This window comes from Ferrovum sp. PN-J185 (genome assembly GCF_001581925.1).
Taxonomy (GTDB): Bacteria; Pseudomonadota; Gammaproteobacteria; order Burkholderiales; family Ferrovaceae; genus PN-J185.
This window is the reverse complement of sequence record NZ_LQZA01000006.1, coordinates 1-46,811: the sequence shown is the minus strand read 5'-3', so window position 1 is coordinate 46,811 and position 46,811 is coordinate 1. Positions and strand designations below refer to the sequence as shown.

The 46,811-nt window shown below is 38.2% G+C and carries 50 protein-coding genes, 2 tRNA genes, 2 rRNA genes and 1 pseudogene; 30 read left to right on the top strand and 25 right to left on the bottom strand.

All coding sequences use genetic code 11. From position 1 onward, the window contains the following. On the top strand, positions 1-714 hold a 714-nt coding region (locus FV185_RS09335; RefSeq protein ID WP_067496927.1), incomplete at its 5' end, for an IS3 family transposase. A 44-nt stretch (positions 715-758) separates the two neighbouring features. Here the strand turns inward: FV185_RS09335 and FV185_RS09330 are convergent. Together FV185_RS09330 and FV185_RS09610 are read right to left on the bottom strand one after the other, a co-directional pair. Continuing rightward, entirely contained in the window at positions 759-977 is a 219-nt protein-coding gene (locus tag FV185_RS09330; protein WP_067496924.1) for a hypothetical protein, read from the bottom strand. 30 nt (positions 978-1,007) lie between these two features. After that, the gene (locus tag FV185_RS09610) at positions 1,008-1,169 is read right to left on the bottom strand and encodes a hypothetical protein (protein ID WP_156474235.1); all 162 of its coding nucleotides are present in this window, start codon (positions 1,167-1,169) and stop codon (positions 1,008-1,010) included. A gap of 210 nt (positions 1,170-1,379) precedes the next feature. Here FV185_RS09610 and FV185_RS09325 point away from each other — a divergent pair. From FV185_RS09325 to FV185_RS09905, 3 genes and pseudogenes are all read left to right on the top strand, one after another. Continuing rightward, positions 1,380-1,455, top strand: a tRNA-Phe gene (locus tag FV185_RS09325). A gap of 101 nt (positions 1,456-1,556) precedes the next feature. After that, positions 1,557-1,895, top strand: a complete 339-nt coding sequence (locus FV185_RS09320) for a zinc ribbon domain-containing protein YjdM (protein ID WP_067496921.1) — start codon at positions 1,557-1,559, stop codon at positions 1,893-1,895. A gap of 316 nt (positions 1,896-2,211) precedes the next feature. Then, a pseudogene (locus FV185_RS09905) lies at positions 2,212-3,165 on the top strand (IS30 family transposase). Positions 3,166-3,197: 32 nt separating this feature from the next. Here FV185_RS09905 and FV185_RS09305 read toward each other — a convergent pair. After that, positions 3,198-4,040: a DMT family transporter gene (locus FV185_RS09305; protein WP_067496914.1), complete on the bottom strand. Its 843-nt coding sequence runs from the start codon at positions 4,038-4,040 to the stop codon at positions 3,198-3,200. Positions 4,041-4,588: 548 nt separating this feature from the next. On the opposite strand from FV185_RS09305, the gene FV185_RS09295 reads away from it, so the two are divergent. Genes FV185_RS09295 through FV185_RS09285 form a run of 3 tightly spaced genes read left to right on the top strand, consistent with a single transcriptional unit; the run spans position 4,589 to position 6,522 of the window. Next, complete coding sequence (locus FV185_RS09295) at positions 4,589-5,536, top strand: hypothetical protein (protein WP_197457862.1); 948 nt, start codon at positions 4,589-4,591, stop codon at positions 5,534-5,536. 22 nt (positions 5,537-5,558) lie between these two features. Continuing rightward, entirely contained in the window at positions 5,559-6,047 is a 489-nt protein-coding gene (locus FV185_RS09290; RefSeq protein WP_067496906.1) for a TlpA disulfide reductase family protein, read from the top strand. A gap of 13 nt (positions 6,048-6,060) precedes the next feature. Then, entirely contained in the window at positions 6,061-6,522 is a 462-nt protein-coding gene (locus FV185_RS09285; RefSeq protein ID WP_082787113.1) for a copper chaperone PCu(A)C, read from the top strand. 3 nt (positions 6,523-6,525) lie between these two features. Here the strand turns inward: FV185_RS09285 and FV185_RS09280 are convergent, their stop codons facing one another. Then, positions 6,526-7,152, bottom strand: a complete 627-nt coding sequence (locus FV185_RS09280; RefSeq protein ID WP_197457861.1) for a sterol desaturase family protein — start codon at positions 7,150-7,152, stop codon at positions 6,526-6,528. Between the two features lie 311 nt (positions 7,153-7,463). On the opposite strand from FV185_RS09280, the gene FV185_RS09275 reads away from it, so the two are divergent. The 3 genes from FV185_RS09275 (at position 7,464) to FV185_RS09265 (ending at position 10,487) form a co-directional block, all read left to right on the top strand. Next, positions 7,464-8,873, top strand: coding sequence for a bifunctional enoyl-CoA hydratase/phosphate acetyltransferase (locus FV185_RS09275; protein ID WP_067496898.1), 1,410 nt, complete (start codon positions 7,464-7,466; stop codon positions 8,871-8,873). A 2-nt stretch (positions 8,874-8,875) separates the two neighbouring features. Continuing rightward, a complete protein-coding gene (locus FV185_RS09270; protein ID WP_067496894.1) occupies positions 8,876-10,078 on the top strand; it encodes an acetate/propionate family kinase in 1,203 nt (400 codons plus the stop codon). A gap of 73 nt (positions 10,079-10,151) precedes the next feature. Continuing rightward, positions 10,152-10,487 carry a DUF4156 domain-containing protein gene (locus FV185_RS09265; RefSeq protein ID WP_067496891.1) on the top strand — a complete coding sequence of 112 codons (336 nt, stop codon included), beginning with the start codon at positions 10,152-10,154 and terminating at the stop codon, positions 10,485-10,487. Here the strand turns inward: FV185_RS09265 and FV185_RS09260 are convergent. Further along, positions 10,481-11,224, bottom strand: a complete 744-nt coding sequence (locus FV185_RS09260) for a COG4705 family protein (RefSeq protein ID WP_067496889.1) — start codon at positions 11,222-11,224, stop codon at positions 10,481-10,483. The genes FV185_RS09265 and FV185_RS09260 overlap by 7 nt on opposite strands. Positions 11,225-11,335: 111 nt before the next feature. Between FV185_RS09260 and FV185_RS09255 the strand changes: the two genes are divergently transcribed. Together FV185_RS09255 and FV185_RS09250 are read left to right on the top strand one after the other, a co-directional pair. After that, positions 11,336-13,204: a potassium transporter Kup gene (locus tag FV185_RS09255; protein ID WP_067496886.1), complete on the top strand. Its 1,869-nt coding sequence runs from the start codon at positions 11,336-11,338 to the stop codon at positions 13,202-13,204. 1 nt (position 13,205) lies between these two features. Then, positions 13,206-13,469 carry a SemiSWEET transporter gene (locus tag FV185_RS09250; RefSeq protein ID WP_067496883.1) on the top strand — a complete coding sequence of 88 codons (264 nt, stop codon included), beginning with the start codon at positions 13,206-13,208 and terminating at the stop codon, positions 13,467-13,469. Here the strand turns inward: FV185_RS09250 and FV185_RS09245 are convergent. The 4 genes from FV185_RS09245 to FV185_RS09230 form a co-directional block, all read right to left on the bottom strand. After that, positions 13,466-14,095, bottom strand: a complete 630-nt coding sequence (locus FV185_RS09245; RefSeq protein WP_067496880.1) for a carboxymuconolactone decarboxylase family protein — start codon at positions 14,093-14,095, stop codon at positions 13,466-13,468. The two genes, FV185_RS09250 and FV185_RS09245, sit on opposite strands and share 4 nt — an antisense overlap. A 9-nt stretch (positions 14,096-14,104) precedes the next feature. After that, the gene (locus FV185_RS09240; protein WP_067496877.1) at positions 14,105-14,806 is read right to left on the bottom strand and encodes a YoaK family protein; all 702 of its coding nucleotides are present in this window, start codon (positions 14,804-14,806) and stop codon (positions 14,105-14,107) included. A gap of 115 nt (positions 14,807-14,921) precedes the next feature. Next, the gene (locus tag FV185_RS09235; RefSeq protein WP_067496875.1) at positions 14,922-15,434 is read right to left on the bottom strand and encodes a MarR family winged helix-turn-helix transcriptional regulator; all 513 of its coding nucleotides are present in this window, start codon (positions 15,432-15,434) and stop codon (positions 14,922-14,924) included. 17 nt (positions 15,435-15,451) lie between these two features. Continuing rightward, a complete protein-coding gene (locus FV185_RS09230; protein ID WP_067496872.1) occupies positions 15,452-15,736 on the bottom strand; it encodes a hypothetical protein in 285 nt (94 codons plus the stop codon). 106 nt (positions 15,737-15,842) lie between these two features. On the opposite strand from FV185_RS09230, the gene FV185_RS09225 reads away from it, so the two are divergent. After that, on the top strand, positions 15,843-16,205 hold the full coding sequence (locus tag FV185_RS09225) for a DMT family protein (RefSeq protein WP_067496869.1): 363 nt from the start codon (positions 15,843-15,845) through the stop codon (positions 16,203-16,205). Here the strand turns inward: FV185_RS09225 and FV185_RS09220 are convergent. Next, positions 16,189-16,893, bottom strand: a complete 705-nt coding sequence (locus FV185_RS09220; RefSeq protein WP_067496865.1) for an HPP family protein — start codon at positions 16,891-16,893, stop codon at positions 16,189-16,191. The two genes, FV185_RS09225 and FV185_RS09220, sit on opposite strands and share 17 nt — an antisense overlap. Before the next feature lie 8 nt (positions 16,894-16,901). Continuing rightward, a complete protein-coding gene (locus FV185_RS09215; RefSeq protein WP_067496862.1) occupies positions 16,902-17,354 on the bottom strand; it encodes an Rrf2 family transcriptional regulator in 453 nt (150 codons plus the stop codon). A 165-nt stretch (positions 17,355-17,519) separates the two neighbouring features. Between FV185_RS09215 and FV185_RS09210 the strand changes: the two genes are divergently transcribed. Together FV185_RS09210 and FV185_RS09205 are read left to right on the top strand one after the other, a co-directional pair. Next, on the top strand, positions 17,520-17,882 hold the full coding sequence (locus tag FV185_RS09210; protein ID WP_067496859.1) for a group I truncated hemoglobin: 363 nt from the start codon (positions 17,520-17,522) through the stop codon (positions 17,880-17,882). A gap of 2 nt (positions 17,883-17,884) precedes the next feature. Then, positions 17,885-18,847, top strand: a complete 963-nt coding sequence (locus tag FV185_RS09205) for a 2Fe-2S iron-sulfur cluster-binding protein (RefSeq protein WP_067496856.1) — start codon at positions 17,885-17,887, stop codon at positions 18,845-18,847. Here the strand turns inward: FV185_RS09205 and FV185_RS09200 are convergent. Beyond that, positions 18,840-19,850, bottom strand: a complete 1,011-nt coding sequence (locus tag FV185_RS09200) for a YeiH family protein (RefSeq protein WP_067496853.1) — start codon at positions 19,848-19,850, stop codon at positions 18,840-18,842. The genes FV185_RS09205 and FV185_RS09200 overlap by 8 nt on opposite strands. 95 nt (positions 19,851-19,945) lie before the next feature. On the opposite strand from FV185_RS09200, the gene FV185_RS09195 reads away from it, so the two are divergent. Continuing rightward, positions 19,946-20,824: a LysR family transcriptional regulator gene (locus tag FV185_RS09195; RefSeq protein ID WP_067496850.1), complete on the top strand. Its 879-nt coding sequence runs from the start codon at positions 19,946-19,948 to the stop codon at positions 20,822-20,824. Here FV185_RS09195 and FV185_RS09190 read toward each other — a convergent pair whose 3' ends face one another. Next, positions 20,825-22,102: an ATP-binding protein gene (locus FV185_RS09190; protein WP_197457859.1), complete on the bottom strand. Its 1,278-nt coding sequence runs from the start codon at positions 22,100-22,102 to the stop codon at positions 20,825-20,827. Positions 22,103-22,152: 50 nt separating this feature from the next. Then, entirely contained in the window at positions 22,153-22,842 is a 690-nt protein-coding gene (locus tag FV185_RS09185) for a response regulator transcription factor (RefSeq protein WP_067496844.1), read from the bottom strand. 177 nt (positions 22,843-23,019) lie between these two features. On the opposite strand from FV185_RS09185, the gene FV185_RS09180 reads away from it, so the two are divergent. The 5 genes from FV185_RS09180 to FV185_RS09160 all read left to right on the top strand — a co-directional run bounded on the left by FV185_RS09180 (position 23,020) and on the right by FV185_RS09160 (position 26,648). Next, on the top strand, positions 23,020-23,574 hold the full coding sequence (locus FV185_RS09180) for a Spy/CpxP family protein refolding chaperone (protein WP_067496839.1): 555 nt from the start codon (positions 23,020-23,022) through the stop codon (positions 23,572-23,574). 10 nt (positions 23,575-23,584) lie between these two features. Beyond that, on the top strand, positions 23,585-23,923 hold the full coding sequence (locus FV185_RS09175; protein WP_067496836.1) for a hypothetical protein: 339 nt from the start codon (positions 23,585-23,587) through the stop codon (positions 23,921-23,923). Next, complete coding sequence (locus FV185_RS09170) at positions 23,920-24,453, top strand: hypothetical protein (RefSeq protein WP_067496833.1); 534 nt, start codon at positions 23,920-23,922, stop codon at positions 24,451-24,453. The genes FV185_RS09175 and FV185_RS09170 overlap by 4 nt, the downstream gene beginning before the upstream one ends. A 92-nt stretch (positions 24,454-24,545) precedes the next feature. Beyond that, the gene (locus FV185_RS09165) at positions 24,546-25,184 is read left to right on the top strand and encodes a peroxiredoxin (RefSeq protein WP_067496830.1); all 639 of its coding nucleotides are present in this window, start codon (positions 24,546-24,548) and stop codon (positions 25,182-25,184) included. Positions 25,185-25,556: 372 nt separating this feature from the next. Then, on the top strand, positions 25,557-26,648 hold the full coding sequence (locus FV185_RS09160; RefSeq protein ID WP_067496826.1) for an alkene reductase: 1,092 nt from the start codon (positions 25,557-25,559) through the stop codon (positions 26,646-26,648). A gap of 12 nt (positions 26,649-26,660) precedes the next feature. Here FV185_RS09160 and FV185_RS09155 read toward each other — a convergent pair whose 3' ends face one another. Then, the gene (locus FV185_RS09155) at positions 26,661-28,313 is read right to left on the bottom strand and encodes a SulP family inorganic anion transporter (RefSeq protein ID WP_067496823.1); all 1,653 of its coding nucleotides are present in this window, start codon (positions 28,311-28,313) and stop codon (positions 26,661-26,663) included. 85 nt (positions 28,314-28,398) lie between these two features. Between FV185_RS09155 and FV185_RS09150 the strand changes: the two genes are divergently transcribed. Continuing rightward, on the top strand, positions 28,399-28,752 hold the full coding sequence (locus FV185_RS09150) for a MarR family winged helix-turn-helix transcriptional regulator (protein ID WP_067496820.1): 354 nt from the start codon (positions 28,399-28,401) through the stop codon (positions 28,750-28,752). A 31-nt stretch (positions 28,753-28,783) separates the two neighbouring features. Next, positions 28,784-29,320 (top strand): hypothetical protein, encoded by a 537-nt coding sequence (locus FV185_RS09145; protein WP_067496817.1) that lies wholly within the window; start codon positions 28,784-28,786, stop codon positions 29,318-29,320. Here FV185_RS09145 and FV185_RS09140 read toward each other — a convergent pair. From FV185_RS09140 to FV185_RS09110, 7 genes are all read right to left on the bottom strand, one after another. Then, positions 29,317-29,556 (bottom strand): hypothetical protein, encoded by a 240-nt coding sequence (locus tag FV185_RS09140; RefSeq protein WP_067496815.1) that lies wholly within the window; start codon positions 29,554-29,556, stop codon positions 29,317-29,319. The genes FV185_RS09145 and FV185_RS09140 overlap by 4 nt on opposite strands. Before the next feature lie 61 nt (positions 29,557-29,617). Further along, the gene (locus FV185_RS09135) at positions 29,618-31,411 is read right to left on the bottom strand and encodes an alkaline phosphatase family protein (protein WP_067496812.1); all 1,794 of its coding nucleotides are present in this window, start codon (positions 31,409-31,411) and stop codon (positions 29,618-29,620) included. A 66-nt stretch (positions 31,412-31,477) separates the two neighbouring features. Beyond that, the gene (locus tag FV185_RS09130; RefSeq protein WP_067496809.1) at positions 31,478-32,263 is read right to left on the bottom strand and encodes a hydroxypyruvate isomerase family protein; all 786 of its coding nucleotides are present in this window, start codon (positions 32,261-32,263) and stop codon (positions 31,478-31,480) included. Continuing rightward, positions 32,263-32,640 (bottom strand): hypothetical protein, encoded by a 378-nt coding sequence (locus FV185_RS09125; protein WP_067496806.1) that lies wholly within the window; start codon positions 32,638-32,640, stop codon positions 32,263-32,265. The genes FV185_RS09130 and FV185_RS09125 overlap by 1 nt, the downstream gene beginning before the upstream one ends. 19 nt (positions 32,641-32,659) lie before the next feature. After that, positions 32,660-33,340, bottom strand: a complete 681-nt coding sequence (locus FV185_RS09120; protein WP_067496804.1) for a TSCPD domain-containing protein — start codon at positions 33,338-33,340, stop codon at positions 32,660-32,662. Positions 33,341-33,364: 24 nt separating this feature from the next. Beyond that, positions 33,365-35,509, bottom strand: a complete 2,145-nt coding sequence (locus FV185_RS09115) for an adenosylcobalamin-dependent ribonucleoside-diphosphate reductase (protein ID WP_067496803.1) — start codon at positions 35,507-35,509, stop codon at positions 33,365-33,367. Positions 35,510-35,657: 148 nt separating this feature from the next. Continuing rightward, positions 35,658-36,473, bottom strand: coding sequence for an SDR family NAD(P)-dependent oxidoreductase (locus FV185_RS09110; RefSeq protein ID WP_067496802.1), 816 nt, complete (start codon positions 36,471-36,473; stop codon positions 35,658-35,660). 103 nt (positions 36,474-36,576) lie between these two features. Between FV185_RS09110 and FV185_RS09105 the strand changes: the two genes are divergently transcribed. The 4 genes from FV185_RS09105 (at position 36,577) to FV185_RS09090 (ending at position 40,900) form a co-directional block, all read left to right on the top strand. Beyond that, entirely contained in the window at positions 36,577-37,689 is a 1,113-nt protein-coding gene (locus FV185_RS09105) for a fatty acid desaturase (RefSeq protein WP_067496801.1), read from the top strand. Further along, a complete protein-coding gene (gene chrA, locus FV185_RS09100; RefSeq protein WP_067496798.1) occupies positions 37,689-38,945 on the top strand; it encodes a chromate efflux transporter in 1,257 nt (418 codons plus the stop codon). The genes FV185_RS09105 and chrA overlap by 1 nt, the downstream gene beginning before the upstream one ends. Before the next feature lie 34 nt (positions 38,946-38,979). Beyond that, positions 38,980-40,284: an NAD(P)/FAD-dependent oxidoreductase gene (locus FV185_RS09095; protein ID WP_067496795.1), complete on the top strand. Its 1,305-nt coding sequence runs from the start codon at positions 38,980-38,982 to the stop codon at positions 40,282-40,284. Positions 40,285-40,381: 97 nt separating this feature from the next. Further along, complete coding sequence (locus FV185_RS09090; protein WP_067496792.1) at positions 40,382-40,900, top strand: phasin family protein; 519 nt, start codon at positions 40,382-40,384, stop codon at positions 40,898-40,900. Here FV185_RS09090 and FV185_RS09085 read toward each other — a convergent pair. The 3 genes from FV185_RS09085 to FV185_RS09075 all read right to left on the bottom strand — a co-directional run bounded on the left by FV185_RS09085 (position 40,897) and on the right by FV185_RS09075 (position 42,321). After that, positions 40,897-41,292: a rhodanese-like domain-containing protein gene (locus FV185_RS09085; RefSeq protein WP_067496789.1), complete on the bottom strand. Its 396-nt coding sequence runs from the start codon at positions 41,290-41,292 to the stop codon at positions 40,897-40,899. The two genes, FV185_RS09090 and FV185_RS09085, sit on opposite strands and share 4 nt — an antisense overlap. 109 nt (positions 41,293-41,401) lie before the next feature. Next, positions 41,402-41,614 (bottom strand): hypothetical protein, encoded by a 213-nt coding sequence (locus tag FV185_RS09080; RefSeq protein WP_067496786.1) that lies wholly within the window; start codon positions 41,612-41,614, stop codon positions 41,402-41,404. A gap of 143 nt (positions 41,615-41,757) precedes the next feature. After that, complete coding sequence (locus tag FV185_RS09075; RefSeq protein ID WP_197457858.1) at positions 41,758-42,321, bottom strand: HNH endonuclease; 564 nt, start codon at positions 42,319-42,321, stop codon at positions 41,758-41,760. 357 nt (positions 42,322-42,678) lie between these two features. Between FV185_RS09075 and FV185_RS09070 the strand changes: the two genes are divergently transcribed. From FV185_RS09070 to FV185_RS09060, 3 genes are all read left to right on the top strand, one after another. Next, a 16S ribosomal RNA gene (locus tag FV185_RS09070) occupies positions 42,679-44,215 on the top strand. Between the two features lie 79 nt (positions 44,216-44,294). Then, a tRNA-Ala gene (locus FV185_RS09065) sits at positions 44,295-44,370 on the top strand. A gap of 263 nt (positions 44,371-44,633) precedes the next feature. After that, a 23S ribosomal RNA gene (locus tag FV185_RS09060) occupies positions 44,634-46,811 on the top strand; the annotation flags it as partial.

Sequence of the window (46,811 nt, the reverse complement as noted above, 5' to 3'; positions counted from 1 at the left end):
CGTATTGTTGATCTTGCCCATGAGAGACGTCGATTTGGTTATAGACGTATTCATGCTTTATTAAGACGAGAAGGAGTAGAAGCCAACCATAAAAAGGTATTCCGTCTTTATCAGGAAGCGGGGTTGGCTGTTAAACGTAGACGTAAGAGACATGGCGTGATGGTACAAAAGCAGAGCTTATCCTTACCCAGTAGCCCTAATGAGGTATGGTCCATGGATTTTGTATCAGATGCCCTAGCCAGCGGAAGAAGGGTTAAAGCATTGACCATTGTGGATGATTTTACTAAAGAGTCTATTGATATTGCTCTTGAACACGGTATATCGGGACAACAGGTGACCCGTATACTGGATCAAGCTATTTACTTTAGAGGTGCTCCTAAAGCCATTCGAACGGATCAAGGGCCGGAATTCACAGGTAAAGCACTAGATCAATGGGCTTATAGGCATGGGGTAGAGTTACGTTTAATACAACCTGGGAAACCTACCCAAAATGCCTATATAGAAAGTTTTAACGGTAAATTCAGGGATGAATGCTTGAATGAGCATTGGTTCATGAGTTTAAAAGAAGCGAGAGTACTTATTAATGCTTGGCGAAAAGATTACAACGAGCATAGACCACATAGTGCTCTGAACTATCAAACGCCAGCAGAGTTTGCGGCAGCATTTAGGTCAAAGCAAACAGGGTCAGTATTACAGGAAAAGAAGGATGTTTAACAGAATTTTACTAGATCGATACTGAGACTATAAATGGGGGCAGGTCAATAGTTACCAAAATAAGAAATGAGATACTTGTTAATGACTCTTATACAGTCATTATTAGTCTGTGGCTTTATTCCTGCTGCTATTTCGTCTGTTAAGTCCTTAACGCAGACTTTAGCGATAGCAGCGAACTTTTTAGTAGTAAACGGTAGTCCTAGTCGTTCTCTAAAGCGTGCCTCATCATAAATGTCTGTCGCTGCTTTTACGCCATATTCCACAACAGCATGTCTAGTAATGATTCTGCGCCACTATCTGTCATATAGTTTGTAGCGTGCTTGCCATTGCTGGCTATTTTCTCTTTTATATAAGACTAATTCACTATCCCGAAGAGAAATTGAGTTGCCGTTAAATTTTTTTAGTTTTTTGTTATTAAAACCATTTTCCACATAGTTAAATTGTACTTTACGCATTCATTAAGTTTATTTTCAAAAAAGGGTACGAACAACCAATTTTGGTGTGCTACAACTGTACAAGTAAAATAGTGGCTAGTTTGTGAGTAGGCCAGAATGCGTTTAATAGTAAAAATCTTGCTCAATTTTAATGAAACTAAAAAGTCTCATCTAAGTGAAGTTTAGGGCTACATAAAATATTTATACTGTTGTATAATTATAAATTAAGTTGGCCAAGTAGCTCAGTCGGTAGAGCAGAGGACTGAAAATCCTTGTGTCGGTGGTTCGATTCCGCCCTTGGCCACCAGTTTAAGATGAAATCCCAGTCAGTAATGGCTGGGTTTTTTCATATTACAATGCTGATAAGCAATTGTCCATCCAACATACCTTATCCATTCTGAGTAAATAATAATGTCCTTACCACCTTGTCCAATTTGTAATTCTAAATATATTTATCAGGATAAAGAAGTTTTCAATTGTCCTGAATGTGGTCATGAATGGATACTCGAAAATTTAGATACTTCTGAGTCAATTGTTACAGTACGTGATGCCGTTGGAAACATTTTAAAAGATGGTGATACCGTGGTTGTCATTAAAGATTTAAAAATCAAAGGATCATCACAAACAGTAAAAGTAGGAACAAAAGTAAAAAATATAAGATTAGTAGAAGGGGATCATGATATTGATTGTAAAATTGAGGGAATTGGCTCTATGGGACTTAAGTCTATTTTTGTAAAAAAAAGCTGAATATGATCATAGAAAATAAAGCAACTAGAGTTATTTGCAAATGATAGATTACAACTTTGAATTAATTTCTATTTTTCTCTTGCTATGAGTATAACTAGATAATATTAATAAATACTCTATTCTTCCGTTAAAAAAATATTGAAAAATTAACTATAAACAAGTCTTTGAGAGTTCATTTTTTTATAGCAAATTATTAGTCAATTAAAAATATAAAGTGATAGGTGAATTCAAGTACGAAGTGCAACGTTAATTAATCGTTGATAGGCCGAGAATGAGTTAGTATTCATAGCTTCTTGACCAGCGAAGTTAAGTTGCCATGACCTATACACATCTCAGCCAGATAGAACGATATCAGATTTTTAGTCTTTTGAAAGAAGGTTTTAGTTGTACACAAATAGCCAGGAACCTGGATAGGAGTAAATCTACCATTTCTAGGGAGATTAAAAGAAACACCGGGGGGCGCGGTTACCCCCTCAAACAGGCTAACAGGCTTGCCATAGAACGATCTTTTGGCAGCCGTAATGCCAGACGTGTTTATTCTGAGATATTGAAGATCGCCTTTTCCTACATTGAGAAACAGTTTAGCCCAGAACAGGTAGCCTCTCAATCGCCTGTTAGCCAAGAATGTCTTTGTCAGCATATCTATGCTCAAAAGGCTTCTGGAGGAATACTGTGAAAACCTCTTAGGTGCCAGAAGAAGAAAAAGAAGCGTTATGCTGGTGGCTCTGATAGACGAGGCCAGATTGTAGGTAGACGCTCGATTCATAATAGACCGGAAGAAGTAAACCAACGCTATGCCATTGGGCACTGGGAAGGAGATACGGTCATAGGAGCCAATCATAAACAAGCGATTGTCACCTTGGCAGAAAGAAAGAGTGGCTACGCCTGTTTGGCAAAAGTAAGCCATAAAACCTCTAATCTAGTAAGTAGTGCTGTTATCCAGAAGTTAAGTACCCTAGGATCACAGATAAAAACTATAACTTTTAATAATGGGAAAGAATTTTCGGACCATGCAAGAATTAACGAAGCCTTGGATAGTGCCACATACTTTACTAATCCTTTTAGTAGTTGGCAAAGAGGCAGTAACGAGAACTTGAACGGTTTACTTAGGCAATACATACCCAAAAAGAGACCCTTATCAACAGTCACGAACGAGGAATTAGAAATGATTGAATACCGCTTAAATCATCGACCGAGAAAAAGGCTTGGCTTTAAAACGCCACATCAGGTGCTTCAAGAGTTTTTAGACGGTGTTGCACTTCGTAATTGAATCCAAGAAATAACATATTATGAAAAATCAACCTAAGACTGTTTTTTGGTCATAATTACGATAGCAATACCTAGTAATATTGCGAGAGAAGAAAAGAATAACCTAATAGTTAAACTTTCATTTAATATGAAAATTGCAGCAAATGATGCAATAACTGGAACACTTAATTGTACGGTAGCAGCATAGGTAGATTTTAATTGCGGTAAAACACTGTACCATATTGAATAACCTAAACCTGAAGCAACTGCACCAGATAAACAGGCATAGACGATACCTAGCATATCAAAGCGTTGACCATGTAATGTAAAAATCGTAAACAATAACAATAAAGGTAAAGAGCGTAAGAAGTTTCCAAAGGTATCTTGTAAGGGGGATCTACTTTTTTTCCCATTAATAGAATACAAAGCCCAAGCAAAACCTGATACAACCATTAAAATACTTCCTTTTAGAGGTGGGGTTGTTAATCCAGGTAAGAATAATATACCTAATCCAACAACTGCCAATATAAACCCGGAAGTTTGAAGAAAGGTAAAACGCTCCCCTTTGAAGATGCCAAAACTTATCATCGATAACTGAACAGACCCAAATAACAAAATCGCTCCTATTCCAGCGGGTAATGAAACATATGCTAAAGAAAAAAATAAAGCATAAATAAATAAAGAAATAGCAGAGGTCCAGTTTCCAGATGCAATTGATAGTTGTTTTTTAGATAAATTGATTAGTCCTAACGTAACAACGCCAGATAGTAGACGCACATCCGTAAAAATTGTGGGGTCAATTTGCGTATTTTTTAATGCTAATCGGCACAGTAACGAGTTGGCAGCAAAGGCTACCATAGCAAAAGTTGTATACCAGATTACTGAATATTTTTTCATAACGGATATTATCTACTTATTTGATTTAAGTGAAAGTTTATGATAATTTAAATGAAAGTTGGTTAAAACTATGTCAATAAACTTAAAAAACATCATATTAAGATTAGTTCTTGTCACCTTTCTTTTCCAATCTTTCTTAGTGGTAGGATCGTTTCAGTTATTGACAATTAAAGTGGCAAAAGAAAGTCATTACACTTTTCAGATTTGTAGCGCCACAGGATTACAATGGATTAATTTAGATAAATCTAACACTGATAAAACAAGCCCTTCCTATCAGCATTGTCCCTTTTGCGCGTTGACTTCTGTTGTTAACTCAACGAATTTTTTAGTACCAATTAAACATGATTTATTAGTATCTCATCTTAAAATATATTCAAAACTACAATATACAAAACGAACTCCTTTCTCCACCCCTTATTCTCAAGCTCCGCCCCTATTAAGTTAAGTTATTAATTACTAATCGTTTAATAGTTTGACACGACTAGTTTTACAGGTAGATATAGCCTTTGTTATATCCCTGATTTATTGTTTACTGATAACTTAATAAGATGAAAAAACACCCATATTTACTTCAAATTATTGCATTAATATCTATAGTAGTATTATTAATACTAAAGTCAGAAAATAGCTACGCATGTGCGTGTGGATGCGGCATGTTTGACCAAGGGTTGCCAAGCGGTTTAGGTCTACCTAGCGTAGGCTCCGGTGGAGTAATTAATATTCAAGAAACTTTTCTGGATCAAAATAAACCTATGAGTGGAAGCGCAACACTTCCACAATCACAAAGTCCAGATAAAGAAATCAAAACGCAGTTTACTAATATAAATATGCAATATAACTTTAACCATAATTGGGGAATGATGGCAATGATTCCTTACTGGCATAGAACTTTTTCAACAGATAATAACTTTGGGCAAAATACGCAATCTATTGCAAACTACCAAACAAAAGGTTTAGGTGATATACGTGTAATGGGAATGTATACAGGTTTTTCAGACGATATGTCTGAAGGATTGATTTTTGGCGTAAAGTTACCAACTGGAAACTTTAATGCTTACGGTTTTGACAGGGACACACAAATCGGATCTGGGACAACAGATACTTTAGTGGGAGGGTATAAAGTCGGTCAATATCGTTATTGGGGATGGTATACGCAGGGTATGTATCGAAGAGCGATGGATGTAAGAAATGGTTATCGCCCAGGAGATAGTATTCAAATGTTAGCTGGGATTCATTATGATGACATTAGAAAAATTCCTGGGTTAACACCGCTATTACAGATTAATGGAACAATACGTTACGCAGATTCTGGAATAAATAGTAATCCCTATTACACCGGACTTAGAACGTTGTATTTGGCACCTGGTTTAATTTATAACATTAATCATAAATGGCAATTAAATGGACTTATTTACTTACCTTTATATCAACAAGTATCAGGAATACAGCTTGTTCCTAAACAAATAGTTAGTTTGGGAGTGAGTTATTTATTTTAAATTATATAAACTTAAAAAAGCCATGAGAAACCTAATATTAATATTAGTTTTATATTGTGTTATTACCAATATATATGCATCAGACGAAGGTGAGAAGGCGCCAACTTTTAATGCAAAACTATTTTCGGGGCAGGAGGTAGATAATAATACTTATCGTAATCAAGTATTACTAATTAATTTTTGGGCTTCATGGTGTGAGCCTTGTAGAAATGAATTGCCAGCTATTGCTGAATATGAGAAGAGACATTTCCAAGATGGATTTCGAGTATTATCGATTAGTATGGACGACAAGTCTGACTTATCAAAAGCACAAAATATCATAAAGCAATTTGGTTTTGACAATGCCTCAATACATAATTCAGACTTCCAGAGTTTTGGAAGAGTATGGCGTATTCCATTAAGTTATCTAATCGATAGGAATGGGATGATAGTAAAATCAGAATGGTACACTAACGATGGTTTTACTGTTAATTTACTAGAGAAAAATGTAACACCTCTATTAAAAAGATAAAGACTAAGGAGAAATGATGAAAAAAGTATTAATCACTTTTATATTACTGTTAATAACGTTGAATGGTTTTGCTAACACAATTAACAATATAGTTGTAGTCGATGCATATGCTAGAGAGACAGCTAAAGGACAAGATGTCGGCGCCGTATATATAAGTTTAAAAAATAAAGGAAATAAGACTGTTAAGTTTATAGGTGCAAGCACACCAATTGCTAATACAGCACAAATTCATTCTATGAAAATGAATAACAATATTTCATCTATGAAACACGAACAGTTTTTAGAAGTACCAGCAAATGGTGAGCTAAAATTGTTGCCTGGAGAAAGTCATATTATGTTAATGGGTTTGAAATCACCACTAATAAAAGGACAAACATTTCCACTTAATTTACATTTTGAAGGTCTGCAAGACTTAAAGATTGAAGTACCTATTAAGTCAATAAATGTTGATGAAATGAAAGATATGAAAATGTAATAATTAATTTTTATTCACATTATGGCAAGTAAGTAATTTAATTATTTGCCTTTCTTTGTTTATTTCAAAACCACATTCAACATTTCTACCTGAATTTTCATAGGTACCAAATAACATATCCCAAATAGGAATACTGTAATTGTTATTGTGAACTTCTTTTTCATGATGTATACGATGCATTTCTGGCCTTACGATGATATAACCAAGCCATTTTGGCGTTCTTATATTGGTATGTTCCCAGAAATCAAAGAAATTTGTGATGACAGAGACGAATACAGCAGATCGTGTATCTACACCTAGCACTATATATGAAATAAAGTTAACGATAACCGCTGTAGCAGCAAAATCAAATGGATGCGAATAGATTGCGGTTAGGGCTTGAATGCGATATGTACTGTGATGTACTTGATGGAATGTTGTCCATAAAAAATTTGAGTAGTGTCGAAATCTATACCACCAATAGACAATAAAGGTGATAATAAAATAGCCAGCTAGACCTTGAAGAATTGGAGGTAAGTGATAGAGAAAATTAATATTTAAATATTTAAATAAAGAAAATTTATTTTGATTAAAGAGATGATCACCAATTATTGTCGTTATCGCAATACCAGTGGATGCATATATGAACAATCTTATAGTCCATTTGTGGTCTATTTCATACTTAATTAAAGGAAATAGTCGCTCTAGAAGCAATAATATAATTGCACCAAAAGCAGTAAGCCATATTGGGGAATTAATCAATTGGTTGAACATAACAAGCAAATTAAAGATTATTTTGCAAATTATAGCAAGGAATGTATTGCAAATTTAACTATAGTAATAATTGCTAATTTGGATTTTTTAGTTTCTTTCTCATACTTTTCTATATAAATTACCGTTACAATAAATTATTGAAATATATTATTAAAATCATTAGATAAGGCTTTAGTCAGGGAGTTATTGTGAATATAGATCTTGATGACGAGTATATAGAGAATATAATATTTGATGAAATTACTATTGGTCAAACGGGAAGGTTAGTTCGTACTTTAACTCTGCAAGATATTCAAGCATTCGCAGCAGTATCCGGCGATACAAATCCAGCTCATTTAGATCCAAAGTTCGCAGATTCCTACATGTATCATCAGTTAATTGGTCACGGTATGTGGAGTGGGTCTCTTATATCTACTCTACTAGGTACCATTTTACCTGGTCCTGGGACAATATATCACGATCAATCTCTACATTTTAAAAAACCAGTTAAATTAGGCGACACACTAACTGTAATAGTTACAGTAAAAGCCAAGGATGAATTAAAAAAGTTAGTGACATTTGATTGTCATATAAGAAATCAACAAGATGAGTTAGTTATTTCTGGTGAAGCCAAAGTCATAGCTCCAGTTAATAAAATCAGACAGCCTAAAATACAATTACCGCAAATACACCTTTTCGATCCTGGTCAACGTATTAAAGAATTTATAGATATGGCAAAGGGATTAGAGCCCGTTAGATGTGGAGTTGTACATCCTTGTGATAAAGAGTCGTTAACGGGACTATTTATTGCCGCAGAAAAAAATTTAATTTATCCAGTTCTTATTGGTTCATTAAACAAAATAAAACAAATTGCAGAAGAAACACAAATTGATATATCTCAATTTGAAATAGTTGATACACCACATAGTCATGCTGCAGCAGATATTGCAGCAAAAATGGCAGAGGAAGGCAAACTTGAGGCCTTAATGAAAGGAAGTTTACATACAGATGAACTTATGCATGCTGTTTTACAAAGTAAGAATTTGAGAACAAAGAGGAGAGTCTCGCATATATTTCGTTTTGAAGTACCTTTGTATGATAAGCCTATTCTAATATCTGATGCGGCGCTAAATATAAAACCTACCTTATTAGAAAAAAGAGATATTGTCCAAAATGCGATAGAGCTATCTCACATTTTAAGATGTGAGAATCCGAAGGTTGCGATACTTTCAGCGGTCGAGACAGTAAATCCTGACATACCATCAACAGTCGAAGCTGCTGCATTATGTAAAATGGCTGATCGAGGTCAAATAACGGGTGGAGTACTTGATGGTCCGTTAGCATTTGATAATGCTGTATCGCTAGAAGCCAAGAGAATAAAGCACATCACTTCTCAAGTTGCTGGACAAGCAGATGTTCTTATTGTCCCCGATCTAGAGTCTGGCAATATGTTAAGTAAACAATTAGAGTATCTTGCCGGAGCAATTTCATCAGGAGTTGTTCTTGGATGTAAAATTCCAATTGCATTAACAAGTCGCGCTGATGGTCCTGCTACAAGAATGGCTTCAGCAGTGTTGGCTAAATTAGTGGCACATCATTATCGAGTTAATAAGCCATAATTATGGGAACACAAAAACAATCTGTTTTATCGGTTAACGTCGGCTCTTCATCAATTAAATTTGCTATATATAGAGTAGAAAATAACAAAATAGATTTAAGATTAGTGAAAGGTAAATTTGACAATCTAATAGCGAATCAACATACACAATTAAGCTGGCAATGTAATAGGACAACTGATGTAGATGAGTTGTTTATTCCTGAAAATACAGATAAATTTGATTATGCCCTTGAAATATTAACAAAAAGGATACAAAGAGAATTTCCTGATCTACTTATTACTATAATAAGCCATAGAATAGTGCATGGTGGAAACAAATACAGTCAGTCCGTTATCCTTAATGAGACTGTATTCAAAGATATTAAAAGTTATGTGCCACTTGCACCATTACATCAACCTCATAATATTGACGGAATTAGTATTTTTAAAAAATACTTTCCTAGTGCTATACACGTAGTATGTTTTGATACGGCATTTCATCATACTATGTCAGAAATAGAAAAAACCTACGCAATTCCACTCTCATTAAAACAAACAGGGATTATTCGGTATGGCTTTCATGGTTTATCATACCAGTACCTCTGTCAGACACTAAGTGATTTGACTACTGCTATATTAGGTAAAAGTATTCTAATGCATTTAGGAAATGGGGCGAGTATTTGTGCGTGTATCAACAAAACCAGTATTGCCACTTCAATGGGATTTAGTACGTTAGACGGTCTGATAATGGGTACTCGTTGTGGTTCAATTGACCCAGGAGTATTAACATATTTACTTCATAATGGGTGGTCTTTGGAGCAACTGGAGGATATGCTATATAACAACTCTGGTTTAAAGGGAGTCTCTGGTATTTCCTCCAATATGAAAGAGTTACGTGAATCCCCCACTAAAGAAGCTTCTTTCGCAATAGAATTATTTTCTCATGAAATTATCAAGCATTTTGGTTCTCTGTACGCCTTATTAAATGGTTTAGATGTGATTGTATTTAGCGGAGGAATTGGAGAGCATGATGCACAACTTCGAAATACTATCTTAGAGAGGTTGTCCTTTTTAAATGTAGTAATTGATATCGAAAAAAATAATTATTATCGAGGTGAACAACCAGAAAAAATTAGTTCTGAAATGAGTAAAGTTGAAGTTTGGGTAGTCCCTACCGATGAAGAGTATGTGGCTGCTACAGAAGCATTAAATACTATTTTTTATTAAAAATAGAAGCTTTGATTTATTTCTTTTTTGCCTTTAGTATACTAATATCAATATCACGTTTAGATAATTTATTATGAAAAATTTAACCAGCAAAATATTCACACCTTTACTCTTGGTTTCTATTTTAACTGCCTGTTCCAATAGTTTTATTTCTGAAAAATATGGTGCGGATGAGGTTCGTATGCTCTATCCTAATCAAGTTACAAATTGTGAATTTAAAGGGAAAACTCGAGTTACGGTGATGTATAAAATAGGATTTATCGACCGCGACCAAACTGCTATTCAACAAAATTTAATTAAATTAGCTCGAAACAACGCAGTTGATATGCATGGGAACGTCATCACAACGACAGAAGTTCCTGTAGACGGCCAACAATCTTTTAATGTTTATTTTTGTAAAGATCAATGAGCCTTTCTTAAATTTGAGACGTAAACTAATAGTATAACTATAATGAATAAGCCGCTAGATAGATACATTCTATCTAGCGAGAGCCCACCGCTAATGATTGGTTTGTCTAGATAATCCCCTAATACAGCGCCAAAAGGTCTTGTTAGTATAAATGTTCCCCAAAATAAAACTGTTTTAGAGAGAAAAGAGTAGTTATTTAAAGTGGCTAAGACAATTATTAGAGAACCAAATAAAAGAATTCCATTAGAAAAACCAAGTCCTATTGTGTCAGCACTCCAGTCGCCTAATGCGGTTCCAAGAGTTTGTGAAAAAACTATCGTTATCCAATAAAACCATTCAGAACGTTGATTATGAAATATATTAATTGAAATTTCTTTTTCTTTGTAATACCAAATAATAAGACTCAGAGATAATAAAGTTGCGATGATACTTGTACCGCCAAGATAGCCAATATTTAAAGCTCTATCCACAAAATCAGCTAATGTTGTTCCAACCGTTGTCGTTGCAATAATAACAGACCAATAAAGATAAGAATTAAACTTCTTATACATTACCTGAACATTTACTAGTAGTAGGAATAGGCAAGCAAAAATAATAGTACTTGTTAAATAACCTAATCCCAATGACATAGATAAGGTATCGCCTGCAGTTTCTCCCAACGTAGTGATACAAACTTTGATAATCCAAAACAATAAAGTAACTTCAGGAGCTTTTAACGAATTTGTATTGTTTAACATATTTTTTGAATAATTGATAATCGATGAAAGAAATATAAAAATAATGTGAGGTAATTAATCAGTATAATAAGTGACAATTATTAACTATTTACTACAGTTAAATTTTTAGCTATGTCAAATATTAAACATAATTTATATGCACTGTCTTTAGGCGCATTAGGCGTAGTCTATGGCGATATAGGTACGAGTCCTTTATATACATTAAACACAATTTTCACAGGTGGTAAACATCCTGTTGCCCTCAGTGCTGATAATATATTTGGTATTTTATCGCTTATATTTTGGTCTTTGATGATCATCGTATCTTTCAAGTATGTGGCATTTATCATGCGTGCTGATAACAGGGGTGAGGGCGGAATAATGGCGCTACTTGCACTGGTATTGGGAAAGCTATCTGATTCAGGTGGCTCAAGAAGAACTATCTTAATATTAGGACTCTTTGGTGCCTCGTTGTTTTATGGAGACGGTGTAATTACTCCAGCAATTTCAGTTTTATCTGCGGTAGAAGGGTTGGAAGTAGCCAGTACTTCGTTAAAAAATTATGTTGTACCTATCACATTAGTGATTTTAATAGGTTTGTTTTTTATACAAAGAAAAGGTACTGCAAAAGTTGGCGCTTTATTCGGACCGATTATGGTGGTTTGGTTTTTATTACTTGGTTTACTTGGTTTACTAAGTATTATTCATCAGCCGCAAGTGTTAAACGCACTTAATCCTATTTATGCATTTAATTACTTAAAAAGTGATATTACTATAGGCTTTCTGTCATTAGGTGGAGTGGTTTTAGCATTAACAGGCGCAGAGGCGTTGTATGCGGATATGGGGCATTTTGGAAAAAAACCAATTCAAACTGCATGGTTTTACCTTGTACTTCCCGCATTAGTTCTGAACTACTTTGGACAGGGTGCACTACTCATTACTAATCCAAAAGCAATTGAAAATCCATTTTATTTACTGGCTCCTCATTGGGCACTATACCCTATGGTATTGATTTCTACTGTGGCGACAATTATTGCTTCTCAAGCAGTCATTTCTGGTGCTTTCTCAATGACAGACCAAGCGATTAAATTGGGTTACGCGCCACGTATGGAAACACAACATACGTCAGAGGCTGAAATTGGACAGATTTATGTACCTGGAATTAACTGGACATTAATGCTTGCCGTTATTACTTTGGTGTTGGTCTTCAAATCCTCGGCATCATTAGCTTCAGCTTATGGTATCGCTGTTACAGGGACTATGTTTATTACTTCAATACTAGCATTTATTGTTGTTCACAAATTATGGGGATGGGGAATTATTAAGGGTATCGCACTAATTTCTATCTTGCTATTTATTGATGGTGTATTTTTTAGTGCGAATTTAATAAAAGTAGAAGAAGGGGGATGGTTACCTTTATCCTTTGGCTTGATTATTTTTACATTAATGACTACTTGGAAAAAAGGAAGAGTTATACTTGCACAGCGTCTTAAACGGGAAGCCATTGATTTGATTCCGTTTGTAAATAGTGTGACGGGAGATTCCGTAACATATGTGCCAGGAACTGCTGTTTTCTTAACTAGTAACCCAGATGGTGTTCCCAGTGCATTAATGCACAATATGAAACACAATAAAGTAATACATGAAAAGGTTATTATTCTTGCCGTAAGAGTCCTTGATATTCCTCATGTGTCTTTAGAGGAACGTATTGCATATAACAAGATTAATGATGTGTTTCATCAAATCACATTACGCTTTGGGTTTATCGATGAGCCGAATGTACCTGACGCATTATTCTCACAGCAGCATGTGATTTTAGAACCATTTGAAACGTCGTTCTTTTTATCAAGAGAAACCCTTATTCCTAAAACTGGCTCGGACATGTCCTTCTGGCGGGAAAAATTATTTATTGCCATGTTCCGAAATGCGGGGAGTGCTATTCCCTTTTTCAAGATTCCACCTAATCGTGTAGTCGAGATTGGCGCTCAGGTAGTGTTATAAAATGATGGTGAATACAGAATTAGTTGGTTATATAGCTGCTATTCTTACTACGACTTCTTTTATTCCGCAATGTCTGAAAACCCTCAAAACGAAAGATGTTTCTGGAATATCTACTGGTATGTACGTGGTATTTACGGTGGGGGTATTGATGTGGCTATGGTATGGTTTAATGAGAGAAAGTTGGCCAATTACAATAGCCAACGCCATAACGGCAACATTGGCTATTCTTATATTATGGCTTAAAATTAAATATACGTATTTTTAAGGGTTTTCAGGAAAGCGTGGCAAAGAAACCCCATCTTTAGGGAGGGGGTACTGAGCCATATTCATTTCTAACGCTAAGAAACTGTAATACCCAACAATTCCAGCTAAATCAACGGCACCTTTTTTGCCAAAGTGCTTTTCTATCGCAGAATAAGTTGTATTCGAAACTTGTTTATTGTTCAATAATTCAACAGTAAATTGATAAACAAGCTGTTCTTCTGTATTCATATTTGTTGGAATTTGTCCTTGACGGATGGCCTCGATGGTTGAGGCAGAAATTCCTTTTTTCAGGGCAATAGGAGCATGGACGTACCATTCATAGTCTTGAGTCCAAAAACGAGAGGTTACTAGAATAGTGAGTTCACTTAATGTATTACCTATCGCTGAGTGATAACGTAAATAGTCCCCCATTGACCGAGCTTCATTCATTAGCTGGGGACTATATAGAAGTGGTTCAAAAGGACCAAAGATTTTTGTTTTCCTGGCATTTTCAAATATTTTTTGAGCTTCTTGCTGTTCTTGTGAGTAATGATCTGGATTTATTGTAGGTAGTCTATTTTCAGCAAAGGAAAAATTAATATTTAAGCTTATAAAAAGAAATAAAATTAGTCTTTGATATGCTTTCATATGATGATCCTATGTGGTTTTCTTTTGATGAAAAACAATATAAACAACACTGAATAAAATAGCTAAAAATGGAATGGTACTGTAAAAGCTAACATTGAGTTGAATTAGCATACCAGTAATTAGAGCACCTAATGCATACACTGAAAATATAATTATTTGTCTTTTAGCAGAAAAAAGAGACTCTTGTCTGTGTGCTCTATGCCTACTTTGCATAAGAGCAACCATAATACTGGTTAATGTACTGGTGAATACTACAGTTGATATACCTTCAATACTAACTTTTCTTGCTGAAATGCTTTGAATGCCCATTGCAATGGCAGAGAAAATGATCATACTATAAAGAACTAATCCACTACTGGGATAGCCTTTGAAATAAACAATGATAAGATTGATGAGTAGAAAAACGGCTTCTAAAACTAAAGTGAAAATGAGTTCATGGGTTTTTTTTTCAAGTTTAATAACACTCGCAAAAGCTACTCCCGCCAAATAGCCAATCACAGCAATTAAAGAATTAAATGCGGCGAATAAGTCACCCGATCCAAGTGCAATTCCTAACAGTGCCGTATTACCAGTCATTGCAGATGTAAATACTTTTTGTAATTTTAAAAAAGCGATGACATCTGTGGCACTTGATGCAATGGCCATAAACGATAAAAGAAGATCACGTTTATCCAGTGACTGAGTATTGATAGCGGTAGATTTTGTAAACATAGTTAATGGGGTTTTTTATAGATAAATAATATTAAACTCATTCTAAATCATTTGCGTAAAAAAAGCTTTTGAAAAGCTTTTTTACATACAAAAGTTATTTATTAACTAGATATGGTTATTTATCAGATTTTAGTAGATGCTGATTGTTTGCTAGTAGTCGAATACCTTCAACCACTTCATCTCGTTGGAGTTTGTTGATTGAGCTCATTAGTTTACCAACCCTTTTATAAAAGATAGGCATGACTTCATTGACTTTTTTTATTCCTGCCTCGGTAAGTTGTATACAGTATTTTCTTCTATCTAGAGGATCAATTATGCGAGTGATGTAGCCATCTTTTTCTAGTCCACTGATAAAACCGGTCATTGTCGCTTTAGTAACTCCAGCATCCTCAGCAAGACTACTAGGACAAGATATTAAATCATCTTGACGTGTAAGTAGTACCAAAACCCACCATCTACCCTGAAGTAGATGATGTTCATCTAATAGTTTGTTTAGTGATTCTGATAAATCAGAGACTGATCTCATAATTTGCATGAAATCGGATAATGCAGGGATATCAGCATCAGGATATTTTTCTTGGAATTTTGTAATGACTTCTGGACTGGCTAACTTCTTCAATAAGAGCATATTGTTTTCCTGATATTTTATTTTTTATGAAATGTATATCCCTTAGATTTCATGCATGCTGCATATAAATCATCATTGGTAGTGGTAGTTATAACATTATTTCCAACCATTGGGTAAGAATAAGGGTAAACCCCTTGATAGTTAGGGTTCGACCATCCTTGAACTTGTTGTGACTCTTTCAAACACTGGTAGTGGTCAATTTCTGCTTGCGTAGGGACTTGGTCTTTAACCCATGTACCCTGAGGCATACAACCAGATAAAAGGAATAAAGCACAAGTTGTTATCAAAACACTCTTTCTCATTTTATACTCCAATGTATTTACTCTTCTTTTATAATCTTTTTAATCATAAAAGTTCTTTATAAATCAATGTGTAAAAGTTTGCAACTGCGGTTAATAAGGGGTACAAATGCTAAATATTAAAGATATCTTGTTTCATCCAATAATATTTGTAATATGTTTAACTTTATCTAATATATTTATGACCTTTGCTTGGTATGGGCATTTAAAAAACTTTGCTGATAGGCCATGGTGGATAGCTGTATTAGTTAGCTGGGCCATAGCTTTTTTTGAATACTTGTTACAAGTACCAGGTAACCGTATTGGGCACATGTTTTTTAACTTAGGCCAATTAAAAATTATTCAAGAAGTAATTACCTTGAGCGTATTTATTCCATTTTCAATCTTATATATGAATGAACCCTTTAAGTGGAATTACTTATGGGCTGGGATATGTTTATTAGGCGCAGTATTTTTTATGTTCCGCTCTTAGGTCTGTCTCTATCTTGTGCATGACGCTCTGCTATATTGAGAAGTAGTTCAAGATCCTCTTCATTAATATCAAGTAATTCTTTATTGTTTTCAAGAGCAAATTCAATATCTGCTCTTTCAATAGCAGACCACTGAGTGACCAGTGGTTGGGTTGGGGTGGGTTGTGCGTGATGGGGATATGAGCGTTTAACTAAATTATTATAAAAAAGTGCCATTGCAGCTAATAGCATTGAATTGATCAATGTGGGATATATAACGAATAAATACCCTAAATGATGGATTGTTTCTCCACCAAAAACAGCAGTTAACGCTACTGCACCACTAGGGGGGTGAAGGCAACGCGCTTTCATTGCTAATAGTATAGTCAATCCAACGGCTATTGCGCCTGCCAGTCCCAGGGATGGAATGAGTTGACTACAGGTAACACCGATTAATGAGGCGATTAAGTTACCTCCAATAATAGACCAAGGTTGAGCTAAAGGACTCGCAGGAACTGCAAACAATAGAACAGCAGAGGCTCCCATTGGTGCAATAAACCATGGGTTGGTTTCTCCTAAAAAATATTTTGATAGTCCCTCTGTAATAGCTAGACCAACTAATGCACCAATTGGTGAGATTAGATAATCTTTTCTTGGAAAATACATCTTTTGTGGAATAAATCCCTTCATCCAGCTTAACAAATACAACATGTAATACCTTATAAATTATTTATAAAATGGATGGGAATATCCGGATTGAAAAACTTTTTTTCAGGAATAAGTAAATCAGAAAGTAGACAGTCATCTAATTCTTTTAAGAAATTATTCTGGGCTTTTTTAAGAATCCCTTTTAGTTTGCATGCTCTACTTATTTTGCAATGGTCCTTTTCTTGGTTAAAACAATCAAGTAAATCAATATCAGGTTCGCTAAGTCTAACTACATTTCCAACGCTGATTTCATTTGGCTTTTTCCCGAGAATAATTCCTCCTGCTCTCCCACGAGTGGTTTTAATAAAACCATTAAGCCCTAATTGATGTACTACTTTTACTAAATGATTACGTGATATATCGTAAAATTCTGCTAATTCAGTAATTGTCACTGAGCGATTATTCTCATGTGCCAGGTATAGCAATACTCTTAGTGAATAGTCTGTATAAAAGGTAAGTTTCATTTAGTTTAAATAATTCGCTTCAGCTTGATATCTATTAAATTCCCATTTTAGCTAATTCTTAACGATTTTCCTGAATTTATTTGACAACATAGTTTTTTGAAAATAAGATGTATTAATAATACATCTTTTAGGTGTATTCAGAAAATTTAATTTTGGAGAAAAAGAATGAGCTTATATTCAGAAATTGGGGGCGATGCAGCAGTATCCGTTGCAGTAGACATTTTTTACAGAAAGGTATTATTAGATGACCGTATCAATAGGTTTTTTGAGGGCGTTGATATGGAAAAACAAGCTGCTAAACAAAAGGCCTTTTTGACAATGGCTTTTGGCGGGCCACATAATTACACCGGTGAAGATATGCGTCGTGGTCACGCACACTTGGTTAAAATGGGGCTAAACGACAGCCATTTTGATGCAGTTATGGAGCATATAGGCGCCACCTTAAAAGAATTAAATGTACCTGACCATTTAATCGCACAGGCCGCGGCGATTGCAGAAAGTACGAGAAATGACGTGCTAGGAAAGTAGTTGTGGTAACTGTAACTTATCAAAGTAAGCAGTATCAATGCGGGAATGGGTCTCTTTTGGATAATTTATTAGAGCAGGGGGCATCCATTCCCTTTTCATGTAAAAGTGGTTTATGTCAAGCATGTGAAATGAAGGTACTGGAAGGAGTGGTTCCAGCAAAAGCTCAAGTGGGTTTATCAGAAAACAAAATTCATGCAAAACATTTTTTAGCATGCCAATGTTTTCCTGAAGAGAGTTTAGTGATTGCTTCACTTGATGGAGAGGTCCGTAATACAAGAGTAACGCTAATTGATAGAGTGCAAGTAAATCGTTCTATTGTTAAGCTTGTACTAAGACCAGAGGAAGAATTTGACTATCAAGCAGGGCAGTATATTAGGCTATATCAGTTAAAAAATGAGTTTCGCTGTTACTCTATAGCGTCAAACCCTGATTCAGAGAAGGATATAGAGTTACATATTCAAATTATTAATAACGGTAAACTTTCACCTTGGTTGGCGAACCATGTAGCAATGGGGGAGCAGATTGAAATATCAGAAGCCATGGGGACATGTATTTATCCAGATAAAAATACACATCCTACTCTATTTATTGCCAGTAACTCAGGCTTGGCTCCCATTTATGGGATGATAAAAAAAGCCCTATTTCAGGGAGATAAGCAAGAATTTAAGCTCTATCACGGTGTAACTCAGGAGAGTGATAAATATCTGGTTAATGAATTAACCCTTTTAAGTCATCAATTTAATAATTTGAATGTAAATTGGTTTGATTATAGTTTGGTAAATGACAATAAACACCAATCATTTATTCACTACGCCTTATCAGAGTTAGTCTCTCCACAAGACTGGAAAGTCTATTTTTGTGGTAACCCTGATATGGTTACCTACGGTAAGAAACAAAGCTTTTTAAAAGGTGTTTCGATGAAAAATCTTTTTTCAGACTCCTTTGTCCCCAGTAAAACTAATTAATTATTTTGCTTATTAGTGAATTTATTAATAAACCACCACTAGTTAGAAAAATAAATAAGACGCTAGCTAAAATAATTGGTTTTATCCCAGCAGTTTTTAGCGCAGACTTATGTGTCCTCACCCCAAGAGCAAACATTGCCATAGCGAGTATGACGTTATCCATGTCTATACCAAATTGAATGATTGGTTTGGGTAGTGCTACAAAACTATGGATGACGGTAAGCAATATAAATGCTATTGCAAACCATGGGATTGTTATTTTTCTATTTTGTTGATGTGTAGATTGATTCTTTAAGGTAAATGACAAGGCAATCAGGAAAAAAGGTAGCATCATTACTCTTAGCATTTTTTCAGTCACAGCAATATGACTAACATGTTCGTTAACAGAACGACCAGCTACGACTACTTGCGCCACTTCATGAATTGTAGATCCCAGATAGGTTCCTACCGTAGAGAGAGGTAAGCCGCTATATTGAAAAACAATCGGTTCAAGGAACATAGAAAGAGTACCAAAAATCACTACAGTAGCAACCGCGATAGATACTTTATGTGCTTGAGCTTTAATAACTGGTTCGGTTGCAAGAATAGCAGCAGCACCGCATATGGAGCTTCCTGCGCCAATTAATATCACTGTTTGTAAGTCTTCCTTAAGCCATTTTCTGCCCACCAAGTATGCCAATGAGAAGGTGGATATAACCATGGTTAAGTCAATAAGTATTCCAGACAGTCCTACTTGCATAATTTCGCTAAAAGTGACTTTTAGGCCGTAGAGAATGACACCTAACTTTAATAACTGACTTTTAGAAAAATCCACTCCCCAATGTATTTTCTCTAGCTGGTTAACAACGCTTATATTGCCTAATACAATGCCCAATAATATGGCAAGGGTGAGTGAGGTGATGTGATGTTGTGAAAAAAACGGAAGATTTCCAGCTGCAATGGAAATCAGCGCGCCCATAAATGTAAAAAACAAGCCTGAAAGCCGAAAAGATAAATTTTGCACAATATTGTTACCTTGTTTAAATTTGTTTTCATATTGTGCTTCGCGGCATATAATTACTCAAATTCATTAATTTCATTAAAAGATAACTTTAAGTTATGAGAATCCCTTTTCAAGCATTAAGAGCATTTATCGAGGTTGTTGAAACAGGTAGCTTTACCAAAGCTGCCGAAAATCTGTTTATTACACAGCCTGCCATATCCAAGTCGATTAAAGAACTTGAGAGCTTATTTGATGTGAAACTCATTGATAGAGCTTATCTGCCTGTTTTACTTACAGACAGTGGCGTTTCTTTATATAATTTAGGTAAAAATATTTTTACAATCGAACACGCTATTATTCAAGACTTGACTCTAAGGTCTCAAGCCAAAGTGGGTAATTTGACCATTGGAGCTAGTACCACTGTTGCGTCACATTGGCTATCTCCTTATTTAGTTAATTACTCAATAAAATTTCCTGATATCAATATTTCTGTTGTAAGTGGCAATTCACAACACATAATAGATAATCTTAAAAAGTGTGAAATTGACATCGGTTTAATAGAAGGTCCGGTCATTAATGAGCCTGATATAGAGGTTCGAGAATGGCAAAAAGAACGTCTGTTATTAGTGACTTCTACAACATTTATGTCAAATACACTAATTAATGATTTATCGCAGGTTAAATGGATTATGAGAGAAGATGGGTCGGGTACTGCTAGAGTTACTGATGAATATTTAAATCGTTATCATATTAAACCTCGATCTATAGTACGGGTAGGGAATAACCTGGCTGTCTTGAATTTAGTCTATGCTGGGTTAGGTGTTGCATTGTTACCTGAAATTATGGTGAAGGATGGGATAAAAGAAAACAAGTTACAAAATTTACATGTATCCGAACATGATAATTTTATAGAAAGAGAGTTGAATTGGATAACATTAAAGTGGCGCAATGAAAGTCCAATTCGTAAGGCATTTAAAGAGTTAATTTTTAATTAATTAGCTTAAAATGGGGAGATAAAAATCAACTTTAAATCCTTTTTTATCAGATAAATTAGTAAATTGAATTTCTCCATGATGTGCTTTAAGTGTTTTATAAGTAATAGCTAAGCCTAAGCCAAAACCCTTATTATTCAAAACTCTTTGCGAATTGCTGGCTCGGAAAAAGGGCTGTGTAATTTGCGTAATCTCAGAATCATCTACGCCTTCTCCATCATCCACCACTGAGATATGTGCTTTATCATTGAGCGTTTTGATGACTGTAATGACAATATTTGTTTTGGCATGTCTTAATGCATTTCTAACAACATTTTCAACAGCATAGTACAGTAAAGACGCATCACCTTTAACTTGAATGAGCTCATTTATTACATTAAGTGAAACCGATTTATTTAGCGATTTAGCCTCAAATAACGCGTTATCAGTAATTTCTTGAATAAGCGAATTAAGATCAATGATCTCTTCATTAAGATGATTTATACCATCATCTAATTTTGACAGTGTTAGTAATTCACCAATCAGCAGGTCAATACGTTTACACTCTCTTTCAATTCGTGACATTTCATCATCGTTGGTAGGATGTTTTTGTCTCAATAAACCTGTTGCCATTTGTAAGCGTGTTAATGGCGATCTTAACTCATGCGAAATGGTGTGTAGTAATTTTGTTTGGCTATCAATAAGTTTTCCTAATCGCAAACTCATATTTTTTATGTCACAGGCTAACTCACCAAGACTATCATTACGATCAACCAGTTGAGGATGTAAGGTAATATTAAAGTGTCCTGCGCCAACTTGAGAGATGGTTTGTTTTAATATTTCTATTGGTCGAGAAAGATGACGTGCCAAAATAAAAGCAAAAAGAAGACTTGCTAGAGTTGCTCCTACCAATGGAACCACTGGAATAAGTGGTCGATTACGCCACGGCGAAGGAATGTCAGCGACAAAAAGTAAATAGTGATGCCCATCAACGGATAGTGTTTGAATTGCATTATTTTGTAGAGTAGTTTGGCTTTTTTGATTAACAAATTCAAGAAAATCCTTGGGAATTTTTCGCCCTAAAAGTTCTTTACTATTATTCACATCAACAACATATACAATGCGTCTAAATCTTTTCTTTAAATAATCTTCGGTAGCAACTAAACCTTGATTTTTTAGAGTGTCTGCAACAGGATCAAGATAAAAAGCGGCACCATTAGATAAATCTAAATTTACCTCTGTGAGTGGCTCGTGATGACGAATATACCAAATAGCTGTCCCGATTCCCCAAATGGTCGTCAATTGGGCAATCCATATCGTAAAAAAAAATTTCCAGAATAATTTATACATTATTACTCAATAATAAATAGGTACCCTTGGCCATGTACGGTTTTAATTGGGGCTGATGTAGGGTTGATGGCTTCTAGTTTGTTTCTTATTCTGCTGATGTGTACATCAATACTTCTCTCGAATCGTGCAAGGGGGTGGCCTAGGCCTTCTTCAGAGAGTTGAGTTTTAGTAACTAACTTTCCTGCGTTTTTAACTAATACTTCAAGCAAATTAAACTCACTACTGGTTAATGGAAGTTCTTTATCAAACCAGAAAGCTTGTCTTTTTCCTGGCCATAATTTAAGTTGATTAATCTCAATAACGCGATTGTTATCTTGAAAGCTCTGGCTATTTTGCGAACGTCTAAGAATGGCTTTAATTCGTGCGGTTAACTCTCTTGGCGTACAGGGTTTAGGTACATAATCATCGGCTCCAAGCTCTAATCCAATGATACGATCGCTATCATCTCCTCTTGCGGTTAACATTAATACAGGTATCAGTGACTCCTCTCGAATTTTTTCGAGTGTCTCTAATCCATTTATATTAGGCATCATAATATCTAGCACAACAATAGAAAAGTTATCTTTTTTTAGAAGAGAGAGGCCTTCATATCCAGTATGAGCTACGTTAACGTCAAATCCCTCTCGCTTAAGATATTCAGCTATCATTTCAAGAAGCTCTACATCGTCATCAATGAGTAATACCTTTTGCATAGCTACAACTACCTATTTTGATTTAATTAGCATTAATGATAAATAAGTTATATCGAATAGTCATAGAATAAAGTGAATTGATGGGATGATTTACAATATTTTGCAAACTTTATTGACAAATTTGTATTCAAATATATCACTATTATCTTTCTATATAATTAACCAAGGAGTATTGGTATGAAGACATTAAAATTTCTAATGCTAGCTAGTATGATTTTTTTGTTGAATCAACTCAATGCGTTCGCAGATACCAACGCCGTTAAAGATACGCCACCTAACTATGAAGAACAGTTCATTGTCTCTAGATTAAGCGATTTGCATGAAAAAATTCAATTAAATGCAAGTCAGGAAAAGGCATGGAGTACTTGGTCCAGTGGTGTTAAAAAAGACTTTTCCGAAATGCATGAGATGATGGAAGAGAGAAGATTAGGTAATCCCAAAAAACATGACTTGATGTTATCAACGCCTGAAAGATTAGATGCTTATCAACAATTTTTAGATCACCGTTTAGAATTACTAAAAGAACATATTTCAAAAGTAAAACAGGCTGCGAAAAGAACGCTTGCTTTTTATGACGTACTAGATAGTAAGCAAAAAGTTATCTTTGATTTGTATTGGTCAAATTGGCAAGCTAATTATTTTTCACATCACCCAATGATGGGACCTGGATATGGGCAAGATTATGGTTATAGACACATGATGCCACCTAAATCCGCACCAGGAAATAACTAGAGAGATACTCATGAAAAAAACACTGATATTGCTATTGATATTAGGCTCTTTATCTTATACTTCAATGAGTTACGCGGATCGAGGGGGTGCGATTGGATTAGGTTTTATTGCTGGTGCCTTAGTGGGCTCGCAACTGGCCTATCCCTATTACGCAAGACCCTATGTATACGCTCCACCAACGGTGATTTATTCACAACCGGTTTATGTTCAACCTGCACCACCGCAAGCGTTTCAATATCAACCAACCAGCCAAGGTAGTTGGTATTATTGTCCGTCATCAGGGGCTTATTATCCCTATGTTGCTCAATGTTCAGTCCCTTGGCAAATGGTTCCGAGTACACCGCAATGAAAAAAATAATTTTTTTAACTCTTAGTTTGTTGACTCTTTTTTCTAATTCTTACGCAGATGAAGAAAGACATTTTCGTGAGCGTCATTTTGTTGAGTTTCATGATAGAGATGTACATTGTTTTCATCCACGTGAACTAAGAGTGTGGGAGAGAGGTAGATGGATTCAAGCAACTCGGGGGGGATTATATGGTTGGTGGTGGGTCATCGGGCCCAGATGGTTTTATTATACAGCCCCTATTTATCCATACCCTATGATGGTTTCTGAGAGAGTGGTGTTTGTTAATGCCACACCACCAGTCTCGCCAGTTCCTCCTACGTACGTTTCGCCGCAAGCGACTACAATTGTACCGCCATCTCCCCCTATGTACGTTTCACCGCAAGCGACTACAGTTGTACCGTCATCTCCCCCACCAGCTATTCAAATGCGTTATTTTTGTCCTTCACTAAATGGATATTATCCCGAGATAGCCCAATGTCCAGAGCCATGGAGGAGAGTGAATGCAATACCTCCTGGACCTATTGCCAGATAAATAGATTATTTAGCCTTTATCTTTACACAATAGCAATGAAACGATTTAGAATAATTCTTAATTTAGCTGTTTTTAATAAATAGGAGAACAAAATGACATTAAGACTTGGTGATACCGCACCTAATTTTTCTCAAGAATCATCTATTGGTAAGATTAACTTCTATGACTGGGCAGGAGATTCTTGGGTAGTGTTATTTTCACATCCAGCTGACTTTACTCCTGTTTGTACTACCGAGTTAGGGCTCACAGCAAAGCTTAAGCCTGAGTTTGACCGCCGAAATGTGAAAGCCATTGCTTTATCTGTGGATTCTCCTAAGGAGCACGTGGAGTGGATTAAAGATATTGAACAAACACAACAAACTGTTGTAGGGTTCCCAATTATCGCTGATCAAGACAAAACAGTTTCTGGTTTGTATGACATGATTCACCCTAATCAATCACAAACTGCGACTGTTCGCTCTCTCTTCATTATTGATCCTAAGAAAGTAGTACGTTTGATCATTACTTACCCAATGAGTACGGGTCGTAATTTTGATGAAGTGTTACGTGTTATAGATGCCCTTCAATTAACCGATGGTTATACGGTAGCGACTCCAGGTAATTGGACAGACGGAGATGATGTAATTATTCCTCTATCAATTAAAGATCCTGAAGAACTTAAAAAGAAATTTCCTAAAGGGTTTAAAGAAGTCAAACCCTATCTCAGAGTGACACCTCAACCAAATAAATAAATAAAAAAGCCCTGACTAACTATCAGGGCTTTTTAAATAAAATCAATAAACTACTATTATTTTTTGGTCCATTTGGCAGTATCAAAAATGATGATAAGAAATGCTAAACCAGCAATACTTAAAATCTCATAAATTGCCATAGTATCTGTATCAGGAATCATCTGCGTTCTCTCCAAATATTATCATTGTCACTACAGTTAAATAAAAGCGCGTTAAAATCGCTTTTTTATTCAGTACTTAATCTATCACATTTCAAAGAGTTAGTGGAAATTTCATATTTTTTTACAACTTCCCCTTGAATTAGTTCGGATCGGTACTATCTAATGAGCTCAGTTGTAAAAGATATTTTATTATTAATAGGGAATCGAGACTATGAAATTATTAACACCTGTTAAATTAGGTTCGCTCGAACTTAATAATCGCGTGGTGATGGCACCTTTAACCAGAATGCGTTCAGCTGCAGGTGATGTTCCTGGCCCTCTAGCAGCGGAATACTATGCGCAACGCGCTAGCGCCGGCCTTATCATTACTGAAGCCACACAGATTTCTCCCTTGGGTAAAGGATATCCCGGTACCCCAGGTATTTATAGTGAAGAGCAGATTCAAGGATGGCAGAAGGTAACTTCTGCTATTCACGCAAAAGGTGGTAAAGTAGTGATGCAACTCTGGCATGTTGGTCGTATTTCTCACACATCCCACCACCCTGACGAGGGTTTACCTGTTGCCCCATCAGCGATCGCTCCCTCAGGTCAAGTATTTACTGCGCAGTGGGGTCAAGAGCCTTATGAAACCCCAAGGGCATTAACAGCAGAAGATATTAAAACGTTAATTGGTCAATATCGACAAGCAGCAGAGAATGCTAAGCGTGCAGGGTTTGATGGCGTTGAAGTCCATGCAGCAAATGGCTATTTGCTAGATCAGTTTTTACAAAATGGCACTAACAAAAGAGAAGATCAATATGGTGGTTCAATAGAAAATCGCTGCCGCTTATTAATGGAAGTGTTACATGAAGTGATTGCAGTGTGGGGTAGTGACAAAGTGGGCGTCAGATTGTCACCTTATGGTGAGTTTAATGATATGTCTGATAGTGATCCTATCGCATTGTTTAATGGTGTCATTGACCGAATAAACCCGTTACATCTTGCTTACTTGCATTTAATCGAACCACGTTCAACCATGGCTGGAGGAAGTGATCAAGTGGCTGAGAATGCGCCGAGTACTGCAACACTGTTTAGTGAGCGTTTTGATGGACAGGTCATCATGGCTGGAGGGTATAATAAAGACAATGCCGAGCAAGCTGTTAATGTAGGGCATGCAGATGCAGTAGCCTTCGGACGTATATATATTTCTAATCCTGATTTGGTTGAGCGTTTTGCTGCCAATGCACCTTTAACACCTTATGATCGCTCCACTTTTTACGGTGGCACAGAAAAGGGGTATACAGACTATCCAACTCTAGCATAATGTTTTACTAAGCTATGGGGAGAGTGACGAGATGGTATCGTGACTCCCCCCCTTCCATTCGCTAATGTGTTGTACTAAGTTATCCATTCCAATTTTTTCAGTAATACCTGATTGAATTAGTTGTGACATGACTTTTTTGTTGGCGCCGCATAGAACCAATTGCGTATTGTGTAAACGACATTTATCAGCAAGATTAAATAAGGTTTTAATTCCTGTTGCGTCAATTAAAGGGACTTTTCTTAGTCTTAATACCAAAGCCTCTGCATGAATATGGGCGCTTGCTAGCGAATGCTCTAAGCGTGATGCAACACCAAAAAAGAAAGGACCTTCTAGTGCATAGACCATAGTGTTTTTTGGTAAGCTAACCTGTTCATCATTTATTTCTGCGTTGATATCGTCAATAGATAATGCTTCAACAGCCACACTATCAGACATATTTTTCATAAATAGTAATGCTGCCATCACAACGCCAATATTGACAGCGATGACCAAATCAACAAATACAGTAAGAAAGCAGGTGGTAAGTAAAATAAAACGGTCTGAAAGTGGTGAGAAACGTAGCATATAAATGAAAGTATGCATTTCACTCATGTTGTAAGCAACAACAAAGAGTATGGCAGCCAAAGCGCAAAGTGGGATGTGAGAAGCCAGCGGAGCGAAAACCACAATAATAGTAATTAGAGTGAACGAGTGAATAATACCGGCTAACGGAGAGTTACCTCCATTTTTAATATTGGTTGCTGTACGCGCAATGGCTCCTGTTGCTGCAAAACCACCAAACAATGGACTCACTATATTAGCAATACCTTGGCCAATTAATTCTTGGTTCGAATTATGGCGAGTATTGGCCATACCATCGGCTACCACTGCAGATAATAATGATTCAATCGCACCCAATAAAGCGATAGTGAAAGCGGGTCCAATAAGTTTTAGTACTTCATTATAAGTAAGGGGTAGCAAGGTAAAACTGGGCAGAGTTTGTGGTATGCCGCCAAATGTACTACCAATTGTTGCAATGCCGTTTAAACCTAAAGACCAGTGAACGGTAGTAGCAAAAACCATCGCAATAAAGGGGGCCGGAATAGTTTTAATAATTCGTGGTGCAACAATTAAAATAAGTAATGTTGCTAGTGAAAGAAGTGTGGTTTGTATATTAAGCTGAGGGAGCTCGTGAATAAGAGCCAATAACTTTTGATGAAACAGTTCACCACTTACCGTGTTGTTAAGTCCAAAAAAATATTTCCATTGACCAACAAAAATAATAATAGCAATACCAGAAGTAAATCCCGTAATGACTGGGTCAGGAATATATTTAATGACCCCGCCAAGTTTTGCAACCCCCATAGCGATCAAAATCACGCCCGCCATTAGGGTCGCAATTTGTAACCCACTGAAACCATATTTGGCAGTGATACCTGAGAGAATGGCAATAAACGCACCAGTTGGACCTGCAATTTGTAGGCGACTTCCACCTAGAGTAGATACAAGCAATCCTGCCACTATGGCTGTATAAAGCCCTTGTTCTGGCTTGGCGCCTGAGGCAATAGCAAAAGCCATAGCAAGCGGGAGAGCGACAACCCCCACTATGACGCCGGCCAGTAGATTACTTAGCCAATGTTTTTTTTGTAGGAACCCAGAGCGATAAGCGTCTATCAAAGCAATCATAAGAAAAAAAATATATTAATGATATATTAAAAATGTTAATATTAAACATATAAATCATTACGTTTAATTAATAAGTGAACTAATTATGTCAAAAGCTATTAAGACCTCATCAACTTATTTGAAATTCGTTAACCTTGTGAATTCATTGAAAGATTTACCTACTTTTCCACAAATGGATGCACTCGAAACAAGGTTAATTCATGTTCTCGCATCTGCTTGGCAACAAGATACTAAAGTAAGTATTTTAGATGCAATTAATATGATTCCTGATATATCCTATTCTACAGTTCATGGAAGAATCAAGGACCTTAAAGATAAAGGTATGATCGGTGTGGAAATTGATGCCCATGATAAGCGTATTAAATACATAATTCCAACAAAAAAGACAAATTTTTATTTTGAAAAGATGGGAGAGTGCCTCATCAAAGCGCAGCGTTGATGAGAATAATTCAAATTTTAACAATTGCCCCATGTATATTGGGGTTATATTCTTCTCTTTGGCTTGGTTTTTCCTCTATCGTCTTAATGGATGGTTATTTAGTCAAGAAATAACCTCTCATTTTGCCAGTTGGATATTTTTACCCCAAATTGTACGATTAATTGCAGTGTTGATTTGTGGCTGGCGTGGAGCAATTGGATTGTTTGTTGGTGCACTACTTACTGGAGACTACAGTTCCGATAGCGCAATATTACACAGTATTGTTCTGGCCTTTTTGTCATCAATAGGCGCCTACATTGCGGTATATTTTTTTCTTTGGTGGGCACGACTACTTGATACATTATCAGGTTTAAAGGGCCGTCATTTATGGCAACTTGCACTGCTTGGAGCAATATTCAACTCGATCCCCACTAATACATATTTGTTTTTTTCAGGACTAATCACTAACTGGTGGATGGGAGTACTACCTATGCTCTCAGGTGACTGGTTTGGTAGTGCTATCATGCTATATATTATGAGGTTAACTCAAAAATTATGGAGTCGTTATTCCATTGGTAATCTTAATTAATCTGAATTAATTTTACTTTGTATCTCTCTTGCAACTTCCAAAGCCCCTTCAACACCAGATTTAATATGCTGAGGTAAATCCGGATCTCCAACAAACTGCCCTAGGGTTTCAACAACGCTGTAAACAAGCCCTTTGATAGCACCATTAACATGCTCATGCTGTTCTGTTTCGCTTTTAAGATGGTCAACCGCATCTAACAGGAATTTAGCTTGTTCTTGTTTTGATAGTTTAATCATGTCTGCTCTTTTTTGAGTATGTCTATCAATGATGATCCGTCAAAAAAAGATCGTCAAGTGTTTAATATAAACCAAGCGTTGAGCCTGAGAATCCTCCGCTATCTAAATATATATGCGATCCCACTTTTTGGATATTTAAAATAGTTTGTTTACCTTCATGACCTGGATCGGATACTTTCTTGAGGCGACTAAACGGCATTTCTTTGCCATTGATGAGAGCTTCCTCTAGAACGCGCCCTAGTTTAATATCAGTGGCGTTAAGAGGAGTAAGTCCAAGTAAATAGCGTAGAGTTGTTCCCATGTCCACATTACTAGAGGGAGCGCGATCAGTGTAATTGGTCTTAAAATCAGGGCCGATAGCAGCCATGAAAGGATAAGTGTCGGCACGATTAAAGTTACCATGCATCCCTTGTCCTTGCTGAAGGGTAGTATCAGCGATTTCTACACTACAAGTATAGGGTTGACGGCAAGCAGTATAAGAGCTTCTGAAGTTGACTACTATAGCCGGAGTTGGTGTTTGTGCGGAACCAATTAAGCCAATATCACTAAAAGTTAAGGTTCCAGGATAATGCCCTAATTTATCATCAACAAATACACCACTTACGTAATCTTCATGGAATAAGATATCAATAATCTTTTTTATCATTGTGTTATCTACAGAATGATCAAGATAAATTAAATCTGACCCACCGTTAGCGACAACGCTAACCTGTGGATGAGTAACATCTCGCCCAAGTAAGCCGTTGCCTGCGAGAGGGTGTTCATTAGTGCCAATTTGATGATTAGGTTGATTCGCATCAAATAAAGGTAAATTAAGAGCGCGACTTAAATCAATCGCTAAAAACCCAGGAGGTAGTTGATGTGTAGGGACATCAGAATAGGTTTGATTAACACTATCACTTGTTTTGCTTTCTTTCCATATGGTTGAAAAACCATGATCTGCTGCAACCACTACATCTGTACTATTATCTAAACCAAGTACTTTTAATGAGCTCATTAACTGATTTAGATTATCATCAGCATTTTTGATGGCTGATAAAGAAGTTGGTCCATTAATTCCAGGTATGACCTGTTGTAAGCTATCACCCTGGTTATGTTGTGTTCCATCAGGATCTCTTGACCAGAAGATTAATACAAAAGGTTTCTGTTGGTTTTTTAGATATGGAAGCAGAATTTTTGTAGTGACATCAATAAAATATTGTTGTTGTTGAAGATTGTTAGTGAGAGTACCTGGTGTTGTAGCGTTACCAGTTTTACCATTATCACCTCGTCCAGGTGTCTCTAAAGGTAATTGATTTTGAGTTAGCAAATCACGAATAGCCTGGGGCAATGTCGAGTTGTTATGTCCAGTCATATCATCGATCAAAATGGGGAAATCAGACTGACTACGCAGCGGATGAAACAGTTTGGTGGGACCAACTTTACCAATTACAGCAGTGTTAAATCCATGTGATTGTGCGTCATCAAGTAACGCATTAAATTTCATTAGTTGCCCTGAGAATTGGTCTTCAAGTTCATCAATCACTCTATCGTTTTCAAGAAAAGGAGTGTTAGTATCACGGGCCTCATGATTTGTTTCTTTGGTATAAATAGTATTACTAAAAATACCTGTGTCACCTAAAATATGCCCTGTGGAAAAAACTGATGCGTTAGGCATGGTGAGAGTCGGATAAGCCGAATGGTTGTTTTTGAAAAATACACCGTTGTTTTTAATTTGGTTCATGGTGGGGGCGTTCTGCGCGTTAACCATAAGGGCCCTAAGTCCGTCTGGAACAAATAGAATAAGATTATGTTGTTCAGCAGCGTAAGCTAAGTTAGAGATTATAAGTAACAGTAGTAACGACCATTGACGCATTATTTTTTCCCGACTCAATAAATTCATTCAAGATAAAATCTTATGATGACAATTTAATGACATTAATTAAGAATAGTTTTTAAACCATTTCAATCCTGCTGATGTGCTGTGTTTCGGAGAGTACTCACAGCCAATGAAGTGTAAATAGTTTTGTTCATCAAGCAAATTAAAAATATAAGAATAATTGACTTCACCCACATCTGGCTCTTGACGGTGAGGAACCCCGGCTATTTGTACATGCCCTAAAATACCATTATCTAAGGCATAGTGAATATGTTTTGTAAGTGACCCCTCAGTCAATTGACAATGAAATAAATCAAGTTGTAATTGTAACTGTGGGTGATTGAATTGCTTGATGATAGCAATAGCTTGCTCTTGATACGTGAGATAGTAGCGAGGAATAGTCTGCTGACTAATTGGTTCAATTAATAATGTTATTGGATAGCCAGAAACCCTCTCAAGAGCCCACTCTAAGTTATCTAAAAAAGTTTTATCAGCCTCTGTTTTGTCGCTAATGTTAGATAGTAAACCCGACATAATATGAATTCGTGGACAATTTAAGGCTAGCGCTGTTGGAATAGCCTCACTTTCAAAAAGATATCTAAAACGTGTTTTATGGGCAGGATGAATGCTTATTCCTCGTTCCCCTTGAGACCAGTCACCTGCCGGCGCATTGATCAAGACCATTTCTAGATCTTGCTCTTCTAATTGATTTGTTATCTCTGCTATAGAATGATCATAAGGGAAAAGGCATTCAATCGCCTGAAATCCATCAGTACGCGCACGACAAAAGCGCTCAATGAAAGGGACTTCTTGATAAAGCCAAGATAAATTAGCAGAGAAACGTGGCATTAAGCGAGTATCCCGCCTGTTAATATAACAATTGCTCTAATAACCAGTAAGGCTTTCGCTTGCCCGCGATGTGTTTTACGTACTTCGCTGTCGCCTTTAAGAATCTTGCGTGCAGTTGCTATTTGAACCCATTCAAGTGCGTATAATGCCACCAATAGACCAAAATGCATCCAGATGCCAAAAGAGGTGATATCCCCCTCTTCAATTAATCGGTGCCACCAGTTACGATGTGTTACTAGATAAAAGGGCATTAGAACGTCAAAAGCAATACACCCTACCATCACGGGTATATGAAACCAACGTAATCGATGGAGTTTGTATGCAGCAAGCATCAACAAATAACTGATGATTGCTGCAATAAAAGGCGCTTTAGTCAAAACGTTGTGAGGCTGTTAGTTAATTACACTTACTGTCGCCGCAATTAAGGCAAGTAAGACAGTTGTCCATGACTATCACGGCCTTAGTTGAGCATTTGGCGCAAAGTTGCGCCCCTTCTGGAAATCCTGAATTATCACCCTCATTAGAGGCATTTTGTTTTTCAGTGTACTCTTTCCTTTTGGCTTCAATGAACGCTTTTTGATGCGCTTCGGGTTCGTTTCTTTTTAACATGCCAATTTCGTGTAGATGTTCTTTCAGTACTTCACCAATTTCGGCCACAAGACTAGGAATATATTTTCCTCCTTTTTTGAAATAACCACCTTTTGGATCAAAAACACTTTGTAGCTCTTCAACCAAGAAGGTAATATCTCCACCTTTACGAAAAACAGCAGACATGACTCGCGTTAAAGCAACGATCCATTGAAAATGTTCCATGTTTTTTGAGTTAATGAAAATCTCAAATGGACGTCGATGCTCTTGAGCTGTTCCTTCGTTCATAATGACATCGTTTATAGTAATATAAAGTGCATGTTCACTAGCTGGCGTTTTAATTTTGTAGGTGTTACCAACAAGTTTGTCGGGTCTTGATAAGGGTTCTCCAAACAAATGGATTTCAGCAGTCTTGGTTTCTGATGCTTTTTGTTCTTGCTCAGTCACCACCGCATAACCTGTAATTTTTTTACTAATTGTAATTGTCATTCTTTTTCTCCAAAAAAAGCTTAATTAAAACTTACCGTAATAGCCTTCTTTAAGGGCGTCATAGAGATTGGCTGCGGTATGGGTTTCACCATCGTATTCAATTTCTTCATTACCTTTTACTTCGACAACGGTGCCATCATCTAAAGTGAAACGATAAGTGGTGTTTTCAAGGTCTTTCTCAGTTACCAATACCCCTTGGAAAGCCTCTGGATTGAAACGGAAGGTGGTGCATCCTTTCAGACCTTTTTCATAAGCATAAAAATAGATATCTTTAAAATCCTCATAAGGGTAATCAGTAGGAACATTGATGGTTTTTGAAATGGAGCTATCAATCCACTTTTGTGCAGCTGCCTGAATGTCCACGTGAGCTTTAGCAGGTATAGTTGACGAATCAACAAAGTAGTCTGGAAGTTTTGCATCACCTGTTTCAGCGAAAGGCATTGCTTGTGGATTTACAAATTCACGATAGGCTAACAATTCATATGAATACACATCAACTTTTTCTTTCGACTTTTTCCCTTCTCGAATTACATTGCGACTATAGTGATGAGCAAAAGAGGGTTCAATACCATTACTTGCATTGTTACCTAACGACAAAGATATAGTTCCGGTTGGTGCAATTGATGTGTGATGCGTAAAGCGCACACCTTTAGTAGCAATTTCATTTTGCAATGCCTCTGGAAACTGCTGCATATAGCGACTGTATTTGCCTAGTAACACTTTACCCTGAATTTTGTCCCCCACTTTGATTCCGTCACGTTTCATTTCTGGACGTTTACTAAGCATTTCAGAGGTTACTTCAAACAACTCTTCAAGAATTGGAGCAGGGCCCTTTTCTTCGGCTAGTTCAATGCCAACTCGCCAGCCTTCTTCTGCCATTACTCGTGTTACTTCGTCAGTGAAAGAAATTGACTCCTCGCTGCCATAAGTCATTTTAAGTAGAGTAAGTGTTGAACCTAAGCCTAAATACCCCATTCCGTGACGACGCTTATGCATGATTTCTTGTTGTTGTTGAGGAAGAGGAAGACCATTGATATCTACCACGTTATCAAGCATACGGGTAAATATACGAATGACTTCACGGTATTCTTCCCAGTCAAAATGAGCCTGATCAGTAAAAGGTTTTTTAACAAATTTAGTTAAATTTACTGATCCTAATAAACATGCACCATAGGGAGGGAGCGGTTGCTCACCACATGGATTGGTAGCACGAATGTTTTCGCACCACCAGTTATTATTCATTTCATTAACACGATCAATTAGTATGAAGCCAGGTTCAGCATAGTCATAGGTGGAGGACATAATAATATCCCACAGACGTTTCGCTTTAATTGTTTTATAAACACGACAGGCCACCTTGCCATCATCGCGTGTCACGTACTTATTATGAACTGGCCATTCACGCCAAATAATCTCTGGTGACATATTAATATTGACACCATCAGCCAGCGCTTCACTTTCGGTGATCGGGAAGGCTAATTTCCAATCTGTATCCTGTTTGACTGCCTCCATGAACTCTCTGGTGATCAAACAAGACAGATTAAATTGTCTTAAACGACCCGCCTCACGTTTTGCTTTAATAAAATCAATCACGTCAGGATGTGAAATATCAAAAGTTGCCATCTGTGCACCGCGACGCCCTCCTGCAGAGGAAACGGTAAAGCACATTTTGTCGTATATATCCATGAAAGAAAGGGGACCGGATGTATATGCTCCTGCACCAGCGACAAAAGCTCCTTTTGGGCGAAGGGTAGAGTATTCATATCCAATACCACAGCCTGCCTTAAGTGTTAATCCTGCTTCATGCACTTTTTCTAAAATACCATTCATGCTGTCTTCAACAATTCCTGATACAGTGCAATTAATGGTGCTGGTAGCAGGTTTATGTTCTTGTGCTCCAGCGTTTGAAGTAATGCGACCAGCGGGGACAGCACCGCGTCTTAACGCCCATAAAAACTTGTCAAACCAGTAAGCCCGCTTTTCAGGTGTAGCCTCTGTTTCTGCCAATGCCTTAGCTACACGTACAAAAGTGTCATCAATAGTCTCATCAACGGGTTGTCCATGTTTGTTTTTCAAACGATACTTCTTATCCCAAATATCAATAGATACGGGTTGCAGTGTGACATCGTCTTTTTGATTGGACTCGTTAAGTTTTACGGCTGTAAGCATGGTTTTCCTTGGTTTTTATGTGTTTTTTAAGAAATTATTACAAACCACAATATCTTGTGGTTTTTGTGTGAAATTAACGCTTTTTATTGTGGTCGTCAACTGTCTATATTCTATAAGGCTTTGCGTCACTATGGTTTTACGATAAACATTACAAAATGCTATTTTTGTGAAAAAAATAGCTAATTATTTTGATATACCAAGATCTCGGGAGGCGCCTTAAAAATTGTAAGAATAATGTGAAGCGTTTTGGGAAATGAATTTCAAACTGCCCTTTTTCTAGCCCTAAAATAATAGCTTGTGCTGCTTCATCAACCTCCATCAGCGCAGGCATGGGGAAATGATTGTTGGCTGTCATTGGTGTGGCTACAAAACCTGGGCAAATAATATAAATACCAATGTGATGAGGATGAAGCTCAGCGTACAGTCCTTCTGCTAGGTTATTTAGCGCAGCTTTTGTTGGTGCATAGGCTAAAGCACGAGGTAAACCACTATACCCAGCGACACTACTAATCATAGCAAGGCCTCCTGCACCATTTTTAATGAAATCTGGGATGATATGACTAATAACGCGATAGTAACCTGTCAAATTGGTCTCTATGGTATTGATTACGGCAGGTAGCTGTTGTGGGTTGAACTCTTTAATAGATAGGGCATCATAAGTTCCGGAAGCAATAATCACTAAATCAATTTTTTGATGATACAGTTTAACTCTTTGATATGTTGCATTAATTTCTTCTTCACTAAGGATATCGCAAGGTAGTATTGTAGTGTGAGAAGTGGAAAAAGAGTCACAAGTGCGTGCTACCTCATTTAATTTGTCAAGCGAGCGAGCTGATAATACTAAATGAGCGCCTTTTTTAGCTAATATGCTTGCTAAGGCAGCGCCAATACCACTTGATGCGCCAATTATCCAAATTACTTTATTTTTCCATGAGTGAATTGGGGGGTTGGATGAAAAAAACATGGAAAACCTCGATTTTGTAATAATAAATGATGACTGATTTCATTTCTTTTTGCTAAAATCTACTTATTTGTAAATAATTACAACAAAATAACTAGTATAAACTATGACAATACATCACATAACTGATTCCCCAAATACTATAATCCCTGTAGTGTCTCCAGACGCACCCTTTCCTGGACGTAAAACAGTTCGTAGTTGGTTAATTCCCCTTAGTGGAAAGGAAACGCTGACACCGCTTCTGCTGTTGGCTTTAGATACAGCTTTGTTTGTCTCACTGATAGCTGCCACTGTGTGGTTTTCATCATGGCCGTTAAAGCTTTTGTGTGGCCTGACAGCGGGATTTGTTATTGGTCGACTATTTATTTTAGGCCATGATGCTTGCCATCAAAGTCTTACTCCTAATCGTTCCTTAAATAAGGTTGTTGGTCGTTATGCCTTTCTTTTCTCATTAACCCCTTATAGTCTTTGGGATGTGGGCCATAACATTGTGCATCACGGTCAAACTAACTTGAAGGGGTTTGATTTTGTGTGGTCACCTTATTCAGTTGAGGAGTTTCAAGCTTTATCGCCCACGCGCAAAATATTAGAAAGGTTATATCGTTCTGGATGGGTTCCAGGCTTATACTATTTTATTGAAATGTGGTGGAATAGAATGTATTTTCCATCTAAAACTTATATGGGAGCTAAACGTCCCTCTTTTGTTTGGGATGGCGTGCTGGTAACCGTGTTTGCTTTTTTATGGAATGCGGTATTAATAGTAGCGGCTATTAAAACCAATCAATCCGTTGCTTTAACGATAGCTATGGGTTTTGTTGCACCTTTTGCTTTTTGGAATTTTATGATAGGTTTCGTGGTCTATTCTCATCATACTCACACTTCAGTTGCCTGGTATGACAATAAATCCGAATGGACCAGTGCTCAGCCTTATGTATCAACTACAGTACATTTAATTTTCCGTTTCAAATTTGGCGCGTTGATGCATCACATAATGGAACATACTGCGCATCATTTGGATATGGGGATTCCTCTATACCGATTAAAAGAGGCGCAGAATTTTTTAGAAACGCACTTGCCAGGACGAATCATTGTTCAACCATTTAGCTGGAAATGGTACTTTGAGACCGCGCGTTTATGTAAACTTTATGATTTCAAAAATAAGCGTTGGCTTGATTTTTCAGGAAAACCAACAAGCGATTCGCTGGCGCAAGCGGCTTAATGGATTTATCGCCAAGGCCTTCTTTTAAAGAAGCTTTTAAATATTGGCATCGCCTTGGTTGGGTTAGTTTTGGTGGTCCTGTTGCTCAGGTAGCAATGATGCATGAGGATCTGGTTGAGAAAAAACGCTGGATCGATGAAGAGCAATACCGTCGAGCTCTAACACTTTGTACATTATTACCTGGGCCTGAAGCACAACAGCTTGCAACCTATCTTGGTTGGGTGTTGCATGGTTCTTTAGGGGGATTGTGCGCCGGACTGCTGTTCATCGTTCCTTCTGTATTTATTCTGTTAACTTTTGCCTTTTTATTTGTGCACTTTGGACAGTTAAATCTAATTAGCTCATTTTTATTTGGTTTAAAGCCTGCTGTTTTTGCTTTTATTTCTCTAGCAACAATTAAGATTGCAAAAAAAAATCTTTTACAAGATAAACAGTTGTGGTTAGCTATTGCGGCTTTTTTCTTGGCGCTGTTACATGTCTCTTATATAGTTATTTTTCTTGGCGCAATGGGGATTGGATATATGTGGTCACGTACTATACAAAGTGATTATTCCCGTTCTTTAACATTACATTCTTTATTTAATAAACAGGACCTGTATTACGTTTTATTGGTAATGGCATTAGTGGCATTTAGTTGGATATTGCCAATTACACTTATTACAATGATGCATTTTCAGGCAGCCTGGTTTCATAAGCTAACCTTGTTTTTTACAGGGACCGCTTTGTTTTCCTTCGGTGGCGCTTACACAGTGCTACCTTACGTCTGGTCGGGTGTAACTGCAAAACATTGGTTAACCAATAATGAGATGATCAGTGCATTAGCTCTCGGTGAAACCACACCGGGTCCACTCATTATGGTGGTTGCATTCGTGGGTTTTTTAGCTACTTGGAATCAAATTCATCCAGTTGATCTCAGCCAAAATTGGTTTGCACTTGTTGGTGGTTTGATTGCGGTATGGTACACATTCTTACCCAGTTTTTTAGGAGTATTCTTAGGCGCACCTTTGGTTGAGCGTTTGGGTGGTTTACCGGATTTTAAAATAACATTTTCTGCGCTATTTTCAGCAGTAGTGGGTATGATGTTTTTACTGGTATTACGAACTACTGGAACAATGCTACACGCAGGACATTGGCAAGTTGATTTTATTCAATTGATGATAGCAATGTTGGCCTTTTTTTTACTATGGAAAAAACCTCAATTTCCTGTTTGGGCTGTAGTGATCTGTTGCGGCCTTGTGGGTATATTTGTACATTAAACCTTTCTACTTTTATTTCTAAAAAGAGGTGTATATGCACCAGATTGTCATAGTTGGTGGTGGAGCTGGTGGCCTTGAGCTTGCCACTCGGTTGGGTGACACCTTAGGGAAAAAGAATGTTGCAGAGATCACGTTAATTGAAAAATCTCGAACTCACTTTTGGAAGCCCCATTTACATGAGCTGGCAGCTGGTAGCGTAGATCTTGATATTCACGAATTAGATTATTTAGCACAATCTTATTGGCATGGGTTTCGTTATCGAATTGGCGAAATGACCGGCATAGATCGAGAAAAACAACTGGTGTATGTGGCACCTTACATGGATGATGAAGGTAATGAAGTCACTGAAGCTAGAAGTTTTTACTACGATACATTAGTTATTGCCGTAGGCAGTCAAACTAACGACTTTGGTACACCAGGAGTAGGTCAGCATGCTGTTGCATTAGAAAGTACGGCTGAAGCAGATCGTTTTCATCGCAGGCTAGTCAATGCTTTTCTCAGAGCTCATGCGCAAAGTACGCCTCTACGTCCAGAACAATTACAAGTTGCCATAGTAGGGGCAGGTGCTACGGGCGTGGAGTTAGCAGCTGAACTACACAACGCAACACGTGATCTCGTGGCTTACAATCTTGACCGAATTGAACCTGATAAACATATTAATATTCATTTGGTTGAAGCGTCTAACCGTATTCTTCCTGCGCTTCCAACACGTGTTTCAGATGCGGCACATAAGATGTTGACTAAGTTAAATATACAGGTTCATACAGGGGTTGCTGTTGCTGAGGTAATGGAAAATTCTGTGCGTTTGGCTAACGGTGTAATCATTCCAGCAGAATTGGTTGTCTGGGCTGCAGGTGTTAAAGCGCCTCATTTCTTAACACAATTAGGTTTACAGACCAACTCTATAAATCAATTGATGGTCAAACAAACGTTACAAACCCTTGACGATCCAAAAATTTTTGCGATTGGCGATTGTGCGGCTTGTGTTTGGACAACTCACCCTGGTAAGTTTGTTCCGCCAAGAGCTCAGGCCGCTCATCAACAATCCAATCATTTAATTAAAGAGTTGCCAAAATGGATCAGGGGAGAATCATTACGTGATTTCCACTATCGTGATTTTGGTTCGCTGGTGTCTTTGGGTGAGTACACGACAGTTGGTAATTTGATGGGTAATTTTGCCGGTGGAAATTTATGGGTAGAGGGCTTGTTTGCACGCTACATGTATATTTCGCTCTATAAGTTACACGAGATGGCGTTACATGGATTTTGGAAAATGGCTTTGACAACATTATCTCGATTTATCAGTCGACGAACAGTCCCTCATGTGAAGTTACATTAAATTGGATCTGTGCAATTTTATTGTCTTTATGTCATAGTATGTTTAATAACAATATTTAGACATTTATGGAATAAGTTAATCAGTGAGGAGGGAAATCATGTCAGCAACCCCAGAGCAAATGTTTAAAGTACAACAAGAGAATCTAGAACGATTATTAAGTTTATCAAAAGTATTGTTGGATAGTACTGAGAAAGTCTCTCAAGCCAGTTTAGGTATTGTGAAACAGCAGATTCAGTCACTTCATGAGCAGGCTTCTCGTTTGGCAAACGCAAAAACACCTCAAGAGTGGTATCAAATCCAAATGGATTATATAAAACCTTCTGGTAACAGCGCTCAAGAACACGTTACAAAAACCTATGAGATTTCTAAAGAAACGGCTCAAGAGGTAGCTAATATTATTCAAGGCCAAGTAGAAGATTTCAATAAAAAAGTGAGTGAAGCATTCAATGAAACTTTGAAAAGTATGCCGCAAGGATCTGAGCCAATGACTGCTGCGTTTAACTCACTTATGGCAGCAGGAAACAATGCTTACGCTTCAGCACAAAAAGCATTTAAACAAGTAGTTGAACTGGCTGAGAATAACGCTAAAAATCTCAGCCAAATGAATAAACTTTAATCTTGTTTGGTTTTCTCTGCGACAGGGGCGCCTGAGTTTTTCCAGGCGCCAAACCCACCTTTAAGGTGTTTAACGTTCTGAACTCCCATATCTAGTAACGTTTTTGTTGTTAATGCGCTTCTCCAACCCGACGCGCAGTATAGAATAAAGCTGGTTTTTTCTTGAAACACTGTTTTGTGATAGGGTGATTCTGGGTCAACCCAAAACTCTATTAAACCTCTTGGGGCATGAAAAGCGCCAGGGATCATGCCATCTCTTAACAGTTCAGCGGTTTCCCTGATATCAACAATTAACGTTTCTGTATTATTTTGTGCAGCCTTCACATCATCTACGTCACAACTCTCTATGACTGCATTGGCTTCTTCAAGAAGAGTTAAATATCCTTTTTTCATAATTTGTCCTCAAAAATAAATAGGGCGACGTAAAACGTCGCCCTATTAGTGAGTTGCATCAATCACAATAATTTTATTACGTGATTGTTAAGAGATTACTCTCTTAATATTATTTTGCCTCAGCTTTTTTAGCTTTATGAGCTTTTTTAGCTTTGTGCTCTTTTTTCATTTCTTTTTTCATTTCTTTTTTAGCTTCTGGTTTTGCATCTTTAGCAGCAGGAGCGGCAGCAGCAGGAGCAGCAGCAGGAGCGGCAGCATCAGCAGCCATTGCGGTTACAGAAAAAGCAGCTAAAACAGCGGCGATCAGTGCGGAACGAATCATGATAATTTCCTTTATTAATTAATACACTAGTGATTAAAACCCTTTCGGGTAGTTAATTTTACAGATAAAAACTGTAATATTGCAATGGCCAAAACGTTTCAGATGGTTTGAGGTTGACAAATTTGTCTCATTTTGCAAACAAACTAACTGTAAAGTCGGCTTGATTGTGGCACTCCAGCCATCAAATAGTCCATCTGGTCAGCAAGAATCCGTCTGTTTTTTAAAATGAAGTGCTCATAACGATTAGGGGTATAGGGGATATAAAGAAGGACCATATGAGCTTCTTCAGGGGTTTTATTGGATTTTTTTGTATTGCAATGGCGGCAAGCTGTAACAACATTAGTCCAATTATTTTTCCCACCTCGCGAAACAGGGATAATGTGATCACGTGATAAATTTTTAGGAAGATAGTGTTCACCACAGTAGGCGCAAACAAATCTATCGCGATTAAAGAGCAAATGATTAGTAAGCCCAGGTTGTTGACCTATTAATTTAGAACCATGATTACTACCTTTAATTGCGATAATAGATTTGGTTTCAATTTCAGAGCGGTTACCCTCATGATCCCAGCCACCATGAAATGTTGCTAAAGAATTGCCCAGTGACCAGGCAACCATATTTTTAGCATGATAAGTAATAGCTTCTTCGACCTCTACCCAGGCTTGCGGCAAACCAGACATGTCAACAGTGAGTACATAAGGCATCATAATGTTTTAAATTCCTGTTTTGACCTTAACTTTACTTTGAATAGTGATTTTATAAATTTTATATCATAAATGAAATATATTATTTTTTTATTGAAATTCAATTAGGTAGGCTGTTTTTTTGTCATTAATAAGAAGTTCAGAAAAAGTTTTTTATACTTTTTTTACAATAAAGCATTGACCGTAATTATAAGCGATGTATAATAGCTGTCTTTGGTTCACATGTTGTTTAAAAGACATCTGAACATGTTCTTTAAAATTTAGATAAACCGATAGGTGTGGGTACTAGTGAGGAGTAATTTATTAGTATTGACACTTAAAATTTCCGTTAGGTTATTTGAGTGATTTTGTGTAGGAATTGAACTGAAGAGTTTGATCCTGGCTCAGATTGAACGCTGGCGGCATGCTTTACACATGCAAGTCGAACGGCAGCACGGGGGCAACCCTGGTGGCGAGTGGCGAACGGGTGAGTAATACATCGGAACGTATCCTTGAGTGGGGGATAACGCAGCGAAAGTTGTGCTAATACCGCATGAGCTCTGAGGAGGAAAGTGGGGGACCGTAAGGCCTCACGCTGAAGGGGCGGCCGATGTCCGATTAGCTAGTTGGTGAGGTAAAGGCTCACCAAGGCTTCGATCGGTAGCTGGTCTGAGAGGATGATCAGCCACACTGGGACTGAGACACGGCCCAGACTCCTACGGGAGGCAGCAGTGGGGAATTTTGGACAATGGGGGCAACCCTGATCCAGCCATGCCGCGTGAGTGAAGAAGGCCTTCGGGTTGTAAAGCTCTTTCGTGAGGGAAGAAACGGCCATAGTGAATAGCTGTGGTTACTGACGGTACCTCAAGAAGAAGCACCGGCTAACTACGTGCCAGCAGCCGCGGTAATACGTAGGGTGCGAGCGTTAATCGGAATTACTGGGCGTAAAGCGTGCGCAGGCGGTTTGTTAAGTCAGATGTGAAAGCCCCGGGCTTAACCTGGGAACTGCGTTTGAGACTGGCAAGCTAGAGTCTGTCAGAGGGGGGTAGAATTCCACGTGTAGCAGTGAAATGCGTAGAGATGTGGAGGAATACCGATGGCGAAGGCAGCCCCCTGGGATAAGACTGACGCTCATGCACGAAAGCGTGGGGAGCAAACAGGATTAGATACCCTGGTAGTCCACGCCCTAAACGATGTCAACTGGTTGTTGGGTAACTTGTTTACTTAGTAACGAAGCTAACGCGAGAAGTTGACCGCCTGGGGAGTACGGTCGCAAGATTAAAACTCAAAGGAATTGACGGGGACCCGCACAAGCGGTGGATGATGTGGATTAATTCGATGCAACGCGAAAAACCTTACCTACCCTTGACATGTACGGAATCTTGCTGAGAAGTGAGAGTGCCTGAAAGGGAACCGTAACACAGGTGCTGCATGGCTGTCGTCAGCTCGTGTCGTGAGATGTTGGGTTAAGTCCCGCAACGAGCGCAACCCTTGTCATTAATTGCCATCATTTAGTTGGGCACTTTAATGAGACTGCCGGTGACAAACCGGAGGAAGGTGGGGATGACGTCAAGTCCTCATGGCCCTTATGGGTAGGGCTTCACACGTCATACAATGGCAGGTACAGAGGGTAGCCAACCCGCGAGGGGGAGCCAATCTCAGAAAGCCTGTCGTAGTCCGGATTGTTCTCTGCAACTCGAGAGCATGAAGTCGGAATCGCTAGTAATCGCGGATCAGCATGTCGCGGTGAATACGTTCCCGGGTCTTGTACACACCGCCCGTCACACCATGGGAGTGGGTGATACCAGAAGTAGGTAGTCTAACCGCAAGGAGGGCGCTTACCACGGTATGATTCATGACTGGGGTGAAGTCGTAACAAGGTAGCCGTAGGGGAACCTGCGGCTGGATCACCTCCTTTAAGAGAACAGGGACGAAAGTCCCTCAGCCTCACTCGTATCCACATCTATCGGTTTATTAAATCAAGTAACAGATCAATTGGGGGTGTAGCTCAGCTGGGAGAGCACCTGCTTTGCAAGCAGGGGGTCATCGGTTCGATCCCGTTCACCTCCACCAGTTTTTCAGATTAGATTCTGTATTGGTGGAGTGAATCTACTTCCCCATAAAAACTTATGAGATTAGCGGTAAGACAAAAGTTTTACCACTGATCTTGTTGATCAGGCCGATTTGTTCGGTTTATGTTCTTTAACAATCAGGAAGAAGTAAAGAAATGGGTAGATTGCATTGCTGGTGGTGCTTAAGGGTGCTGCTGGTGATGAAACAAACACATGGAGAGTATGATTTTAGATGCTTATGGAAGTAGGTGTCTGAGGTTATAGGATCAAGCGAATAAGTGCATGTGGTGGATGCCTAGGCGATTACAGGCGAAGAAAGACGTGGTAGCCTGCGAGAAGCTCCGGGGAGCTGGCAAACGAGCATTGATCCGGAGATGTCTGAATGGGGAAACCCACCCGCGAGGGTACCCATGACTGAATACATAGGTCATGAGGAGCGAACCTGCTGAACTGAAACATCTAAGTAGGCAGAGGAAAAGAAATCAACCGAGATTCCCGTAGTAGTGGCGAGCGAACCGGGAAGAGCCTGCAACATTTAGCCATTAATTTAGCGGAACGGAATGGAAAGTCCGACCATAGTGGGTGATAGTCCCGTACGCGAAGGATTAGTGGTGGAACTGGGGTTGCGACAAGTAGGGCGGGACACGTGGAATCCTGTCTGAAGATGGGGGGACCATCCTCCAAGGCTAAATACTCGTAATCGACCGATAGTGAACCAGTACCGTGAGGGAAAGGCGAAAAGAACCCCGGGAGGGGAGTGAAATAGAACCTGAAACCGCATGCATACAAACAGTGGGAGCCTCGAAAGGGGTGACTGCGTACCTTTTGTATAATGGGTCAGCGACTTACATTCTGTGGCAAGCTTAACCGAATAGGGGAGGCGTAGCGAAAGCGAGTCTGAATAGGGCGAATAGTCGCAGGGTGTAGACCCGAAACCAGATGAGCTATTCATGGCCAGGTTGAAGGCAGGGTAATACCTGTTGGAGGACCGAACCCACTAGTGTTGAAAAACTAGGGGATGAGCTGTGGATAGGGGTGAAAGGCTTAACAAATCTGGAAATAGCTGGTTCTCTCCGAAAACTATTTAGGTAGTGCCTCACGTATCACTTCTGGGGGTAGAGCACTGTTTTGGCTAGGGGGTCGTTTAGATCTACCAAACCAAGGCAAACTCCGAATACTGGAAAGTGTGAGCGTGGGAGACAGACACCGGGTGCTAACGTCCGGTGTCGAGAGGGAAACAACCCAGACCCTCAGCTAAGGTCCCCAAGACGTGGTTAAGTGGAGAACGAAGTGGGAAGGCGAAGACAGTCAGGAAGTTGGCTTAGAAGCAGCCATCCTTTAAAGAAAGCGTAATAGCTCACTGATCGAGTCGTCCTGCGCGGAAGATGTAACGGGGCTCAAACCATGCACCGAAGCTAGGGATATCAGTAATGATATGGTAGGAGAGCGTTCAGTAGGCCTGAGAAGGTGAGGTGTGAACCTTGCTGGAGGTATCTGAAGTGCGAATGCTGACATGAGTAGCGATAAAGCGGGTGAAAGGCCCGCTCGCCGAAAACCCAAGGTTTCCTGCGCAACGTTCATCGGCGCAGGGTGAGTCGGCCCCTAAGGCGAGGCTGAGAAGCGTAGCTGATGGGAAATCGGTTAATATTCCGATACCTTTGTGGAATGCGAAGGGGGGACGGAGAAGGTTAGGCAAGCCGGGTGTTGGATGTCCTGGTTTAAGCGTGTAGGCAGATCTCTTAGGTAAATCCGGGGGGTTAATGTCGAGGCGTGATGACGAGTAGTCTTAGACTATGAAGTTGCTGATACCAAGCTTCCAAGAAAAGCCTCTAAGCGATAGTTTCACGAAGACCGTACCGCAAACCGACACAGGTGGGTAGGATGAGAATTCTAAGGCGCTTGAGAGAACTCGGGTGAAGGAACTCGGCAAATTAGCACCGTAACTTCGGGATAAGGTGCGCCCCGATGATGTGAAGGTCCTTGCGACTGGAGCAGTAAGGGGTTGCAGTGAAATGGTGGCTGCGACTGTTTAATAAAAACACAGCACTCTGCAAACACGAAAGTGGACGTATAGGGTGTGACGCCTGCCCGGTGCTGGAAGGTTAAGTGATGGGGTGCAAGCTCTTGATCGAAGCCCCAGTAAACGGCGGCCGTAACTATAACGGTCCTAAGGTAGCGAAATTCCTTGTCGGGTAAGTTCCGACCCGCACGAATGGCGTAACGATGGCCACACTGTCTCCACCCGAGACTCAGCGAAGTTGAAGTGTTTGTGAAGATGCAATCTCCCCGCTGCTAGACGGAAAGACCCCATGCACCTTTACTGTAGCTTTACATTGGACTTTGATGAGATTTGTGTAGGATAGGTGGGAGGCGTTGAGAGCATGCCGCTAGGTGTGCTGGAGCCGACCTTGAAATACCACCCTGATGTTATTGAGGTTCTAA

Excerpts from the sequence above, each read along its gene's own strand:
- FV185_RS09195 (WP_067496850.1), top strand. The coding sequence starts at position 19,946 with ATGAGAATCCCTTTTCAAGCATTAAGAGCATTTATCGAGGTTGTTGAA.
- FV185_RS09085 (WP_067496789.1), bottom strand. The coding sequence starts at position 41,292 with ATGAAAAAAGGATATTTAACTCTTCTTGAAGAAGCCAATGCAGTCATA.
- FV185_RS09270 (WP_067496894.1), top strand. The coding sequence starts at position 8,876 with ATGGGAACACAAAAACAATCTGTTTTATCGGTTAACGTCGGCTCTTCA.
- FV185_RS09120 (WP_067496804.1), bottom strand. The coding sequence starts at position 33,340 with ATGACAATTACAATTAGTAAAAAAATTACAGGTTATGCGGTGGTGACT.
- FV185_RS09080 (WP_067496786.1), bottom strand. The coding sequence starts at position 41,614 with ATGATTCGTTCCGCACTGATCGCCGCTGTTTTAGCTGCTTTTTCTGTA.
- FV185_RS09105 (WP_067496801.1), top strand. The coding sequence starts at position 36,577 with ATGACAATACATCACATAACTGATTCCCCAAATACTATAATCCCTGTA.
- FV185_RS09135 (WP_067496812.1), bottom strand. The coding sequence starts at position 31,411 with ATGCGTCAATGGTCGTTACTACTGTTACTTATAATCTCTAACTTAGCT.
- FV185_RS09075 (WP_197457858.1), bottom strand. The coding sequence starts at position 42,321 with ATGATGCCTTATGTACTCACTGTTGACATGTCTGGTTTGCCGCAAGCC.
- FV185_RS09240 (WP_067496877.1), bottom strand. The coding sequence starts at position 14,806 with ATGTTTACAAAATCTACCGCTATCAATACTCAGTCACTGGATAAACGT.
- FV185_RS09090 (WP_067496792.1), top strand. The coding sequence starts at position 40,382 with ATGTCAGCAACCCCAGAGCAAATGTTTAAAGTACAACAAGAGAATCTA.
- chrA (WP_067496798.1), top strand. The coding sequence starts at position 37,689 with ATGGATTTATCGCCAAGGCCTTCTTTTAAAGAAGCTTTTAAATATTGG.
- FV185_RS09115 (WP_067496803.1), bottom strand. The coding sequence starts at position 35,509 with ATGCTTACAGCCGTAAAACTTAACGAGTCCAATCAAAAAGACGATGTC.
- FV185_RS09130 (WP_067496809.1), bottom strand. The coding sequence starts at position 32,263 with ATGCCACGTTTCTCTGCTAATTTATCTTGGCTTTATCAAGAAGTCCCT.
- FV185_RS09110 (WP_067496802.1), bottom strand. The coding sequence starts at position 36,473 with ATGTTTTTTTCATCCAACCCCCCAATTCACTCATGGAAAAATAAAGTA.
- FV185_RS09225 (WP_067496869.1), top strand. The coding sequence starts at position 15,843 with ATGCTAAATATTAAAGATATCTTGTTTCATCCAATAATATTTGTAATA.
- FV185_RS09285 (WP_082787113.1), top strand. The coding sequence starts at position 6,061 with ATGATGAAAAAAGTATTAATCACTTTTATATTACTGTTAATAACGTTG.
- FV185_RS09160 (WP_067496826.1), top strand. The coding sequence starts at position 25,557 with ATGAAATTATTAACACCTGTTAAATTAGGTTCGCTCGAACTTAATAAT.
- FV185_RS09295 (WP_197457862.1), top strand. The coding sequence starts at position 4,589 with ATGAAAAAACACCCATATTTACTTCAAATTATTGCATTAATATCTATA.
- FV185_RS09155 (WP_067496823.1), bottom strand. The coding sequence starts at position 28,313 with ATGATTGCTTTGATAGACGCTTATCGCTCTGGGTTCCTACAAAAAAAA.
- FV185_RS09305 (WP_067496914.1), bottom strand. The coding sequence starts at position 4,040 with ATGAAAAAATATTCAGTAATCTGGTATACAACTTTTGCTATGGTAGCC.
- FV185_RS09215 (WP_067496862.1), bottom strand. The coding sequence starts at position 17,354 with ATGAAACTTACCTTTTATACAGACTATTCACTAAGAGTATTGCTATAC.
- FV185_RS09290 (WP_067496906.1), top strand. The coding sequence starts at position 5,559 with ATGAGAAACCTAATATTAATATTAGTTTTATATTGTGTTATTACCAAT.
- FV185_RS09210 (WP_067496859.1), top strand. The coding sequence starts at position 17,520 with ATGAGCTTATATTCAGAAATTGGGGGCGATGCAGCAGTATCCGTTGCA.
- FV185_RS09170 (WP_067496833.1), top strand. The coding sequence starts at position 23,920 with ATGAAAAAAATAATTTTTTTAACTCTTAGTTTGTTGACTCTTTTTTCT.
- FV185_RS09245 (WP_067496880.1), bottom strand. The coding sequence starts at position 14,095 with ATGAAAGCATATCAAAGACTAATTTTATTTCTTTTTATAAGCTTAAAT.
- FV185_RS09145 (WP_067496817.1), top strand. The coding sequence starts at position 28,784 with ATGTATATTGGGGTTATATTCTTCTCTTTGGCTTGGTTTTTCCTCTAT.
- FV185_RS09230 (WP_067496872.1), bottom strand. The coding sequence starts at position 15,736 with ATGAGAAAGAGTGTTTTGATAACAACTTGTGCTTTATTCCTTTTATCT.
- FV185_RS09150 (WP_067496820.1), top strand. The coding sequence starts at position 28,399 with ATGTCAAAAGCTATTAAGACCTCATCAACTTATTTGAAATTCGTTAAC.
- FV185_RS09165 (WP_067496830.1), top strand. The coding sequence starts at position 24,546 with ATGACATTAAGACTTGGTGATACCGCACCTAATTTTTCTCAAGAATCA.
- FV185_RS09140 (WP_067496815.1), bottom strand. The coding sequence starts at position 29,556 with ATGATTAAACTATCAAAACAAGAACAAGCTAAATTCCTGTTAGATGCG.
- FV185_RS09185 (WP_067496844.1), bottom strand. The coding sequence starts at position 22,842 with ATGCAAAAGGTATTACTCATTGATGACGATGTAGAGCTTCTTGAAATG.
- FV185_RS09095 (WP_067496795.1), top strand. The coding sequence starts at position 38,980 with ATGCACCAGATTGTCATAGTTGGTGGTGGAGCTGGTGGCCTTGAGCTT.
- FV185_RS09180 (WP_067496839.1), top strand. The coding sequence starts at position 23,020 with ATGAAGACATTAAAATTTCTAATGCTAGCTAGTATGATTTTTTTGTTG.
- FV185_RS09265 (WP_067496891.1), top strand. The coding sequence starts at position 10,152 with ATGAAAAATTTAACCAGCAAAATATTCACACCTTTACTCTTGGTTTCT.
- FV185_RS09235 (WP_067496875.1), bottom strand. The coding sequence starts at position 15,434 with ATGCTCTTATTGAAGAAGTTAGCCAGTCCAGAAGTCATTACAAAATTC.
- FV185_RS09255 (WP_067496886.1), top strand. The coding sequence starts at position 11,336 with ATGTCAAATATTAAACATAATTTATATGCACTGTCTTTAGGCGCATTA.
- FV185_RS09175 (WP_067496836.1), top strand. The coding sequence starts at position 23,585 with ATGAAAAAAACACTGATATTGCTATTGATATTAGGCTCTTTATCTTAT.
- FV185_RS09610 (WP_156474235.1), bottom strand. The coding sequence starts at position 1,169 with ATGCGTAAAGTACAATTTAACTATGTGGAAAATGGTTTTAATAACAAA.
- FV185_RS09220 (WP_067496865.1), bottom strand. The coding sequence starts at position 16,893 with ATGTTGTATTTGTTAAGCTGGATGAAGGGATTTATTCCACAAAAGATG.
- FV185_RS09260 (WP_067496889.1), bottom strand. The coding sequence starts at position 11,224 with ATGTTAAACAATACAAATTCGTTAAAAGCTCCTGAAGTTACTTTATTG.
- FV185_RS09250 (WP_067496883.1), top strand. The coding sequence starts at position 13,206 with ATGATGGTGAATACAGAATTAGTTGGTTATATAGCTGCTATTCTTACT.